Consider the following 55,379-nt stretch of genomic DNA (forward strand, 5'->3'; position numbering starts at 1 on the left):
GCGGGCGGACCCGCGTCACCTTCTGGTCCTCCCTGCGCGGCAGCCAGGAGGTGGTGGACGCGTTCAACCGCGGCCACCGCACCATTCAGGTCGATTTCCAGCAGATTCCCTCGGGACCCCAGGGCGGGTACGCGAAGCTCAGCAACGCGGCACGGGCGGGCAACGCCCCCGACATCGCCACCCTCGAATACCCCCAGGTCCCCGGCTTCGCCATCGACGGCGTCGCCCGTGACCTCACCGGCCTGATGAGCGAGAGGCTGCGCGCCGCGCTGCTGCCCCAGGCGCTGGGGCTCACCACCTTCGACAAACGGGTCTTCAGCATCCCCCTCGACATAGAGCCGATGGTGCTGCACTACCGCACCGATCTCTTCGCGGAGTACGGCATCGAGGTGCCGCGCACCTGGCCGGAGTTCGAGGAGGTGGCACAGACCGTGCGCCGCAAGGGCGGTGACCGGCGGATCGCGCTGTTCCCGACGGACGGCGCCAACCACATGGCCGCGTACGCCTGGCAGGCGGGCGCCCAGTGGTTCGACACCGCGGGCGGTGCCTGGAACGTCTCGCTCGCCGACGCGCCGACCCGTCGTGTCGCCGCGTACTGGCAGCGCCTCATCGACCGGGACCTGGTCTTCATGAACCCGGTGGAGAGCCGGCAGAGCGATGCCCAGATCGGCAACGGGCTCGTTCTCGCCCGGTTCAGCGGTGCCTGGGACGCGGGTGCGCAGATGAAGGCCCGACCGGGCCAGAAGGGCCGGTGGGCCATCGCGCCGCTCCCCCAGTGGGATCCGGCGAAACCCGCCATCGGCACCCATGGGGGTTCGACCTTCGCCGTCACCGGGGACAGTGCGCACCCGGAGGCGGCGATGGAGTTCATCGAGTGGCAGGTCTCGCATCCGGACTCCTTGCGGGCCCGGCTCTCCAGCGGCGCCAGCAGCCAGTACCCGGCCGCTCCCGGCCTGGTGGCCGTGGGCAACAAGGCCTTCGACCGCGGGTACTACGGCGGCCAGGACATCTACACCCTCTTCGACGAGGAGGCCCGCAAGATCCGGGACGGCTGGATCTGGGGGCCCCGGATGACCGCCACCGGCAAGGTCATGCAGGACGGATTCGCGCGGGCGAGCGGCGGCCGGGGCTCACTGATCGAGTCGTTGAAGGCGGCCCAGCAGGGCACCATGCCCGATCTCCGGGCGCTCGGCCTCGCCACCACCGACCACTCCACCTGAGCGTCCCGAGTGCCCCGCCCGCCGTACTTCGCTCGGCGCTCCCACCCCGGCGCGCCCGTACCGCGCCGTGTCCGCGGCGTACCGCACGGCCCGATCGCGCCGACGGCCGCGCCCATGACCTCGTCCCCGCAGCAGAGAGGCAGGTGACACCCATGACCAGCACCACCCCTGTTTCCGCCCCGGCGAGCACCGCTCCACGAACGCCCCGTCCGCCGTCCGCCGCCGTACCCGCGCCCACCGCCCGCAGATCGGCGCGGCGCCGTGAACTCGGTGCGGCAGGTGCCCTGATGACGCCGTTCTTCATCCTCCTGATCACGGTCTTCCTCATCCCCGTCGGCACGGCCGTGTGGCTGAGCTTCTTCAGCGACGACCAGCCGGGACTGGGCTTCGGCCCCGAGCGCACCGTCTTCGTCGGGCTGCGCGGCTACACCGCCGTCCTGACCGATCCGACGTTCCTCGGCGGTCTCGGCATCGTCGCGCTGTACTGCCTGATCTACATTCCGCTGATGGTGGTCGGGGCGCTCGCCCTGGCCCTGCTGCTGGATTCCGGCGTGGTGCGGCTGCGGGCCACGGCCCAGCTCGCGCTGTTCCTGCCGCACGCGGTGCCCGGCATCATCGCCGCCATCATCTGGCTGTATCTGTACACCCCCGGGCTGAGTCCGGTGATCGAACTGCTCGGCAAGGCGGACATCACCGTCGACTTCCTGGGTGTGCACACCGTGCTCCCGTCGATCGTGAACATCGCCCTGTGGAGCAATCTCGGCTACAACATGGTCGTCTTCTACGCCGCGTTGCAGGCCGTCCCGCGCGAGGTGATCGAGGCCGCGGTCGTCGACGGGGCCGGACCCGTCCGTACCGCGCTCCAGGTCAAGGCACCTCTCGTACGGTCCTCGACCGTGATGGTCGCGATGTTCACGCTGATCTTCGCGCTGCAGCTGTTCACCGAGCCGATGCTGCTCGGCCAGTCGACCCCGATGATCAACTCCCGCTTCTCGCCCAGCATGTACATCTACGACGCCGCCTTCACCCGTAACAACTACGGCCTCGCGGCAGCCGCCTCGGTGGTCCTGCTGGTCTTCACGATCGCCCTCTCCTACGGCATCACCCGCTGGACCAACCGTGCCGACGCCGCCGAGGAGGACGCCCGATGAGCGCGTCGACCGCCACCCGTCCCACCGCGCCCCGTCCCACGGCCCCCCGAAGGACCGGCGCGCCGCGACCCAGGCTGCTGGGCCGGTCCGTCGTCAATCTCGTCATCGGCATCTCGGTGCTGTACACCCTGCTGCCCGTGCTGTGGCTGGTGCTCGCCTCCACCAAGGACCGGGACGCGCTGTTCAAGAGCTCGCTGCTGTCGTCGGGCGACTTCTCCTTCGTGCGGAACCTGACGGACCTGTTCGCCCTGGACGGCGGGCTGTACGGGCGCTGGTACGGAAACAGCCTGCTCTACGCGGTCCTCGGCGCGGCGCTCGGCGCCCTGGTCAGCATCGGCTGCGGCTACGCCTTCGACAAGTACCACTTCCGGCACAAGGAGAAGCTCTTCGGTCTGGTGCTGGCGGCCGTGATGGTGCCGCAGACCGTGCTGGCGCTGCCGCTCTATCTGATGGCTTCGGCCACCGGCCTGGTGAACACCTTCTGGTCGGTGTTCATCCCGGTCCTCTTCAACCCCTTCGGCGTCTATCTGGGCCGGATCTTCAGCCAGGGCTACGTACCGAACGAGGTGCTCGAAGCAGCGCGGGTGGACGGCGCGGGCGAACTGACCACCTACGTCCGGGTGGCGCTGCGGATGCTGGGTCCGGGCCTGGTCACCGTCTTCCTCTTCCAGCTGACCGCGATCTGGAACAACTTCTTCCTGCCCATGGTCATGCTCTCCGACCAGGATCTGTATCCGGTCAGTCTCGGGCTCTACACCTGGAACAGCGCCGCCAGTGTCTCCCCCGAGTACTACCCCGCGGTGATCATGGGTTCGCTGCTCGCGGTGCTTCCGCTGATCCTCGCGTTCGCCCTGCTCCAGCGCTTCTGGCGGTCGGGGCTCACGGCGGGCGCGGTCAAGTAGCCGGACCGCTCCGGCCGCGCCGCCGGGCGACAGCACCGCAACGGACCCCACGTACCAGGAGAGAGATGCACCGCACCACCGACACCACCTCCCCTCCGGCCGGCCGGCCGGTGCGCCGGCCGCGCGCCGCCCTCGCCATGCGGCCGGACGCCTCGGCCGCCCTGCTCACACCCGAGGCCCTGGCCGCGCTGGGCGAGGTGTGCGCGCTCACCCCGCCGCCGGTCCTCGACGACTTCACCACCGACCGGGCCCGCTCCACCCTCGCGGACGTCGAACTGCTGGTCACCGGCTGGGGCTGCCCGCCGCTGGACACGGACGTCCTGGCCGCCGCCCCCGCGCTGCGGGCCGTCGTCCACACGGCGGGCTCCGTCCGCGGCCATGTCACCGCGGCCTGCTGGGAGCGCGGCATCGAGGTCTCGTCGGCCGCCGCCGCCAACGCGCTCCCGGTCGCGGAGTACACCGTCGCGATGATCCTGCTGTCCGGCAAGCGGGCCCTGGAACGGGCCCGCGAGTACCGCGCCGTACGCCGCCGGGGCAACTGGCTCGGCACGCCGCCGGACGTCGGCAACTACGGCCGGACGGTGGGCATCCTGTCCGCGTCGATGATCGGCCGAAGGGTGATCGAGCTGCTGCGCCCGTACGATCTGCGGGTCCTCCTGCACGATCCGTACGTCTCCGCGACGGAGGCGGCGGCGCTCGGCGTCCGGCAGGTGGGGATCGGCGAACTCTTCGCGCTGAGCGATGCGGTGAGCGTCCACACCCCGCTGCTGACGGCCACCCGCGGTCTCGTCGGACGGGAACTCCTCGCCTCCATGCGGCCGGACGCGGTGCTGATCAACACCTCGCGCGGCGCGGTCGTGGACCAGGACGCCCTGACCGACGTACTCCGGCAGGACCGGATCCGGGCCATCCTCGATGTCACCGAGCCCGACGAACTGCCGGACACGCACCCCCTGTGGGAGTGCGAGAACGCTCTGATCACCCCTCATCTCGCCGGATCCCAGGGCAACGAATGGCGCCGGCTGACCGAACTGGCGGTCGGCGAGGCCGCCCGTTGGGCCGCGGGCGACGGTTTCGCCCATCCCGTATCACAGGAAAGGCTGGCGTTTCTCGCATGACCACCACCCCCTCCTTCGAACTCCCCCCGGAAGACCGCGGGTCGAGCCCGTACACCGGATACACCCGGGCGCACTGGGAGGCCGCGGCGGACGGGCTGCTGCACGCCGCCTGGCGGTGGGCCACCCCCGGCCGGGCCCTGCTCGACCTGCCCGGACGGCCGTCCGCCTCCGGGGTCCGGTCCGACGGTCTGGAGGGGTACGCCCGTACGTTCCTGGCCGCCGCTTTCCGGGTCGCGGGCGCCGGCGGCAAGGACCCGCACGGCTGGCTGGAGCGGTACGCGGACGGGCTGGGTGCCGGGACGCGGACGCCCGGACGGGACGACACGGAGTCCTGGCCGCTGATCCTGGACCACCAGGTGCAGGGGCAGCCCATGGTGGAGTCCGCGTCCGTCGCCATCGGGCTGCGGCTGACCCGGCCCTGGCTCTGGGACCGGCTCGACGAAGGGGTGCGGGACCGCGCCGAGGCATGGCTGCGGGGCGCGCTGCGGCACACCCCGGCACCCAACAACTGGTACCTCTTCCCGTACTCCGTCGCCGGGTTCCTGGAGTCGGTGGGCCGCGGCGACGCCGAGACCGCGCGGGCCAAGGAGCGGGCGCGGGAACTCCTGGAGGGCTGGTACCGGGGCGAGGGCTGGTACGCGGACGGGGACGGACGGTCCTTCGACCACTACAACGGCTGGGCCCTGCACCTGTATCCGGTGCTCGACGCGTATCTGTCGGGTGACGCGGAGCTGTCGGCACGCTACGGGGCACGGCTGCGGGAGCATCTGGAGAGCTTCTCGCTGATGTTCGGCGCCGACGGCGCTCCCCTGCACTTCGGGCGTTCCCTCTCCTACCGCTTCGCGGCGGGCGCGGCCGTCGGCATCGGTGCCGTCTCGGGGCACACCCCCCTGTCTCCCGGAGTCTCCAGGCGGCTGGTCAACGGGTCGCTGCGCTACTTCATGGAACGGGGTGCGACCGGGGACGACGGGCTGCTGTCGCTCGGCTGGCACGGCCCGCACGAGGCCACGCTCCAGACCTACTCCGGCCCCTCGTCGCCGTACTGGGCGTCCAAGGCGTTCGTCGCTCTGCTCGCCCCAGCGGAGCATCCGCTGTGGACGGCGGCCGAGGAACCGGCTCCCAGCGAGGGGCCCGACCGGGTGCTGTCGCTGTCGGCTCCGGGCTTCCTCGTGCAGTCGACGCGGGCGGACGGCATCGTCCGGCTGCACAACCACGGCAGCGACCACGTCCGGCCGCACGAGGGCGAGTCGGCGGCCGGTGAGGACCCGCTCTACGCCCGGCTGGCGTACTCCACGGCGACCGGTCCGACCGCCGCCGCGAACACCGCGGACAACCATCTGTCCGTGCGGGTCGGCGGGGCGCGCAGCTCCAGGCTGCGCATCCACCCGCTGGGCGCCGGGCACGGCGAGGGCTGGGGCTGGGCGGCGTCCTGGCACCGCCCGGTCTTCCCGACGGGGCCGGCCACGGTGCCGGGGCTGCGGGTGGAGAGCGTGACCGTCGTGCGGGGGCGCTACGAGCTGCGGGTGCACCGGGTGCTCGGGGCTCCGGACGGGGCGCGGGTCGAGCAGACCGGCTGGGCGACGGGCCCCGGGGAAGGGGTGCGGTCACAGCTGCACGGGCTGCACGGCTGGGAGACGGCACAGGACGTACGGGCGCCGCAGGGCACGGCGTTCACCCGCTGGGCGGTTCTGCCCCGGCTCGCCGCCGACGCGCGGGGCACGGTCCTGCTGGTGGCCCTCGCCTCGCTCACCGCCGAGCCCGACGCCACCGGACTCGACACGGTGGTGACCGGGGTGGAGGTGAACGGTGACGGCGTCGAGGTCACCTGGGCGGACGGTGCCGGGGGCGACCTGGCGGTCGACGGGTCACGGACGCGGATCGCCTTCGGGGCCGCGACGGTGACGGTGGACCACCGCCCGTAGTCCGGCCCTACACGTCCGTGCGGATCACCACGACGAGGGTGCGCGGGCCGTGGACGCCCTCCACGCGCTCCAGTTCGATGTCGGAGGTGGCCGAGGGCCCGCTGATCAGGGTCGTCGGCCGCTCCGGCACCAGCCCGGCGACGGCCTCCGGCACACCGACCCGGACCGAGGAGAGGTCCACGACGCAGACATGCAGATCGGGGACGAGCGAAAGGGCCCGCCGCCCCTGACCGGACGAACCGTCCAGGAAGATCGTGCCCGTCTCGGCGCAGCCGACGGCGGAGGCGGTCACCACGCCGTCCAGGGCGTCGAGGCTCGGCGCCGGAATGTCGGCCGAGTCCCTCTGGATCTCGCCGTCGAACGCGCCGAGCCATTCCTCGTCGAGCCCGGCCGGCACCCCGATCCGGCGGGCACCGCACTCCTGCAGGACCTCGGCGATCACCTCTGCGGTGCGGTCGGCGGTGCAGGGGTGGACGCGCGCCCTGTAGTCGACGAGCCGGTCGGTGAACAGGGCGAGGCGGACGTCGTCGGGCAGGGTGCGGCCGGTGCGGTACTCGCGCGGAATGACGGTCGCGGCGGTGGGTGCGAGGGCCAGGGCGTCCCGGACGCGGCCGAGCACGGTGTCACGGGCGGTGGTCACTTCTCGTCCTCCTGAGGTGCGTTGCCATGGGCTTCGGCCGCGGCGTCCCTCAGGGTGGCGGCGCCCTCCGCCGAGGCCAGCCAGGAGCGGAAGGTCTGCCGGGGCGGAGCCGCGGTGTCGCGGCTGTCGCTCCAGCCGCTCAACGGTGCGGGCAGATGCGACAGGGTGCCGTCCCGTCCGGCCAGGACCCGCCCGATACCGGCCGCCTTCTGCGCCGCGGTGAACAGCTTCGGCTTCCTCATCACGGTGGCGGCGGCCTTCATGGCCAGTTTCTCGGCCGTCGTACCGGACTCCTCCGTGTGCTGATGGCGCAGCTCGACCAGCATCGAGGGGATGTCGATCTTGACCGGGCAGGCGTCGAAGCAGGCACCGCAGAGGCTGGAGGCGTACGGCAGCGAGCTGTTGGGGTCGTCCTTGGCCGCGTGCATCCCGGCGAGCTGCGGGGTGAGCACGGCGCCGATCGGGCCGGGGTAGGTCGACCCGTACGCGTGGCCGCCGGCCCGTTCGTACACCGGGCACACATTGAGACAGGCCGAACAGCGGATGCAGTTGAGCGCCGCGCGTCCGACGGTGTCGGCGAGTGCCGCGGTGCGCCCGTTGTCGAGCAGGATCAGATGGAAGTCCTGCGGCCCGTCACCGGGCGTCACCCCGGTCCACATCGAGGTGTACGGGTTCATCCGCTCGCCCGTGGAGGAGCGCGGCAGCAGCTGGAGGAAGACTTCCAGGTCCGAGAAGCGCGGCAGCACCTTCTCGATGCCCATGACGGTGATGAGGGTGCCGGGCAGGGTCAGGCACATCCGGCCGTTGCCCTCGGACTCGACGACCGACAGGGTGCCGGTCTCGGCGATCCCGAAGTTGGCGCCCGAGACGGCGACCTTCGCCGTCATGAACTTCTCGCGCAGATAGGCGCGGGCGGCGGCGGCGAGGTGGGCGGGCACATTGTCGAGCTTCGGGTCGACTCCGGGGATCTCCTTGAGGAAGATCTGCCGGATCTCGTCCCGGTTGCGGTGGATCGCGGGCACCAGGATGTGCGAGGGCCTGTCGTGGGCGAGTTGCACGATGAGTTCGGCCAGGTCGGTCTCGTACGGGGTGATTCCGGCCGCTTCGAGGTGCTCGTTGAGACCGATCTCCTGCGTGGCCATCGACTTGACCTTGATGACGTCGCGGCTGCCGGTCGCCTTCACCAGCCGGGTGACGATCTCGTTGGCCTCGGCTCCGTCGCGGGCCCAGTGGACGGTGCCGCCGCGCTCGGTGACCTTGCTCTCCAGCTGTTCCAGGAGTTCGGGGAGCCGGTTCATCGCGTCGGTCTTGATGGCCGATCCGGCCTCTCGCAGCTGCTCCCAGTCCGGGAGTTCGCCGGTGACGTGGAGGCGTTTGGCGCGGATGGTGCGGGTGGCGCGGCCGAGGTTGCGGCGCAGCTGCTCGTTGCGCAGCTCGTCGTGGGCCGCCCGGGGGAAGGCCTGCTCGCCGCGCAGATTGCCCGTTCCGTAGGGGGAGCGGGGCGGGGCGGCGGGCATACCGAGGAACGTGCTCATACGGCGGCCTCCAGCGGGGCGTACGGCGAGGTGCGGGTGGCGGCGAGGATCTGGGCGAGGTGCAGGGTGCGCGTACCGGACTTGATCCGGGAGAGTCCGCCGCCGATGTGCATCAGGCAGGAGGAGTCACCGGCGGTGCACACGGCCGCCCCGGTCGTGGCGATATTGGTCATCTTGTCCTGGAGCATCGCGGTGGACGTCTCGGCGTTCTTCACGGCGAAGGTGCCGCCGAAACCGCAGCAGACATCGGCTTCGGGGAGCTCGACGAGGTCGATGGAGTCGACGGCGCGCAGCAGCTTCAGCGGCTTGTCACCGACCCGGAGCATCCGCAGGGAGTGGCAGGTGGGGTGGTACGTGACGCGGTGCGGGAAGTACGCGCCGACCGCGGTGACGTCGAGGACGTCGACGAGGAACTCCGACAGTTCGTACGTCTTCGCCTTGACGGTGGCGACCGAGGCGCGCAGCGCGGCGTCCCCGTACCGGGCGGCGACGATCTCGTGCTGGTGGCGCACCGAGCCCGCGCAGGAGCCCGACGGCATCACGACCGCTTCGATCGACGCGTCGCCGAACTGGTCGGCGAAGTTGCGCACCAGCGGGACGGGCTCGCGCTGGTAGCCGGTGTTGATGTGCATCTGACCGCAGCAGGTCTGCTCCGGCGGGAACACCACGTCGTGGCCCAGGCGGGCGAGCAGTACCGCGGTGGATCTCACCGCCTCGGGGAAGAGCGTGTCTCCCAGACAGGTGGCGAAGAGTCCGATGCGCATGGGGCCTCCCCGGTCGTTTGTATGGTCGGACCATACTAGTCTCAGTCCGTACGGGGAACCGGCGGGCACGAGAAAGGGACGGTGCGTCGCGCACCGTCCCCTCGATGGACTCCTGATCGCCTGCCCGGCCGGCCGTCCCGCCGCTAGGCCCCGGCGTTCTCGTCGACGAGCGTGCCGTGCAGTCCCCGGATGTGCTTTTCCACCAGATCCGCCGCCGCGCCGCCCCGCCCCTCGCGCACCAGGCGCAGCAGTTGCGTGTGCTGGGAGTTGAGCGCGCGCGCCGTGGCGGGCCAGTCCGCCGCCTCCTCCAGCGCGCGGAGAATCAACGGGCGTACCGACTCGCGTACGGCGGAGGTGAGAGTGGAGGTGAGCGCGTTGCCCGAACTGCGGGCGATCAGCACATGGAAGCGGGTGTCCAGGTCGTTGAACCGGGCCACCGTGACGTCCGGGTCCCCCATGCCCAGGAGCAGCCGCTCCGCTTCGTCGAGGTCCTCGTCGCAGGCGTGCGCCGCCGCGGCTTCGAAGCTGGACCGCTCCAGGACGACCCGCGCCTCCAGCACATCGTGGAGGCTGTAGCTGCCGAGCGCGAAGTGCAGGCGCAGCAGCCGGCCGAGGGCGTCGTCCGGGTTGCGGACGATACGGGCTCCGGAGTCCGGACCGCGTCCGGGCTGGGCCACCAGCACCCCGATGGTCTCCAGCACCCTGAGTGCCTCGCGCAGCGCGGAGCGGCTGACACCGAGCACCGGGGCCAGTTCCCTCTCGGGCGGCAGCCGGTCGCCCGCTCTGAGCTCGCCGGCGAACACCCGGTCCTCGATGCTCTGGAGAACGAGCTCATGCGTACGGGACTGCCGTACGGGCTGCCACTCGACGGGCATCCACCACTCCCTGCACGTCACGGACGGTCGAATTCTCAGACTATGTCACGCATGCCGTGTGGTCGGACCTCTCGCTCGGCAGGGCCCCCGCGACGTCTCACCCACCGCGATCCCGTTCTCGCGATGCGAGACGACTCATTCCGCTTCTCCGGGCGCGCCTACAGTGGCGCACATGTTCGGACCTGCCCGTCAGCTGGCTCTCGCGCTCTTCGCGGCCACACCGTGGAGCGTCGACGACGCGCTCTGTCGTCCCTGACGCACGCATTCCGGGGCCCGTTCCCACGCGCGCCCCCATCCGGTCCGCCCCTCCCTCTTCCGGAGAACCCCTTGACTACCGCTCCCCCTGCCGGGGCGCCGCCCCGTGCCGCCCTGCTCTCCCCCGTCACCACGTCCCTGCCCGCTCCCGAGGCCGAGCCCGCCCCTCCCGTACGCCGGGTGCCGCTCGCCGTCGCCGCCCTGATCGGGGCCGCGCTCAGCTCCTACGTCTTCGCCCGGCACGGCGCCAAGCCGGGCACGCTGCTGCTGCTCGGTATCGCGCTCGGGTTCGCCCTCTTCCACTCGCGCTTCGGGTTCACCTCCGCCTGGCGCCAGTTGGTGGCCGTCGGCAACGGCACCGGGCTGCGCGCCCACACCCTGCTGCTCGGCACGACCGCCACGCTCTTCGCGCTGATCATCGGCAGCGGCACCGGACTGTTCGGCTCCGTCCCGGGGCCCAGCGCCGGGCCGCTCGGCATCGGCCTGCTCGTCGGCGCCTTCCTGTTCGCCATCGGGATGCAGCTCGGTGGCGCCTGCGCCTCCGGCACCCTGTTCGCCGTGGGTTCGGGCCAGTCGACGATCGTCCTCACCCTTTTCGGCTTCATCGTGGGATCGACCCTGGCCGCTTGGCAGTTCGGCCTGTGGAACGATCTGCCCGCGCTCGACCCGGTCCTGCTCTCCGACCATGTGGGCTGGTTCGGTTCCTGGGCGGTGACGATCGCGGTGCTCGCGGTCATCTGGTTCGTCGCCCGCGCCGTGCAGAACCGCCGTACTCCGCCGCCGGTGGGCACGCCGCCGTCCGCGCGCGGAGCCCTGGCCCGCGCTGTCCGGGGTTCCTGGCCGCTCGCCGTCGGTGCGCTGGTGCTCGCCGTGCTCGGGGCCGGTGTACTGCTGGTGTCGGGCGGGGCCTGGGGCGTGACCAGCGCGTTCGCCCTGTGGGGCGCCAAGGCCGTGGGCGCGCTCGGCGGTTCGCCGGAAGCGTGGGAGTTCTACCGGCAGCCGGGCAGTGCCGCCCAGTTGTCGGGCCCGGTGCTCGCCGACAAGAACAGCCTCACCGACATCGGCATCATGGTCGGTGCGGCGGTGGCCGCGGCGGCGGGCGGGGTCTGGACACTGCACCGCGCCGTCCCCGGCCGCACGGCCGTCGCCGCCGTCCTGGGCGGCATCCTGATGGGCATCGGTGCCCGGATGGCCGGTGGCTGCAACATCGGCGCGTACCTCGCGGGGATCGCCTCCGGCTCGCTGCACGGATGGGTCTGGGGCGCCGTCGCGATCCTGGGGACCTGGGCGGGTCTGCGGCTGCGGCCGCTCTTCGGCCTCGGCAACCCGAAGCCGACGGACAGCGTCTGCTGACCCTCGCACACCGCTCTCTCACCTCCCGCTCGCCGAGGCCCCGTCGACCCGACGGGGCCTCGGCGCGTCGCGCGCGGGCAGCACCGCGACCACCAGACCGCACACCGCGGCGCCCGTGCCGAGCACCACCACCGCGGACCAGCCGCCGCCCGCCCAGGCCAGGGTGCCGGCCAGCGATCCGACCGCGATCCCGAGGAAACGCAGGGTGAAGTAGAGCGTGTTGAGCCGGTTGTGCACGGCCGGATCGCGGGTGAACAGGATCGTCTGGCAGACCGCCTGGTTGCCCCAGACACCCACGTCGAGCACGACGACGCCCACGATCAGCCACAGCAGTCCGTCGCCGCCGGGAGCCAGGGCCGACCACCCCAGGACGACGAGCCCGATGAGCGCCCCGAGGGAGCCGCGGCGCCCCAGCCGGTCGGCAAGTCTCCCGGCGTAGGGCGAGGCGAGGGCGCTGGCCGCCGCGACCAGGCCGAACAGACCGATTCCGGTGGGGCCGAAGCCGTACCGGCGCTCCAGGAGGAACGTCAGCGCCGTCCAGAACGCACCGAACGAGACCCCGACCAGCGCCCCGGACAGGGTGACCCGCCGGACGAGGCCGTCGCAGGCGAAGAGCTTCGGCAACGAGGTGAGCGTGGCCCGGTAGGTACGGGCGCCGGCAGCCCCCGGGACCCGGGGCAGGGCACGCCGGAGCACGGCCATCAGCACCAGGGTCAGCACGGCGGAACACCCGTACACGGCACGCCATCCGGCGAACTCGGCCAGCGCCCCGGAGTACGCGCGTGCGGCGAGGACCCCGACCAGCAGCCCGGCCTGCACCGTACCCACCAGCCCGCCCCGGCCCGCCCCCGCTGCCGCCCCCTGCCGGTCCGCGAGCGCCACGGCGAAGGGCGTGACGAGCTGGGGCACCGGGGACAGCAGCCCCACGGCGAAGCTCGACACGACCAGAGCCCACACCGCGGGCGACGCGGCACAGGCGGCGAGCGCGAGGACGGACGCCGTCCCCAGGCCCAGGATCAGCCGCCGCCGGTCATGGCTGTCCCCGGCCGGGACGAGCAGCAGAATGCCCGCCGCGTAGCCGAGCTGAGTGGCGGTCGGTACGGCTCCGAGGACATCGGGCTCCACCCCCAGGGAGGCTGCCGCGTCGGCCAGCAGAGGCTGGTTCAGATAGACGCTCGCCGCGGTGACGGCGCTGGTGCAGGCGAGCAGGGCCGTCAGCCCTCGGATACGTACCGGAGCGGGGCCGGTGTCCGTATCGGCTCCGGCCCCGGTGGCGGTACCGCGCCCGGCAGCGATTTCGGTGGATGAGTCAGCAGACGATGTATCGGTCGGTGAATCGGTCACATGGGCCGACGTTAGGCCGACGCCCGGCGGCATACTTTCGTTACTGCGTCATCATCTATCGAGAGTGCGCCAATGTACGGAAAGAGCGAGCTGCGCGAGGACTACCAGGACGTACCCCGGCCGGTCGCGGCCATGGCCCGCGACCTCCCGGACGGCCACCACATCCCGCCGCACGAACACCGGCGGGCCCAGCTGATCCACGGCACGACCGGAGCGATCACGGTCGCCACCGGGCACGGCGTCTGGGTGGTTCCGGCCACCCGGGGTGTCTGGGTACCGGCGGGCCTCACCCACGCCATGACCTGCGTGGGGGCGGTGGCCATGCGTACGCTCTACATCGAGCCGCAGCCGTCCTGGCATCTGCCCACCGCACCGACCGTGGTGTCGGTCTCCCCGCTCCTGCGCGAGCTGATCGACGACGCCACCCGGATTCCGGTGGAGTACGACCCGGACGGCCGGGACGGCAAGGTGATGGAGCTGCTGCTCCTGGAACTGGCCCCGCGCCCCGTCCCCGCGCTGTACCTCCCGGCTCCCGAGGAGAGCGGACCCGCCGGGCTGCACCGGCTCTGCGAGGCCGTCCGGCTCCACCCCGGCCGCCGGTGGACGACGCGGGAGGCCGCGGCCTTCGCACACATGAGCACCCGCAGCCTCCAGCGCGGTTTCGCCGCCGCGACCGGCATGGGCCTGGCCCGTTGGGTGCAGCAGGCCAGGCTCGTCCACGCCGTCACACTGCTCGCCTCCGGCGCATCGGTCACGGCGGCCGCCACCGAGCTCGGCTATGCCACGCCCAGCGCCTTCACCGCGATGTTCCGGCGCACGCTGGGCATCACGCCCTCCGCCTACTTCGCCGATCGCGGGCCGTGACCGGAGCCGGCCCGAAGGCCCGAAGGGCTGAGGGCCTGAGGGGCGCGGGCGGCGGCGGGCGGGCGGCGGCGGAAAGGAGCGGTGGGTGCCGGCGGCGGACTCCGAAGGCCCGCGCTCAGCGGGCCGGGGGCACGTTCCTGCCGTGGAGGCGACCGCGTTGCGGGTCGAAGAGCTGACCGGCCACACCCGCCACCACCAGCCCGGCGGCGATGAGGAGTCCGTGCCCCACGGCGATGCCGGCGCCCAGGGCGGCGAGCCCGACGACGAGCCAGAGCCAGGCGTGGCCCCTGCGGTACTCACGCGGGGAACGCGGGCTGCCGCCGGACAGGGAGGCGGCGAACCCCGGGTCGTCGTGGCGCAGCCGCTCCTCGATGTCACGCAGCCGCTCGTCGTACGTGGGCATGGGTGTCTCCTTCCCGGTACGGAAACCGCCGGGTGCGAAGCCGTGCTCCCGGGCGTGCGCGGCGCGGGAGCGGGACGCGGTACTCGTTCCTCATGCTCCTCGACCCGTTCCCGCGCGGGCTATCGGGGACACCACCCATTTACGGGGGTGGCCACCATGTACGAGGACGCCGGGCCGGGACGCACGGGGCCGGGGCAGCGGCGGGAACGGCAATAGTGGAGGCAACCGACCGTCCGCACAACCACCCGAAGGAGGCCATGCTCCCTTGTCCCTGTTCTGGCGCATTTTCCTGCTCAACGCCGCGGTCCTGGTGGCGGCCGGGGCCCTGCTGCTGCTCGGCCCGATCACCATCTCCACCCCGGTACTGCTGACCGAGGCCCTGATCCTGGCAGGTGGCATCACCTCGATGCTCGGTGCCAACGCCGCTCTGCTCAGGCTCGGACTGGCTCCGCTCCAGCGGGTCACCCGGGCGATGACCACGATCGACCTGCTCCGTCCCGGCCCGCGCCCCGAGGTCGCCGGGCAGGGGGAGATCGCCGACCTGATCGAGACGTTCAACACGATGCTCGACCGTCTGGAGGCGGAGCGGGCCACCAGCAGCGCTCGCGCGCTGTCCGCGCAGGAGGACGAACGCCGCCGGGTGGCCCAGGAACTCCACGACGAGGTCGGGCAGACCCTCACGGCGGTGCTGCTCGAACTGAAGCGCGTCGCCGACCGGGCTCCCGAGCCGCTGCGCGACGAGTTGCGCCAGGTCCAGGAGATCACCCGTGGCGGCCTGGACGAGGTACGCCGGATCGCCCGCCGCCTGCGGCCCGGAGTGCTGGAGGAACTGGGCCTGGTCAGTGCTCTGACGGCGCTGATCACCGAGACCCCGAAGCCCGACGGGCTGACGGTCGGACGGCGGATGGAGAAGGACCTGCCCCAACTGGGCGCCGAGGCCGAACTCGTCGTCTACCGCATCGCCCAGGAGTGCCTCACCAACACGGTCCGCCATGCCCGCGCCACACGTCTGGAACTCTCCCTGCGCCGCAGCCCCGGCGGAGTGGAACTGTGCATCCGCGACGACGGCCGCGGTCTCGGGGACGGCCCCGAGGGCGCGGGCCTGCGCGGGATGCGCGAACGTGCCCTGCTCATCGGAGCCGGACTCACCCTCGGCAGCGGTCCGGGGGGCGGCACCGAAGTACGCCTCGATGTGCCCGTACGGAACGGAAGCCGGTGAACACGACCATGTCCCCGCACGACCCGGCGCGCAGGACGCGCATCCTGCTCGCGGACGACCACGCCCTGGTCCGCCGGGGCGTCCGGCTCATTCTCGACAACGAGCCGGACCTCCTCGTCGTCGCCGAGGCGGGTGACGGCGCCGAGGCCATCGAGATGGCCCGCGCCGAACAGCCCGACCTGGCCATCCTCGACATCGCGATGCCGCGTCTGACCGGGCTTCAGGCGGCACGGGAGCTGTCCCGTGTCCAGCCGGGGCTGCGCATCCTCATGCTGACCATGTACGACAACGAGCAGTACTTCTTCGAAGCGCTCAAGGCGGGAGCGGCGGGCTATGTACTGAAGTCCGTCGCCGACCGGGACCTGGTGGAGGCCTGCCGTGCCGCGATGCGCGACGAACCGTTCCTCTACCCCGGTGCGGTCACCGCCCTGATCCGCAACTTCCTCGAACGGGCCAGGGAGGGCGGGGATCTCCCGGCCCGCGCCATCACCGAACGCGAGGAGGAGATCCTCAAGCTGGTGGCCGAGGGCCACTCTTCGAAGGAGATCGCCGGCCTGCTCGTCATCAGCGTCAAGACCGTCGAGCGGCACCGTGCGAATCTGCTCCAGAAACTGGGTCTGCGCGACCGTCTGGAACTCACCCGCTACGCGATCCGCGCCGGGCTGATCGAGCCGTAGTCCGGACCGCACCGACGATGTCAGTGCCGCCGCCTAGGGTCTTCGCAGTGGACGACAACCGGGTCCCGGGGCCCGGGTTCGGCGAGTGCGCGGGGAGACGAATGACGACCGAGATCATCGCAGGGCAGCCGGACGACCTGATCCGGCTGCGGCCCGCCGACGGGCACCCGCACCCGACCGTCGCGCAACTGCTCGCCTCGACGGCCGGATCGGGCGACCCGTCCGGGCTCGACCCGTACATCCGGGGTCTGCTGGTCATCGGGCATCTGCTCATCGAGGGTGACGAGGCCGAGCACATCGTGCTGGACGGAGCGACGGGGCGCGTCTTCAGCATGTATCTCTTCGAGGAGAGCCCCGATCTCACCGATGTTCTGCCGCTGGCCCCCTCGCGCGACGCCCTCACCCGCTTCCTGGCCGCGACGGACGAACTGGCCCGGACCTACGGGCAGTTCGCCCGGTTCGCCGACCGTTCGGGTCCCCGTGCGGTGGCCGAGGCGTCCGCCGGGCTGCTCGCGGTCTTCGAGGACGAGGAGTGGGGCGGTGACTGGGGCAGCGCGGGGGACAGCGACGAGTGGGAGCACTCCGTCCCGGCGTTCTGGCGCATCGCCGCTCTCGTACGGCCGCTCGCGCTGATGGCACGGCCGGGCAACGGCCTGCACCTGGATCTGCCCGAGGGGGTACTGGAGGAGGAGTTCGGGGAGCGGGAGGTCGTGCGCTTCGACCGCTCCGATCTGCCCGACGCTCTGGTGCACCTGCCGACGCGGCGCTTCCTCACGGAGACCGGGCTCCCGTCCGACGGTGGCATGTTCAGCCTCGGGACGGAGGCCCCCCGGCTGGTCTCCCTCGCCGCGTGCCGGGACGAGCACCAGGACGGGGCGGATCTCTACGGCTATCCCCCGTCCATGGCGGAGATCGCCGGCCGGCTGTTCTACCTGGGATGGCTCGTCGAGGACACGGCGGTGTTCGTCGACGGGGCTACGGGCACCGTGCACGCGTGGTCGGTCGCCCAGGCGACGCTGTTACCGCTCAACGCCGATGTCTCCACGCTCGCCTTCACCGTGTGGATCCTGCACCGCGAACACGCCCTGGACGAGGAGCACGGGCTGACGGCGGACATGTACCAGCCGCTCGCCGACACCATGGCCCGGGTGCTGGCGGCGGTGGACCCGGTTGCCTGCCGCTCGACGGGCGAGGAGGGCGACTGGCGCTACTGGCCCGAGGTCTTCCACGACGAGCCGGGCGGGGTGCTGTGAGATGAGCCGGCCGGCCGCGCGGCGACCAGCACATGTGTGCGCCGATAGTTCATGCGTTTCTCACCCAGTGCGCATACGGTGCACACCGTGACCCAGACGAGCCCGCCCGGCTGGCATCCAGACCCCGGGTATTCAGGAATCGGCCCCGCCCAGGAACGCTGGTGGGACGGAACCCAGTGGACCGACCACCTCCGCGTGCCGCCCGCGGCGGTCCGGCGGCGCCGGACGCGTATCGCCGTCGGCGTGACCGTCGGAGTGGTGGTGCTCGCCGCCATCGGGGGCGGCGTGTATCTGATCCAGGAGGACAACGGCAGACAGCCGGAGACCGCGGCGAGCTCCCCGTCGTCCGCGCCGTCCGGCACCCCGGGCCGGCCCGGTGCCCCGGACGGGAACGGTGCCCCGGACGGGAACGGCGAGAACGGCGGCGGGGGCGAGAGCCGGGCGCCCGACGGCCGGCTGCCGCCGGCCGAGGACGGCTACGCCACGGATCTGGCCAGTGGCATCAGTCTCCCGGTGCCCAAGGGCTGGACCGGCCGGTCCGGGACCGTCGGTGCCGGGCTGACCACCGGCGACTACGCCTGTCCCGGCGCCTCGGGCGAGAAGTGCGTGCGCGGTGGTGTGTTCTCGGCTCCTGCCGTCGCGCTGAAGAACGACGCGAAGACGGCGGAGGCCGCGGCCAAGAAGGACATCGCGGTCAACGCCGAGGAGTCGTACGGCGAGAAGATCTACGAAGGCATCACCTCGCACGAGCAGCTCAAGTCCGAGCCGGTCACGGTAGCCGGTCAGAAGGGCTACCTGGTGCGCTGGAAGGTCGTGACGAAGAAGGGTGACGACGGGTACGTCGAGTCGCTCGCCTTCCCCTCCCCCACCACGAAGGACATGCTGGTCGTCGTCCGGTCCGGCTTCGACGTCAGCGCCGAGGCGCCGAAGCTCTCCGTCCTGGACGACATCACCCGGGGCATCAAGGCCGCCTCCGGCACCGGGGGCGGCACCGGCCAGAGCACGTAGCAGGCACCCGGACACACGCGAACGGCCGAGGGGCCGTGCCGGAGGGTTCCGGCACGGCCCCTCGGCCGTCGCGCCGACGCCCGGCCGCCGCGTACCGAGGGCCGCCGGACGAACCGGTCAGACGGTGGCGGTGGCCGGGTCGCTGACGCCCGCGGCTCCGGTCTCCACATGCCCGGCGAAGCGGCGCAGGAAGGCGGTGCCCGTGCCGATGACGACGGACACGTCGTACCAGCGCCGGGAGGCGCTCAGGTCGACCGTGTGACGCACCGTGGCCCCCGGTCCCACCGCGAGCGTCCGCGGCTGTCCGCCGTAGGCGTTGGCGACCGTCAGCCGGGCCTCCGTGGTACCGGGGTTGGTGAGCGTCAGGTCCAGGTTGCCGGTCGCGGCGTTGTGGCGGGCCGTCACCTCGGGGCCCGCGGTCTTCGCGGGACACCTGAAGGTGCGCAGGAATCCGTTCGGGCCGTGCACCGTGAGGTCGTGCGTGCCCTTGGAGTAGGCCGAGTTCCAGGTGTCGGAGATCGTCCTGCCCGCCTCGGCCGTGTACGTCCACGGCGCGTCGGTGCGGTTCGCCGAGGTGACGTAGAACTGCGCCCCCGCCTTCGTACCCGGACTGAAGGTGAGGGCGATGCGGCCGTCGCCGGCCCTGACCTCGGCGTCGACGTACGGCGCGTACGGCAGCGGCCGGGCGGGGCGTGCGCCCGCTTCCTGCTTGGGCAGGGAACCGACACCGGGCGGCGTGGGCCGGTAGTCGGGGTGCCGGTCGTGGTCCGGCGGCTCGTAGCCGGACGTGTCGGGCAGGGTGACGGGCGCGGTGTCCGTGGTGCCGAAGTCGAAGGCCGAGGTGAGGTCGCCGCAGATCGCGCGCCGCCACGGTGAGATGTTCGGCTCACGCACTCCGAAGCGCCGCTCCATGAACCGGAGGATCGAGGTGTGGTCGAAGACCTCGGAGCAGACGTAACCGCCGGTGCTCCAGGGCGAGACGACGAGCATGGGGACCCGCGGGCCCAGACCGTAGGCGCCCGCGGCGTAGGAGATGCCGCCCTTGTAGAGGTCCGGGGCGACATCGACGGTGGACAGGCCCTGCGCCGCGGAGGCCGGCGGGTAGGGCGGCACGACGTGGTCGAAGAAGCCGTCGTTCTCGTCGTAGGTGATGAACAGCGCGGTCCGGCTCCACACCTCGGGGTTCGACGTCAGCGCGTCCAGCATCTGTGCGATGTACCAGGCGCCGTAGTTCGAGGGGAAGTTGGCGTGCTCGCTAAAGGCTTCTGGAGCGGCGACCCAGGAGATCTTCGGGAGCGTCCCGGCCTTCACGTCCGCGGCGAGTTCGTCGAAGTAGCCGTCGCCGCCCTTGACGTTCGTCCCGGTCCGCGCCTTGTCGTACAGCGGGTCTCCGGGCCGGGCGTTGCGGTACTTGTCGAAGTACAGCAGGGAGTTGTCGCCGTAGTTGCCCCGGTAGGCGTCGTTGATCCAGCCCCAGTGCCCGGCGGCGTCCAGGCCGTCCCCGGTGTCCTGGTAGATCTTCCAGGAGATCCCGGCCTCCTCCAGGCGTTCGGGGTAGGTGGTCCAGCCGTAGCCCTTTTCCTCGTTGCCGAGGACGGGACCGCCGCCGGTGCCGTCGTTGCCCGTGTACCCCGTCCACATGTAGTAGCGGTTCGGGTCGGTGGCCCCGATGAACGAGCAGTGGTACGCGTCGCAGACGGTGAACCTGTCGGCGAGCGCGTAGTGGAAGGGAATGTCCTCACGGGTGAGGTAGGCCATCGTCGTCGGCGTCTTGGCGGGTATCCACCGGTCGTAGCGGCCGTTGTTGTACGCCTGGTGGCCGCCCGCCCAGTCGTGGTTGAGGCCCTGGAGGAACTGCATCCCGAGGTCGTCGGCCGTCGGGTGGAACGGCAGGGTCTCCTTCTGCGCGCCGTCCGCCTGGTGCCAGACCGGCTTCCCGCCGGGCAGCGTCACGGGGCGCGGGTCCCCGAATCCGCGTACTCCCTTCAGCGCGCCGAAGTAGTGGTCGAAGGAACGGTTCTCCTGCATCAGCACGACGATGTGCTCGATGTCCTGGATGGTGCCGGAGGCGCGGTGTGCGGGGATGGCGGCGGCACGGTCGATGCTGCTCGACAGGGCGGCGAAACCCGCTGTCGCTCCAGCCAGTTGGAGGAAACGGCGCCGATTGATGTCAGACATGAGTGTGGGGCCTCTTGGGGTGAGGAAACAGAAGCGAACGGAATGTTCCAAGAGGACCGAGCGGAAGGGAAGAGGCAGCGACGGCACTGTGAACGGCGGCCGTACACACGACGGCCGTACACACCGCCGGAAAGCCACCGCCGGGACAGGTCCGGGGAGCGGCCCGTGACCGCCCGGGACAGGTCCGGGGAGCGGCCTGTGACCGCCGGGACAGGTCCGGGGGGGGCGGCCGGTGACCGCCCCTCCCCGGTCCTGTCATCCCTTCAGTCCGCCCGCTCGAAGGGGATGGAGAAGCTCCGGCACCCCCGCACGCCGGTGAGCGTCACATTCGCGCTGGGGTGGGCGGCAAGCTCGCGCAACGGATCGAGGATGATCCGTACGGTGGCACGCTCGCCCGCCCCGTCCTCCAGGCCCGACACCACCACGAGGAAGAAGTCCTTCTCGGTGGCGGCCCGTTCGTACTCGTGGGGCGTCACCGAGAGGGAGTCCGGCTCCCTGCGCAGGAAGGACTTCACCTCGTAGAAGCGGCTCAGCTCGTCGGCCGCGTCGGCGCCCAGACCCCGCTGCGCCCGCAGGTCCCGCAAGTCCTCGTCGTCCCGCGCCAGAGCCAGGCGCACCAGGTCCAGGGCGACGGCCTCCTGGTCCAGCGCGCTGAACGCCTTCAGCGTGCTCCGTTGCTGCGGAACAGCCGGTTCCGCCCGTGGCCCGGACAGGGTGGGCCGGGCCGGGCCGCTCCCGGTGGCCCCGGCGGCGGCCCGGCCGCTCCGGCCGGTGATCACCGCCCGGTCCAGTACGGGGCGCAGCAGCCCGGGGTCGACGAGGCGACGCGGTGGGACGGCCGCTGAGGAGACCCCCGACGGTGCTCCGGGCTGCTTCACGGCCGGCGGCTTCGGCTTCGCGGTACGGGCTCTGCCGGCCGAGGCGTGCCGTGCGTTCGTCTCCTGGTGGAACTCGGCCAGCCGCTGCGCGTGTTCGGCGTCCGCGGCCGCCCGGCGCTCCTCGATACGGTCCTCCGCCCTGACGATCTCCGTGGCGATCGGTCCGGAGTCGGCACGCTCCCATGCCGCGCTCCACGCGTGGGCGACCTCTCGCCGCCTGGCGCGGAACCGGGCCGCGAGCGCCCGGCCCACGCCGCCGGACCGGGCCAGGATCCGGTCGTCGCGGGCGTAGAGAGTCCCCCGGTCCCAGTCGATCGCGGTCTGGACCGGAACGCGGAGCGGACCGGGCGGGTCGGGCTGCCCCGGCAGTACCACCGTGCACGCGAGTGCGGGCTCGATGTGGACGACCAGGCCGGTCAGTTCGTCCCAGGATCCCTGGAGTTCCCGGGCCGTGGCGGGATCGCTGCGCTGGAGGTCCTCGCGGAGGTGCGCGACGGCCGACGAGAGCCGGGCCGTCGCGTGAGCGTCGGGGTCGGGCGGTCCGGGGGCGTACGGCACGATCGCGTCGCCGCCGACGACGGTGATGCCCAGATGTGGCAGGAGGTCCCGGAACTGTTCGAGTTCCGCGCCGGGGCACCATACGGGCGGTGCCTGCGCGGCCGTCAGCGCGGCGGCGAGCCCGGCCTCCTCCACGGCGTACACGGGACGGCGGCCGGTCCACCCGTGGCTCGTCCAGAGCGGCAGGCGGCCGAGCCGCTTCCCTCGCAGCTTCTCGGGCTCCCCGGCCGCCAGCTCCTGGAGGAACTGCAGGCTCTGCAGCAGCACGGCCTGGGCCGCCGCGTCCGGCTCCGTCCGCCGCCCGCCCGGTTTCGCGGGTACGAGCCGCCGGATGACGGCGATCGCGTCATCGGCACCGGGCCGGGGCACCCCCACCGCCTCCCACAGGGCGTCTCCGCCGTCGAAGGCGGGCGCGAAGTCGCGCAGTTCGCCGAACAACGGCTTGCCCCGCAGACAGGCGCCGGGGGTGCGCCAGCCCGACTCGGTCAGGACCAGTCCGTCGCTCTCGGCGAAGGCCCGTGCGATGTCGGCACGCGATACGTCGGCGGCCGGTCCGCCCGCCGCTCCGGTGGCGGACGGGCCACGTGGCGGGCCCGTCCGCACCGCCAGGGCCCGGTACAGGAGCAGCGCCGCGGCATGGTCGTGGTCCCCGCCCGCCCGTTGCGACCTGCGCTGCCGGCGCAACCGCTCAAGGATGTCGGCCGCGGTCGGTTCGCCCCCGACGGCAAGGGCCCGCAGGACCTCCCCGCGGCGTCCGGCGGCCGCCTGGATGTCCCGGTGCAGGAGCCCGTCCGCGTCGGTGCCGTAGACCGCCGCCGTCGCCTCGGTACGTCTGCGCAGGGCCGAGGGCGCCGTGGCGGTCCCGCTCTCGCTGTCCAGCCAGGGGGTTTCCCGCAGTGTCCACAGCCAGAAGCCCGGAATCCGGGCCTTCACGTCCCAGACGTAGTAGTCGTGCGCGGCCTCGACCGATTCGTGGTCGGAGAAGCTGCTGTTCCAGGCCCTGCCGAGGACGTGGAGCAGCGCGACCGCCCGCTTTCTGCGCGCCGGTCCGTCCGGCTCCGCGGCGATGGAGCGCACCACGGCGTCGAGGTTGGGGCTCTCGTGGTCGTCGAGTGTGTACGTGGCGCCGAGATGGCTCATCCGACGCGTACGGCTCTTGGGCGAACCCGGCGCGAGGGTGTGCACCCCCTGGCGCTGGAGCCGTTCCCTCCGGTGCCGGTGAGCCCGGACACCGGGCGCCGTCCGGGCTCCGAGCAGCCTGAGGAAGTTCAGCGGACTCATGCCGGAGCCACCGGACCGCAGTACGTCGTGGTAGCGCGGCCGGAGCCAGGCCAGGCCCGGTGTGGTGCCCGCCGCGTGGGCGAAGCTCTCGTCGCGGTCGGCGCTGTCGATGCCCGGCGGGAGGTATGCCCCGGCCGGGGTCGCCTGTACGTCGTGCCGCTTGCCTTCGGCATCGTGGTGCCGGGCCCCGAGCGTGATGATCCGGCCGATGTCGCCGCCGAGCAGGGGGCGGTCGCGCTCCGGTACCTGGACGAAGGCGTCCTTGAGGAGGCGCAGTTGCTCGTCGGTGAGGGGGAGAGCCGCGCCGCCGCCCCGTCGTCCGTAGGTCGCCAGGCGTCGGATCACGGTGACCTGGTCGCCGTCGGTCAGCAGCGCGTTCTGGGCGCGCAGCCACTCACGCACCCGGGTCGCGGCCGGCGTGCCGGCGAGGAAGGCGGGGTGCAGGGCGTGGGCGAATCCGAGGCTCTCGGCCAGACCGCCGCGCCGGTCGGCGAACATGCGCAGGTCCGACGGTCCCGGTGGCGGGCGTCGGGTCCCGGCGTCGTCCTCCACCCACGCGAAGTCGCACAGCCGGTAGGTCAGTCCACCGGTGGCGGCACCGACGGCGGCCAGTTCGATGACCGCGTCCAACGGCCGCTCCGGGTCGCCGAGCAGCGCCATCGCCTCCCGTACCCCGACGTCCACGGGCTCGGCGCCGCCGTGGTCCGCCCAGTCGCCCAGGATGTCCCGGTACCGCGCCTCCGGGTCCCGCGCCGCGTGCGGCAGGGCCGGGCACTGTGCCACCTGCTCGATGTCGGCCTCGGTCAGCACGCGGCCGAGTTCGGGGGCCTCCACGGCCAGGTCAGCCAGTTTCAGCGGCCCGTGGCCGGGGACGTCGATGCGCAGCCGTACGGAGACCTGCTCGCGCGAGCGCCGGAGAACGGTGCTCTCCAGCCGGCCGACGACACCGTCGTGGACCTTCACCTCCTGCGGCAGCGGCAGCATGCGCCAGGACGCGGCCGGGCCGTGGCGGAACCGTTCCACGAGGGCGGCCGCCCAGAGGTCGGCCACGCCCCGCACGAGCGCGTCGTTCCACTCGGTCTCGCGCAGGTCCTGCCGGCTGGGGGCGGGATCGAACGGGGCGTGCACACGAAGGGGCAGCCCCAACGGGGTGACGGGGAGCCGGACATGGACGTGTCCGGTGCCGGTACGGGCCTTGCCCAGCGGCAGGGCGACCGCGAGGGGCGTCGTGTCCCCGGCGGCCTTCGACTCGGGCTCGACGTCCGGCGGGGTCGTCACGGCCGTGGCGCAGACCTGCCAGCGGAGCCCGTCCGGATCGCGGACCTCCGAGACCTCCACGCGCACCGCCTCGCCGGCGATGTCGGCGGTGAAGGCGCCGCCGTCCCGCCGGTGAAGGGCGAGACGCTGCCGTACCCGGCCCCTGACGTCGAGATGGACCACGTCGGCGACCCGGCGGAGGAAGAGCAGCGCCTCGTTTCCCCAGGCGCTCAGCCAGGCGTCCACATCGGCGGCCGTCAGACGCGCGTCGGTGAGCGGAACACGGAACACGGTCCATCCCTCGCCCCCGACGTGGGGCGGGAAGGTACGCGCCGGTGCCAGTCCCACACCCGACTCGGCGATCCGCAGCCGGTAGTGGCCGCTGTGCACCTCGATCGACGGCGAGAAGGTGAACAGCGTCATCAGGCCGATCCCGAACCGCCCGGTCGCTTCGGCGTCCTGCGCCTTGCTGGTCACCCAGGGCATCGAGAGCGGGATGACGTCGGTGAGCCGGACCGGCCTGCCGTTGTGGGCGATCAGGAGCGTCCGTTCCCGTACCAGGAGCCGGACTTCGGAGGCACCGAGGTCCTCCGCGTTCTGTACGACCTCCGACAGCCCCTGGAGGCGGTCGGTCGACATCCTCTTGGCACCCCGCCGGGCGCCGGTCACCGAGTCCTGCATGACTCCGGCTTCGGCGGCGAGTCGCGCGAACGTCTCGACGGCCGCGCAGACGGCCCCGGGCCCCCGCGGCTCGGGCACCGCCCGCCCCGCCGGTACCTTCTTCCGGAACAGCCGCTCGGCCCACTGGGCGGCCCGCACTTCCTCCGCCGTCCCCCGCACCACCATGCTCGTCCCCACTCGTGTTCTTCCGATGCTCCGGTGCTCTCCCGCGGCCGGGCCCTCACCTTTCACGCGCCCGAACAGCCCGACCCGGACAGCCCCGACCGGAGCCGCCCGACCCGAACGGCCCGGTCCGAACTGCCTGAAAGGTACTCAGCAGCCGCATCCTGTACAGAGATACGCGCCCGGGGCAAAGGCCGCACCAGCGGGAGCTGCGATCACGTAGCATGCGCGGCTCGCCCACAGGCTCCCGGCGAAGGAGCGGAGGTACCGCCGATGATCACGGCATCCGTACGGTGCGCGCTCTCCCTCGGCGCGCGGAGCGCCTTCCTCTTCGCTCCGCCCACCGGCTGACCCTCCACCGATGCGCCGGTGGGCCCTCAGCGGGCCAGCCGGCCCATCAGCGCCGAGGCGGAGACGATGCCCACGAGCGCCGCGGAACAGAGCACTCCGAGATCCAGGGGCAGGTGGGCCGGGGTGCCGATCAGCAGGCCGCGCAGGGCGTCCACCTCGTAGCTCAGCGGATTGGCCCGGCTCAGCACTTGGAGCCGGCTCGGCATCAGGGCCACCGGATAGAGCGCGTTGGAGGCGAAGAACAGCGGCATGGTGATCGCCTGGCCGATACCCATCAGCCGGTCCCGGGTGAGCACGATGCCGGCGATCGTCATCGACAGACAGGCGAAGAAGGCCGATCCCAGGACCACCACCAGCGCCACCCCCGCCAGACGCAGTGGATTCCAGGTGAGTCCGACCCCCAGTACCGCGGCGATGAGGATCACCACCACGGCCTGGATCAGCGCCTTCACACCGGCGGCGAACGCCTTGCCGGTGACGAGCGCGCACCGCGGGGTCGGGGTGACCAACAGCTTGTTCAGCACGCCCGCGTCGCGCTCCCAGATGATCTGGATGCCGTAGAAGATGGCGATGAACATCGCGGACTGGGCGATGATCCCCGGGGCGAGGAAGTCGAGGTAGGGCACGTGTCCCGTGGGTATCGCGCCGATCCGGGTGAAGGTCTCGCCGAAGATCAGCAGCCAGAGGGCCGGCTGGATCGCCCTGGTGTACAGCTCGGTCCGGTCGTGGCGCAGCTTCTGGAGCTCCACCGCGCACATCGCGGCCACCCGCGAGGGCAGCACGGACCAGCCGGTGCTCACCCGGGAGGGCTCGATGGGCAGCGGGCCGGGTTCAGCCGAGGCGGGACGCCGTACGGCGTGTGCTGCGCACATCACTGAAATCGCCTCCCTCCTCGTCGTCGAGGCCGTTGCCCGCGTAGTAGCGGAAGACGTCCTCCAGAGTGGGCGCGCGGCCGGCCGGAGCAAGGCGCTCCAGCCCGGACTTCAGGCTGTCCGGGGTACCGAGGGCTCTGATCCGGCCCTGGTGCATCAGCGCGAGGCGGTCGCAGTACCGGTCCGCCTCGTCCATGTAGTGGGTGGTGACCAGGACGGTCATCCCGGTGGCGGCACGGGCCTGGTCGAGCCGCTCCCACACACTGGTACGGGCGATCGGGTCGAGCCCGATGGTCGGTTCGTCCAGGATCAGCAGGCGGGGCGAACTCACCAGCGCCTGGGCGAGTTCGAGACGGCGGACCATACCGCCGGAGTACGTACCCGCCATCCGGTCGGCCGCGTCCCCGAGACCGACGGCGTCGAGGGCCTGGGCCACCCGAGGGGGGCGTTCGCGGCGCGGCACGTCGTACACGCGGGCGAAGAGGGTGACGTTCTCCCGCCCGGTGAGGGCGGCATCGGCGGAGAGCTGCTGCGGGACGTAGCCGAGCAGGCGGCGCACGCCCATCCGTTCCTTGGCCACATCGTGGCCGAAGACCCGGATCATCCCGGCCGGAACGGGGAGCAGCGTGGTGATCGCCCTGATCGTGGTGGTCTTGCCCGCGCCGTTGGGGCCGAGCAGTCCGAAGACCTCACCCGCGGTGACCGAGAAGTCCACATCGTCGACGGCGCGGGTGGTGCCGAAGCGGTAGACCAGTCCGGTGCATTCGATGGCGCTTGCGGTCACGGCCGGATCACCTCCGTGGTCGGGTACGCGATTCCTCATGGAGCAGGGCGGCGAGTCTGCGCAGCGCGGGCACGGCGGCGGTCAGCGCCGCCCGGTCCCGCGCGGACAGCTGCGGCCATCGCTCCCGGTAGACGGCGGCCCGTCGGTCGTCCCAGTCCCGCAGCCGTTCGGCGGCTTCGGGGGTGACGCTCAGTGATGCGGCACGGGCGTCCTGCGGGTCCTGCTCCCTGACCATCAGTCCCAGCCCGGTGAGTTGGCGGATCAGGGTCGACACCGAGTTGTCGGCGAGGCGCAGTTCCCCGGCCGCCGTCGAGACGCGGATGCCGGGGTTCGCCTGGACCAGCCGGAGCAGTTCGGCCTGGGCCGCCGGCATCGGCGGGCCGGTCAGACCGCCGCGCAGGCTGCGCCGTACGAGCCGGTTGACGTCGGCCAGCAGGTCGCCCAGCTCCCCCGGGATTCCCCTATCCGACATATGCCCATAATACCTCCCATGCAGAGGTAACCACACGGGGCGAAGGAGCCGCCCGGCCCACTCGGCTGCCGCCGTCGGCCGACCGCGGACTACAGGTGGAAGGGCACGGACTACAGGTGGAAGGGCACGGTGGTGATGACGATCTTGGGGAGGGGGCGCAGGGCGCGGCGCAGACGGGTGGCGGTGCGACTGTGGAGGAGTTGGTGCCGTCGGTGCCGGGTGACGATCTCCGGAAGGATGACGGTGAGGGTGAGATCGGGGTGCTGCCGGTGGAGTGCTTCGATGTAGTGGACGAGCGGGGCGACCACGGCCCGGTAGGGGGAGATGACGATCTCCAGGGGCAGATGGTCGCCCCACAGGGTCCAGTAGCCGCGGAACCGCCGGGCCTCCTCCTCGGTGAGGCCGATGTGGAGGGCGAGGACAGGCTGCTGGAGCGAGGCCGCGTAGGCGAGGGCCCGCATACCGGCGAGGTCGAGCGCGGCGACGGCGACGACGGAGAGATGGTGGATCTCCTCCGGGACTTCCTCGTCCTCCCCGTTCCCGTCCGCAGGCGCGGCGCGCGTTTCGGGAGCGAGGGGCGGCGGCTGTCCCGCCGGCGGCCCTTCCGCACTGTGCGCGGGCAGTTCGATGCTGCGCGGATGCAGTCGCAGGGCCGCGTGGGCGGCCTCGTAGTGACGGCGGATCCGTGTGGTCACCAGCAGGAACAGGACGACGGCGACGATGGCCACCCACGCCCCGGAGGTGAACTTGCTGATGCCCGCGGTGATGAAGACCACGGCCGACAGCAGGCCGCCCGTGGCGTTGAAGAACAGGCTCTTGCGCCAGTGGCGGTCACGCAGCCGCCACCAGTGGACGACCATCCCCGTCTGCGAGAGCGTGAAGGCGAGGAAGACCCCGACGGCGTACAGCGGAATCAGCGCCCCGGTCAGACCGTCGAACGCCACGAACACCAACGCGGCGGCCAGCGAGAGCAGGACGATCCCGTTGCTGTAGGCGAGGCGGTCGCCCATCCGCATGAACACCCGCGGCGCGTAGCCGTCGCGCGCCAGCAGGGAGAGCACCCGGGGGAAGTCGTTGTACGCGGTGTTCGCGGCCAGCAGCAGTACCGCGGCGGTGGCCGCCTGGATGAAGACATACATCCACCCCGAGCCGAAGCTCAGACGGGCGAGCTGGGAGAGCACGGTCTCCTGCTCCCTGGGCACCACCCCGGCGAGATGGACGAGGACCACGATCCCGGCGAACATCGCGATGAGGAGTGACACCATCCACGTCAGGGTCGTACGGGCGTTGCGCCATTCGACGGGCTTGAACGCCGGTACCGCGTTGGAGATCGCCTCGATGCCGGTCATCGCCGTGGCACCGGAGGAGAAGGCCCGCATGATCAGCAGCAGGCCGACGGTCTCGGTGACGGCCAGCGCCGGGGCCGGGCGCGGCTCGAATCCCCGGCCTGCCGAGTCCGCCAGACCGAAGGCGATCAGCGCGAACATCGCGACGATGAAGGCGTAGGTCGGGGCCGCGAACAGGGATCCGGCCTGCCGGACCCCCCGCAGGTTCCCCGCCAGGAGAAGGATGACCACTCCGACGCCCATGGGTACCGTCGCGGAGGCCAGCGAGGGGAGCGCCGAAGTGATCGCCGCGATCCCCGAGGCGATCGACACGGCCACGGTGAGGATGTAGTCGGTCATCAGCCCCGCGGCGGCCATCAGTCCGGGCACCGGGCCCAGATTGTCGCTCGCGACGATGTACGACCCGCCGCCGTGCGGATAGGCCCGGATCGTCTGACGGTACGACAGCCCCACCGCGAACATCAGGAACACGATCGCCGCGGCGACCGGAAACGAGTACGTGAGCCCCGCCGTACCGGCCAGCACGAGGACCGCGAGCATCGCCTCCGGGCCGTAGGCGACCGACGACAGCGCGTCGGCCGACAGCACCGGCAGCGCCAGCGCCTTGCGCATCCGCTCGGTCACCAGCGCGGAACTCTTCAGAGCCGCACCCAGCAGCACCCGCCGGGCCCGCACCCCCGCACGACCCAGGCGGCCCGCGGGCAGCTCCTCCGTATCGACCTGTTCTCCCGCCGTGCGTGGCCCCAGCGCGGAGATGCTCACCAGACGCCCGAACCCGGCCGGCTGGATCTCCGCCACGGGCGGGAACCTCCCCAGGTCGGGATCGACCGGCAGGGCACGGCGCCACACCTCCGGAGCCGCCGACACCCGCCCCCATTCCCGCCCCACCCGCCGCAGCACCCGCAGTTGCTCCTCGCCCAGTCCGGGCGACCCCGCGGCCGGGCCCGGCGGACCGGCCGGGCCCACCCCTCCACGACTCAGTGCATCCGTCACAGTGCGCAGTGTGACGGAACGTGGGCGCGGGACGGGTTGCGACATGACGGTCGGCGGCCCTGCACCCGGCCAAGGGCTGTCCCGAAATTCCCGGCGGGCGCGCGGGGCGGGAAGCGATGCGCCTCGTCCTCGGCCCGGCGGGCAGGTGAGGCCCGGGGTGCGTCAGGGCGAGCAAGGGTCGGTGGACGTGTCAGGACGCGTAGCGGGAGCAGTGCTGCTGCCAGTCGTGCGCACCGCGCATGACGGTGCGCAGGGCGTCGTCCTGGTAGCGCCGCTGGGACGCCCGTTCGGCTTCGTCGAGGCCGAGGCTGTCGCACAGTTGGGGCAGTTGCCGTTCCAGTGCGAGGAAGCGTTCGGTGCGGGCGCGGATCATGTCGCAGATCAGGGCGATGGACTCGGTCCGGGAGCAGTGTTCCTCCCGTTCGATGATCAGGACGAGGTTGTTGTCGCCGAGCGCCTCTTCCTTCTCCAGGGAAATGATCTCGTTGTCCAGGGTGACGACCTCGGCGGCGAGGTGCCGCAGGGTGGTGACGAGGGAGCTGCGGTACGCCCGTTCGGCGATCTCGAAGTGGCCGAGCCGCTCGGCCAGGTCGAGGATGGGCGGAACTCCGCAGGTGTCCCGGCGCAGCGTCACATGGCCGGTGGACGACGGGCCCGCGCCCCCGGAGCGGTTGGCGGCTTCGGTCACATGCCCGGCGAGGTAGGCGTGCCAGTTCGCGGCCGCACGTGCCTGCCAGCTCGCCGACATGCCTTCACAGCTGCGTTCCCAGAGGTCGGCGAGGGCGAGCGGGGGCGCAGCCCTTGTCGGAGGAAGGGGCGAGGGGGCTTCCAGCACTTCGGCAACGGCGTGGACGAGCTTCTTCGCCCGCTCCCTATCCTGGCCCATGGAGCCGTCGAAGGCGTCGTCGAACAGGAAGAACCAGCTCTGCTGGTCGACGCCCAGGCCGAGATCGGCACCGGTCGCGGAGGGATGGAACCTGCCCGCCAGTTCGGGATATGCCCCCCGCGCGTGACGTTGCACGGCGTCCGGGCCGCGCAACAGGCCGAAGGACGACGGCCAGACGAGATGGCCGGCGGTGGCACGCCCGGCGTCCGGGCTGACGCGCCGGGGAAAGGGAATGTACGTGTCGACGCCCTGAGGCATGGCGGCGCACCTTTCTGCCCGTCAGGGCCGGCTACCGGGCCACCACGTCCATGAGAAGACCACCCGGCCGCACCAGCGCCACCGGCCTCTCGCGGACGCGGATGCCCGGCTTGGGCACGAGTCGCCACTGCCGGGCGATGGTCGCGACGCAGACCAGCACCACTTGCAGAGTGAAGTGGTCTCCCACGCATTTGTGTTTGCCTGTGCCGAAGGGCATGTACGCGCTGCGCGGCAGATGGGCGGTCCGGCCGTCGAGCCAGCGCTGCGGGTCGAACCGGCCGGGGTTCTCGTACTGCGGAGCGTGGCGGTGCAGGGTGGTGAGGCTGAACGCGACCTCGCCGCCCGCCGGGATGCGGTATCCGCCGAGGTCGACGCAGTCCTCCGTGCGCCGGGTCAGCAGCCAGGTCGGGGCGTGCACACGCAGGGACTCCTTCACCACGGCCCGGGTGAAGGTGAGGCGGGCGAGGTTCTCCAGGGTGAGTGGTCCCTCGCCGAGGACGGTGGTGAGCTCGTCGACCAGTTGCCGCTCGATGTCGGGGTGCCGGCTCAGCTCGTGGAACAGCCAGGCCAAGGACGCTCCGGGCCCTTCGGCCCCGGCGACCAGGAGATGCACGATCTCGGTCCGCAACTCCGTGTCGCTCATGCGCTGACCGGTCGTCAGCTCCCCCTCGGCCATGAGCACGTCCAGCATCGCCGCCCCGTCGTGGCCGGCCGCGTCGGCGTGCCGGTAGTGGGCGATGATCCGGTCGACGGCATCCGTCATCTGCGCGTCGGCGCGCCGGAAGCGACGGTTCAGCGGGATGGGCAGCTTCTCCATCCATTCCGCCGGATAGAGCGAATGGGCCACCATTCCCGCCATGATCCCGGCGGTCGCCTGCTTCACCTGCGCCGCGGAGTCGGCGTCGAGCGCGCCGCGAAACAGTACGCGGGTGAAGATGTCTACGCCGAGGTCGTACATCTGCCGGTCCACGTCCATCGTCCGGCCCGGCTGCCAGGACCCGACCCCGGCAGCCGCCAGCTCGATCATGGAATGGGTGTACTGCTCGATCCGGCCCGGCCCGAAGGCGGGCTGGACCAGTTTGCGCTGCCTCCTGTGCGGCTCACCTTCGACCATGGTCAGACCGGGTCCTACGACCTTCTCGGCCTTCTCGAACAGGAGCCCGCGCGTGAAGTGACCGGCGTCGGTGACCAGCATGGAGTGGACCAGGTCGAGCGAGTTGGCGACATGGACCGGCCGTCTGCCGACGTAGATGGTGACCACATCGGCCAGGGGCAGCAGGGAGGCCATGAAACCGAGAGGGTCTCGGAGCATGGTGGCGAGGTGGCCGAGGACGGGGAGCCGTCCGGGGACCACGGGCGGCGCGGGCAACGCGGGCGGATCGCCGGGCGCCGCGTCGTCCACTGCCTGCACGTTCTCCTGCGCGGGGTCTCCTGCGACATTCGTCATGACCACAGCCTTTCGGCGGCGCGGTGCCACAGACACGATCGGAAGAGCCAGAACCCCGGCCTCCGAGAACTGCGGCCATCGGGCGGACGCGCGTACTTGCCGGTCCCCCGCTGCTGGTACCTGCCGTACGGGGGGATACCCCCACGGTTGATCACGCGGCAGCACCGCAGAGGGAATCCCCTCGCCGGACGGTGCTCCGTCGGACACAAAAAGGCTAGCCGCCCACGCCACCCCTGAGAGTCACCCGAAAGGGTGCTGTGATCCGCCTCGGGAATCCTTGTCCCGGCCCGTTCGCGTTCTGAAGCGGTCCCGGCCGGTCGCGGCACCGGTCCGGCCGCTCCGTCATGAAAAACGGAAAGGTGGCACCGGACTTCTCCGATACCGCGCCTGCGGCGTGTATGTCCACCGGTGCGGGTACCTGCACCGGCGGCCCGCGGCCGCCCGCCCGGCCCGGGGACGAACGGCCGGTCAGCCGCGCAGCCGTGCGGCGAGCGTGGCGAGCCAAGCGCCGGGGGTGAACGGCACCGGGGGCTCGACCTCCGCGCCGAGCGTCACCAGCGCCAGGGCCAGGGCGTCCTCGTCGAGGCCGAGGGCGAGGAGGTCGTGCAGCTCCCCCGTCAGCTGGGCGGCGAGCCCCGTGTCGGTGCCCTCCAGGTAGTCGTCGAGCGCGGCCTCATGGTCGCCGAACTCGTCCGGCATGTCCTGCGAGAACCAGCCGCCGAGCAGTTGCGCCAGCTCGGGGAAGCGGGCCCGCCACTCCCAAGGTGTCGCGGGCGCGGCCGGCGGTGGGGCCTGGCCGTTCGCCAGGCTGTCGTCGAGCCGGTCGGCGAGGCCCGTGAGCCAGTCCCGCAATTCCTCGGGCAGCAGCCCCACATCGGGCAGCCGGTAGTACTCGCCGAGCCGCAACCGCAGCCGACCGGGCGGATTGTCGGCGTAGACGCGTAGCTGCTCGGCCGCGACGGCGATCGCCCAGGGCCGGGTGCGCCAGGTCTGCCGCAGATAGCCGGCCACCGCGTCGGGAGCGTGCGGACCGAGGCCCAGGTGAGCGCGGACGACCTGGTCGAGTTCGCCGTACTTGCGGTCGTGCTCGGCGGGGTTCAGGGACACGGAGCCTCTATAGGTCGACGGGCAGGGAGGAGTGCACGGTGAAGGGGTACGCGCCGGGCTCGCCGGATCCGGTCCGGCGGAGCACGACCCGGGCGGCGCGCACCGGGATCGGCTCCTGGCCGGCCAACGCCATCCCGGTGGTGAGCAGCGTGCCCACCGGATCGGGCCGCGAGGGCCAGGCGGCCTCGATCACGAGCCGCTCCCGGGTGGACTGGGCGAGCCAGCGGTGGATGGCCTGCTCGTTCAGCGCGATCACCTCCTGGGTGGCCCACTGGGCGGTCACCCGGTCCGGGAAGGTCGCGGCGCGGTCGGCGCGCACCGGGGCGGACGGTGCGGGGGGTGTCGTCATGTCAGGCACCGCCCCAGCCGCGCAGGGTGGCCCGCTGGGCGGCGGAGTAATTGGCGTGCCCGGTGGTGACGACGGCGTGCAGCCACTTCTGCGCGGCCTGCAGATCCTCCATCTGCCGGTCCCAGCGGTCGAGTTCGTCCACGAAGGCCTCGCGGGCCTCGCCCTGCCAGGCCAGGACGACCGGTACCGTGCGGTCGTACAGCACGCCCAGACGCTCATTGAGCGTCTTCACGATGTCTTCGAGGTCGCCGGCTATCTCGCGCAGCGCGACCAGGTCGACGGTGATCGAGCCGTCGTCGTTCACGTTTCCCCCTGCCTGGTGGATGTTCAGGTGTGTGTTCACATGTCGTTGAGCCTGCTGGTCGGCACCGCTCCGCCGCCGGGGCCCGCGCCGCCCGGTCCCTCGCCGGACAGTTCGCGTACCTCGGCGTCGATGTCGACCTTCTTCATCTCGGCCCGGAACTGCCGCAGGATGTCCAGCTCCTGGCGTGTGAACCCGTCCCGGCTCATCCGGACCGCTTCCGCCAGGACTCCCAGGATCTCCCTCACCCGTACGGCGTCCGCCCCGGCGTCGCGGTGCAGCTTCCGGTACGCCGTCGCCGCCTCGCTGCGCCATCGTGCCTCGGCCCGGTCGACGATCGCGTCCATCCGGCGCACCTGCCCGTCGATGTGCGTCCGCATGGCGTCCAGGTCGTCCGCGAGACGCTTCAGGTCCTCTTCCGTCACGGCGAGGTTCGGGTCGACAGTCATGGCGGCGGCTCCTTCCGGGGCGATGGGGTGGTGGGTCAGTGCTGCTCGGCGAAGTGTGCGTGAACGGCGTCCAGGAGGAAGCGGACGCGTGCGTGGGTCACATGGGGCATGACGGCGGCGAAGGCGGCGTCGAGCTCGGCGGGGGTGCGGAACAGGTACAGGAGGCGCTGCAACTCCCCTGCAAGGTCGGCTAGTTCCTCACATTCAGGATGCTCGCTGGTCAGGATCTCCTCCAGGGCCTCGTCCTGATCGGCGTACTCCCCCGAGATCATCGACGAGACGAAGGCCGATGTCAGGGAGAAGCGTCCGTTTGCCTCCCAGTCGGACAGCGGCAGCTGCGTCAGGTCCGGGTACGAGACGAACCGGCGATCACGGAGGATCCCGGCCAACGAGCGCAGGAAGTCCGTCGGCGGATCGTCGCCGGCCGCCCGTGCCAGCCCCTCGCGGTACGCGGCGGGCCTGGTCCCGAACGCCTCCGCGCCGACCTCGTCGGCCAGGAGGTCGAGCAGCGAGGCCAACGTCACCAGCGGCATCACGTGGCCGATCGCCCTGGAATCCTGGAGGAAGCGGGACAGTCGCTGGAGTTCGTCCTCCAGCGGTGCGGCCCCCGGGTTGCGCGATGCGGCGGCAGTGCGCAGCAGCAGCCCCACAATGCCCGAGGTGAACAGGTCGTCCTGTTTCGAGATCACGTGGCGCATTTTACGGGGGGAACGGGTAAGCGGTCCGGACGTAGAACGTCTCGGAATCCGGCGAGTAGGCGAGGACCAGCTTCAGGCTGTGGACCTGGGTCGGCTGGGCGTTGAAGCCCTGGGAGGCGAAGTCGGACTGCGAGACGGAGGACCCTGTCACGACGTTCGCCCCGTTCGCGTCCTTCACGGTGAAGACGCTCAGTTGCGGCGAGGAGGCGGGGCTGAACGTCCCGTTGGCCACCTTCTGCTTCTGCCTGTTCATCCAGTTCTCGATCGTCTGGATGTTGGCAGGGTCGTTCAGGGCGGCCTGGACGTGCTTCTGGGCGGCGGGCAGGTCCTGGAAGGCCGAGGCGTCGACACCCTGGTCCCGTACGCGCATCCGCAGCTGGTCCGGGGTGAGGCCGACGTGCCGGTCGATCGTGTGTCCCTCCTTCCCCGGCTTCAGCGGGTCGTTCGGGGAAGCCTGGTACGGGTTGGTCTCCCACTCCATCGAGGCGAGGTCGATGCCGAACCTGTTGTTCGGATCCCGCGACTGCTCGTTGAGCGGGACGATCGACCGGTCGAACTCGAAGAGCGAGCGCGCCCCGAACGCCTCCGCCCTCGCCGACTGCGACTCGAAGGTCGGCACCGCGCGCGACGCCTCCCGTAGCGGTTCGAGCAGGCCCTTCACCTTCTCCGTCTGGGCCCGCAGCCCGGTCTCGTAGGCGTCGACGGCCTTGTTGACGGCGTCCGTGTCGATACTGAGGAGGACCGCGGCGCCCAGGCCCTTCCACAGCTTCTTGAGGCGCTCGAAGAAGTTCCCGAAGAAGTCCTTGAGGTCGGTCAGGTCGAGGAGGGCCAAGGCGTCCTTGATGGCCCGGTACAGGATCTCGCGCAGCTCGGTGCGGACCTTCTGCGCGGCCTCCGCGTACGAGCGGATGACCTGGGCCAGGATCTGGGCCGTGGTGCTGAGAACACCGAAGACCGGAAGGCTCGTCCCCGCGCCGGTCGGCGGATCGTGCCGCCACTCGTAGCCGGCCGTGTTCTTGCCCCATGCCTTCGTGCCCCACACCGACGACACGAACTGCAGCATCGCCCCGTGCCAGTCCCCGTTGGCATGGTCCGTGATGGCGTCGATGGTGCCGGTGAGCTGTCCCTGGACGATGCCGAGGCCCGTCTGGTACGGCAACCAGGCCTGCGAGAGCTCGTTGACCCTGAGGTAGTTCGGGAGCGGCAGGATCTCCAGCGCGCGGCCGGTGCGCAGCGCCTCCTCGATCACTGAGCGCATCAGGGAGCCGGGGATGTCGCCGTCGAAGACGTCGGCGAAGTCATCGACGGGGTTGCCGTCGCGCACCCCGAAGGGCGGCGGGGCCGCGTACAACGGCGGACCGGTGATGACCTGCGGCGGCGGCTGTGGCGTGAAGGGTGGATTGAGCGGGTGGGTGGCCGCGTCCGCCTGCCGGAAGTTGTTGGCTGTGGTGGTGAAGCCGACTGCCGCGCCGCCGATGGCGACCACGGCCTTGCCGTGCACCTCCATGAGGAGAGCGACGACCGCGGCGTACTGGGTGGCGAACTCGGCTGTGGCACCGCCGGATCCGCCGACCTTGGAGTAGCCGGCGTGAACGTCGAGGAACTGCACGAGCGCCTTGTGGAACGACTACTGCTCGACGGCAAGGGCCGTTGACACCTGGTACAGCTGAAGCGGCTGGACGTCGATGCCGCCGGGGCCCGTCCACGGGCTGGTCACCGGGGGCGCGGGCGGCGGAGGCAACTGGGCCGGCGGACCGGGGACCGGCGGGGTCGGCGGCGCGTTCGGGGTCGGAGACGGCGTCGGCTGGGAGCCGGGCGTGCCCGACGGCTGCCCCGGCGACGGCAGATGCGTCGCGCCGGGTGTCGGTGTGCTGGGCGGCGGGCTGGAACTCACCGGTGCGTGCCGCCGGCTCCGCCCATGCCGCATGCCGTACTCGCCGCGCGGAAGTGCGCGTACGTACCCGTGCCTCGTTCCCGCCCCATGGGTCCCCCGACTCCGTCAGACTGCGGCCGAAGGTAGCAGGACAACGGGTCAAATCCCTTGAGCAGCACCGGGGTTGGCCGAAAGAGGCCGCATGCGCACCATCGGTCCCGCCGACCGTGCCTAGATACCGCGGCCTACGGGATCCGGCGGATGAGCAGCGACCGGGCCCGGACGAGGACTGGGCGGCAACCCGGCCCGGACGGCGACCGCCCCCGCGAGTACCGGCCGTCCGCGTGCGGGGCGGCGGCCGAGCGCCGCCCGTACGAGGCGGAGGCCTTGGCGCGCCGACAGAGGAACCTCGCCGGCCACGGCCTCCCTGACGGGCATGACGCTCGCGTATGGTCACAGGCTGCGGGTGACGGATCCTTCCCCCCATCCAGGAGGAGATCGCCATACGTACCGGCGTCGGCCGCGGCCACCGCCGCAGTGCTGCGGGGACGCGCGCCGTCACCGGATCGGTGCCGCTGTTCACAGCTGGTTACCACCCCCGAACGCACGAAAGGCCGCCCTCCCATGGATGAGAGAACGGCCTCCGACCTGCGTTTCCACACAGTCGGGACGACAGGATTTGAACCTGCGGCCCCTTGACCCCCAGGAGTAGGGCCTATCCCTTTTGTCCACACATACGGCCAGAAATCAAGGTGGATAGTGTGCGGTGCCGTGCGTGCCGTTCACGTGCGCGGATACCGTGTGGTCCCCAACCGGTCCCCACGGGGCATGTCCGTGACGCGCACGTCCAAGGGCCGCCGCCGGGTCAAGCGGCTGGCTCCCGCCAGGGCCTGTCACGGCGTGAGACCTGGCGGCCTTCAGCGTGAGCTCGCGGATGGTGTCCTGCCATTGCCAGGAATCGCTGCTGCACCACTCTGCTTCATCGGCCGGCTGCCAGGCCGCCAGTTCGTCCAGGCAGGCGATCACTGTAGAGGCGTCGGTGCCAGGAATTCCGGTCTCGCTGTCGAGTCGCCCTTTGATGTCGTGCAATCGGTGAGCTGGACGGTAGTAGGAGGGGGAGAGAGCTGGGAGTCGGTGAGTCTGCATATGGCGTAGCCACCGCACTTGCTGCACCAGTCGAAGTCGGTGCGAGCCATGCGGTCGGCGATGGTGAGGAGGTCGTCGTCGGCCACGACCGCGCGTTCATGGGCGGCCGGCATAGCAGTGAGTGGCCCTTGCCCTCGATCAGAGGGTTGGCGTTGGTGGTGTAGAGCTGGACTCTGGCCAAGGGACCCAAAGGGAGGCCGCTTCCGCTTCGCCACCGGTCGCTGCCGGGCTTCTGGAAAGGCGCGAGGTTGAGGCGGTCTTCCGTGAGCAGACCGTGCCATACCGCCACCGGCAGTCCGCCAGACCGCTTGGCGTCGATTCTCCGCAGGTCGTGGGCGCCGCGCGCCACCAGGGCGAGCCGGCGAAGATTCAGATCCCGATCTTGGGTGCCATAGGTCTGGCGGAGGGTTCGGCGTCCGCCCTCGGCAAGGCCGAGACTTTCACCAAAGTGCGGGCCGTGGACGCCTTGGCCGCGACTAGGTAGCTGAGCATCACGCACGTCGGGTTCGGGACTGGTCTCCGGCTCTTCCAGGCCGATCACGCTGGCGGGCAGGTCGCGGGCGCCTGCGATGAGGACGCCCAGCCACCCTTTGGCCAGCCGCCTCTCGATGGTGTCGAGAGGCAGCACTTCCGCTCCCCCACTCACCGAGAAGACGAGGTGCACCTGGTCGGCACCGGGCGCCAGCGTGCGCAACGCACTGATGTGATCGAGTGTGACGGGGCGCCGGTCGAAGACCGGGGTGTCATCGAAGATGCCTGGACGAACGATGTCCTGCTGACTTCCGGCGCCACGGTCACGCTCGGGCAGATCCGCCGTCCCGTCGGCCGGGCTGCACGGAAGGCCGCTCGCCGGGCCGAGCAGCCGTTCGGCGACGAGACCAGGGACTTCCCGTGTCAGGACGCGGCTCCCCCAGTCGGCATCCACGGTCCACGTGACCAGCACACCGAGCGTCCACGTATCCAGCCCCGTCCAGGAAGTCCGGGACATCATGATGTGGCGCGCCTTCGGACGCTTCTGGCACTTGCGCCGTCAGCCGACGTCTCGGAGCCCGGTCCACCGACGTCGCTGCCGCCCTGGCCTGTTCCTCCCAGGACTCGATCAAGCGCGCGGTCTCGGCTCGGGCCGCGTCGTGACCCTTCCGACTGCTACGGATGCCTCGCACGATCTCGTACGAGAGGTACGCACGCGCGCCCGGCCCTTCCCAGAGCCTCCCTGCCGCGCCCTGCCACCGACGCCACAGGTCCACGAGCGCCCCGGACACCCGGCTGTTGCCGCCGAGCACCGCGAAGGCCGGGTCCGCGCGCGGAAGCTCGGGCATGGGAAGAGTCATTGCGGCAGCAGCTACGACGAACTCCTCCGGGTCTACGAGCCGGGCCGCCTGGGCCCGAAGCGTCTCCAGGTACCGCGCCTTGGCCCTCAGTGACGGCTTCGCCCACTCCCTCAGCCAGGGAAAGCGAGCGAGCAGAGTCCGTGCCTGAAACAGGCTCCGTCCCGCGCCGAGCCAAGGGGAGAAGATCAGGCCCCGCAGAGTCTCGGCATCCTCACGTGCCTCCCGCAGCAATGTGCCGCCTTCCACATCCTCATCGTCGTGACCGTCGAAATCCTTCCCGTGCACAGGCTTGTCAGGTGTACGGGCCGACAGGAACTCCCTGCCCCGGTCTTGGCAACCGAGAACTACGGGGACGCCATGGTGAAGTGCGAACTGGCAGCGTTCGGCGGGCCCTTGTCATCCGACCTGCCCTGCTGAACGGTTCCAGCATGAACCTGTGTTCCGAAGAGCCGTCTGTAAAAGCACTGTTGCGGGCGGGCTTCGGTTGACAAGGTGAGAAGTTGATGAGGCAACGGGCTCATCGGAGTGAGTGAGGTCGAAGTGGTACGGCGTAGAAACCTGATGGCTTCCGGCATTGCGGTTGCTCTAGCAGGCGGTGGTGTGGCTGCATACGGATTGGCAGGCCGGGGCGCCGCCGGGGCCGGGGCCACTTCTGGCGACTTGGCTGCCAGCCCCGTCCAGTTGCGTGGACTCTTGCCGGAGCGATATGTGGCGTTGATCGCGCTCGATATTGGACGGCCTCGTAGTGGGCTGAGAGAAATGGTGAAACGGGTTCACGCGGCCGCCGAGCCGGGTACGTCTGTGGGGTTGGCCCTGGGGGCGACACTTTTCGGGCCCACGGATTCACTTCCTCGCCGGCTCAAGGCGATGCCGCACTTCGCGGGCGATCTCCTCGCGCCCGCCATGTCGCACGGAGACCTTCTTGTGCACGTCGCGGGCGACAAGGCCGCGGCGATAGGGAAAACCGTCGAAGGCATCAGAAGCACCGCCTCTCCGCACGGGACAATTCGGTGGCACATCGATGGCTCTCGTCCCGCCAACCGGGTCGAGGGCGGCAGGGGCCTGGCCCGTAACCCGTTCCACTTCACTGAGGGCTTCGGCAATCCGGGCACCGAGAGGGAATGCCTCGACCGCGCGCTCATCACTGCCGATCAGGACGAGCCTGAGTGGGCCTTGGGGGGCAGCTATCAGGTTGTGCGCATCATCCGGTTCGCGACCGACCTATGGGACAAAGACTCGGTACGTGAGCAGGAACGGATCATCGGCCGTCGACGCGACGGGGGTTGGCTTGACGGCACACCCGTCGACGAGCGGCCAAACTATGCGGCCGATCCGACGGGCAGGCTTACGCCGCTTGATTCACATGTACGCCTCGCAGCCCCTGACCGCCGCAGTCCCCCACCGATCGTGCGGCGCAGTTACAGCTACGACCGGGGCAACGGCGACACGGGGATCATCTTCTCCTGCTTCCAGCGAGACCTGACTCAAGGATTCGAGGCAGCCCAGGAACGCCTGCAAGGGGAATCCATGGCGAAGTACCTGCTGACCACCGGCGGCGGGTATTTCTTCGTCCCTCCGCCCGGTGACGGCTGGATGGACACACTCACGTACTGAGCGCGTCCCCGCCCGTCTCCGGGTGCAGTTGGACGGTCGCAAAAGAGCATTCTGTCCTGGCGGGGGTGTTTGATAACTGGCGTGATGTCAGCTGCTTGGGGCGGACCGTGCCGGCGTGTGAGGATCCGCCTGTGGAGTGTGATGTGTGCGGACTGGCGATGTGGCGGTGGCCGGTGCGGCCGACGGTCCGGGAAGAAGAGATCTGGTGCTGTTCGTGGTGTTATGCCGCCACGCAGGTGGGCGGCGAGTGGTTCGAGATCTCGCGACCGCCGTATCTGCCGATGGAGATGCGCCGGGAGAGGACTGTCGCGGATGGCCTTGCCGTCGGCGCCTCCCACGCTTTTGGCACCTTCGGCAAGTCTCTGTGTGGGATCCAGGAACTCGGCATGTCACCGTCTGACCACTGGTGGCTGCCGGAACGGGAGGCAGCCTGTGGCGCGTGCGGGGAAGCGGCGGGTGTCATCAATGAGCTTCTTCAGCGTTGCCGCTCCAGTGTGAGGACTGCTTTGGCGATTGACGTCATGCGGTTGGGGCTGCATCGGGCCCTGCGGAAGATCCGCCAGGACTTCAGCCTTGCGACCCCGCGTTCGACGGGTGCTCGCGCTGCGGCCAGTGCCTGATTGCGGGACTTTTCGGTGGGGGTGAGTTCCTGCAGGGGCCTGCGTTTGATGCCGGTGGTCAGCCACGGGCCGGCGCCCTGGTAGGCGAGATCGGCCAGGATCGGGACGCCCTGGCGCTCGCAGATCCGGATGATCCGGTGGGTGCGGGCGGCGGTCAGGTCGTGGGTGCGGCCCGGCAGGGCGGGCGAGAGCCACAGCAGCCGGCCGCCGGGGTCGGTGACGACCTGCACGTTCACACCATGGCGCCGGTGTTTGTGGGAGTAGCCGGCCCGGCCGTCGCCGACCCGGTCGCATTCGGCGAGGGTGCCGTCGAGCAGGACGAAGTCGGGGTCGTGCTCGCGCAGCGTCTTGAGCAGGCCCGGTGCACGTGCGGCGAGCAGGTCGACGATCGTGCTGGCGTAGGCGTGGGCGGTGGACTCGCTGATCCCGAACCCGGCGGCGATCTTTGCGAGAGTGGTGTGTTCGCGCAGGTACACCAGTGCCACCATCGCGCGCTGGGACGGGCGGAGCTTGCAGCGGCGGTCGCCCTCACGGGTGACGATCAGCATGGTGACCCACTCCACGAGTGCATGCGGCAGGTCGAGCGCGGCAGGATGGATGACCAACGAGGCCCCCGAGCAGTGTTGTTGAGACGTCAGACATCTCGATCAACAGCCCGGGGGCCTCGTCCGTTGCGCCCCACGGCCCATCACCCGATCGGTGGCCAACTCGAAGAAGCTCAATGACCGCTGGCCGCAGGCGATGAGGGGCGAGGACGCGCCGGTCAGCGTGGCCCGGCGACTATGAATACTTCCAGTGTCGCTTCTCGGGTGAGCCTTCGGCTCATCAGGTCGATCAGCGCGAGGTGGATCATGGCCTCGGAGCGGTGCGGGTGGGTTTCGTAGTCGCGGCGAGGCGGCGGTAGTGAGCCAGCCGAAGGTCCGCTCGACGACCCAACGCCGCGGAAACGCCTTGAATCCCCTCTAGTACTCCAGGGCGACTTCGTGATCTAGGTGTCCGAGTGGCTGGTGAGTCGTCGCCGGTAGTGGGCGCGTCTGGCTTGTGCCTGGTGGAGTCTGCGCCAGATTGACCAGACCAAAAGGCGGTGCGGAGGCGTGGCCGATGGTCTGAAGAGCCTGCCGATGAGGTGACGGATCTCCGGGATGGTCAGGTCGATCGGATCGCTGCTGCGGACCGGACGGTTCGGGTCGGTGCTCCGGTCTGGCGCCGAGCTGACGGCGACAGCGGCGAGGAAGGCAAGCGCGAGCATCGCCAGGGTGATGTGGCGGTGCCAGGAGGTCCAGTGGCGGACCTGGTAGTAATCCAGGCCGACCTGGCCTTTTGCGGCTTGGAAGCACTCTTCTATGCACCACCTGGTCCCGGCGACGCGCACCAGCGCGGACAGGGCAACCTCGCCTGGTGACCAGCACAGGTAGAAGGCGAGTTCGTCGGTTACGGGGTTGCGGCGGATCAGCAGGCACCGGTTCTTGTCGGCTCCGGTCTGCACCCATGCCCAGTCGTAGTGGCGCGGGCCCTTCGCTCCGGCGCCGGCGCTCTGCCGGTGCCAGACGTCCTGGGGCAGTGAGGCGGCCAGGGTGTCGGCCTGGCGCACTGTGCGGTTCTCGTTGATCCGTACCTTGGTGGTGCAGGCGACCGCCAGGACGTAGCCGATCCCGCGTGCCTCCAGGACGGAGCGAAGCTGTGGGTCCTGGCCGTAGACCTCGTCGCCGGTCACCCACGAGGAGGAGTACCCGGCATCCAGGGCCGCTTCGATCATCTGCAGTGCCAGGCGGGGCTTGGTGGCGAACTCCACCTGCTCGGGGGCCCGGAGCCCGACCGGCGATCGGGATCACGGCACCAGGTGTGCTCGGGGAGGTAGAGCCGACGGTCGATCAGTGCCCGTCCTCGCGGCGATGCGTAGGCGAGGAAGACGCCGACCCGGGCATTCTCGATCCGACCGGCAGTGCCGGTGTACTGCCGCTGCACGCCCGCCGAACGCAGGCCCTTCTTCAGGAACCCCGTCTCGTCCACGATCAGCACGCCATCACCGCCGAGGTGGTCCAGCACGTAGGACCGGACCTCGTCGCGCACCTCGTCGGCATCCCAGCGTGCGCTTCGAAGCAACCTCTGCATCGCACCGGGGCGGTCATGGCCTGCCTGCTCGGCCAGCTGCCAGCAGTTCTTCCGTTCGACACCGGACAGCAGTCCGAGGACGAACGCCCTTGCCGTCGCCCTCGGTTCCACTCGGCGGAACCGGCCCGCGATGCGGGCCATCGCCTGGTCGAACATCGCCCGCCAGCGGGCAGGGTCTACGCTATGGCCCGCGGCCATCGCACCATCTTCAGAAGTCCACACAACCTCTGATGATCACGCGGTGGCCGCTTCCGTATCGGCCCCTGCCGCCAACTGGTGCCAGGCATGGGTGCATCCGTCTGCGCAGAACCGCTCGCGGCGGCGCTTGTCCGCCACCCCCAGCAGCGCGACCAGCAGCCGAAACGCCTTCACGCGCTCGTCCTGCGGCAGATTGATGATCTTTGTCAGCTGCCCGGCCAACTGCCCGCGCGTGATCAGCACCGCCGGCGTGTGGGTTGGCCGGATACCGGCGATCCGCACGCTCTCGGGCCCGTCCTCCACCGTCGCCCGCGCCTGGATGCAATGTCCACCCAGATCCCGAAGGACCTCGAACTGCTCCTGACCGGGCAGGGCTTCGAACCACTCGACACCCTGCCCGATTGGGCGCAGGCCCTGCGCGAGCTCGTTCAACATGACCGTGCGCTCGTCCATCCGCCAACCTCCGCGATCCGGCTGAGGCCCATAGCCCCCGAAGGCCATCGAACCAGATCGCGAAGTATGACTGGAGTACTAAGGCTTGTCCCGCAATTGATCTCTGGAGCACGGTCGGCTGCTTCGCAGAGACGGGACTGAGCCTGTTACTCGGCCCGGAGGAGGTTGTGCAGGCGGGCGATGCCGAGCATGGCGTGGTGGACTCCGTCGCCCTTGAGACGGCAGTCGCGCAGGATCTTCCAGGTCTTCATGCGCGCGAAGACGTGCTCAACGCGGGCTCGGACCTGCTTGTGGGAGCGGTTGTGCTCACGCTTCCAGTCGCACAGGTCCCCGCCAGCAGGACGGCGGTGGGGAATGATCAGCCCGGTTCCCGGATAGCCGCCGTCGGCAATCGTTGTAGTCCTGCCGACGGCGGCTTTTGCGCCGGACTCGGACCAGGCCTTGCAGTCGTTGCGGTTGCCAGGCATCGGACGACCCACGAGAACGACCTGGTGGCTGTCTGCGTCGATGACGACCTGGTGGTTCGTGGAGTATCGATAGTTCTTCGACTGCTCCGCGATCGTGTGGTCGCGGGTGGGCACGAGAGTGCCGTCCACGATGAGCACGGTGCCCTTGCGGAACCGCTGCCGTTGCTTGAGCGCGAGCAAAGGTGCCGTGCTGGTGACTATCCGGTCGGCCGCAGACTTCGAGATGCCGAACAGGGGCGCGATCTGCCGCAGCGTCAGGTTGGTTCGCCAGTAGACCGCCACAAGCAGGACCCGATCCTCAAGCGACAGTGACCACGGGCGCCCCCGGCGGACCTCGTCCGCGCCCTCACGGCGAAGGACGGTGATCAGCTTGCGGAAGAGCTGCGGTCTCAGCCCGGTGAACGGGACGATCCACGAAGGCTCCGAAGCCATGATCACACCAGCCATACCAAGATCATGGCAGGTGAAGATCACGCCTTTCCCCAGCTCAGGCAGTTTCCAGCGCTGGGGGAAGGTTCGCGCTCGTGTAGGCGTCCGCGACGCTGAACGCACTGGCGCAAGTCGGGCACTCAGCACGGCCGAAGAGGTGCCTGATGCCCTCCGCGATGCGCTGTTGCCCGTCGCAGACCGCAGTGGCGTGCATCCAGCGGCCGGGGTCGGGAACCCCCTCGACTTGGGCCGGCAGCAGCTCCCGCCGCTCGACGTCGCCGCGATCCCAGTCGCGGATGGCCGAGTAGAAGCCGTAGTCCCCGATCGCGATGGTCACCTCCGCCACGCAGTGCGGACAGGACACCATGTAGAAGTCGTCGGCGAAGTTCTCCAGGGCGGCACTCCAGTGGTACTGCCCCGCGAGCGCGAGCAGATCACCGAAAACCCTGTGGTACTCGGCAGGGCGGCTCCGCAGTCCCCGCCAGGTCGCGCAGTCGGCTGAGCACCTCTGGACGGCCCGCGAGCAGGGCTTCCCCGTCAGGATGCTGCAAAGTGCCGCGCGCGATGGCGCCCGCCAGTTCAAGAGCCTGCGCAGTTGCGGGGGCCAGGTCCGCCAGCCGGGGCAGAGCGGCAAAGCTCGCCGGCGAGACAGTCTCACCGTGCAGGCATAGGCGATCCCAAAGCTCCTCCCATGCCTCGGGAGCTTCCTCGCGCTCGACCAAATCGAGAAGCACCAGCACTCGCTCAGTCTCCCCGTGGGCGTCCACCATCTGCGTCCAGTCCGTCACCACGGCATTCAACCGCTCCCGGAGCCCCAGATGTCAACTACCAGAGGGCCGAGCCGCACTCTTCCTTGATCATTACGGGACAGCCCTTAGGCAGGGTCTCGGCGGGTGACTTCGACGTCGATGCCGAGGCGGGCGCCGTGCTCGATGACCTTGGTGTGGTAGCCGGTGTCGGCCCAGGCTTTGGTGACGCGGGGGTGGTCCGTGGCGATGTTCGAGAGCACGTGGATGCCGACGTTGTCGGAGACGCCAGCTGGCCGTGACCAGCACGGCCAGGAGGAGGCCGAGTGTGTCGACGCCGATGTGGCGCTTGCGGCCTGCGATCTTCTTGCCCGCGTCGATGCCCTGGCCTGACGCGGGCACGGTTGCGGAGGTCTTGATGCTCTGGGCGTCAAGGATGTAGGCGGTAGGCTCGGCATCCCGGCCCTCGACTTCCCTCACAACGCTTTCACGACCTCCGGCACTCGACCGCCACCCCGCTCCTGGAACAGGGTGGCGACCTTGTCGTGATCAAGGAACTCTTCGGCCACGCCCACATCGGCGTCACCGCCAGCATCTACGCTCATGTCCGACTTCACCTCCAGCGCCAAGCCATCGATACCCTTGGCAACGCCCTGCGCGACCCTGCGGCCCGACGACAGCGACGAACCGCCACTTTGTGCAGCGCCCGTCGCTGACGCTGCCGTCAATTACTGCCGTCAGACCCCCAGAGGCCCCACCGGAGCGCATTCCGGCGTGGCCTCTGTGTTCATTCATTGGTATGAACAAAAAATCCGCGAGCGAAGGCGACGACCTATCGCCGATCCCTAGGGCGCCTCAGATTTTCAATCTCTTCTTGCGGTTCTGGAATATCGATCGAAATCTCGCCGAGTTCCCCCTTCGACACTCTGTCGAAGGAGGAGATTGCGGATCGCACATCATTGCGAGCCCATCCAGTGCGGATGAAGAATTCGCTACGGGACAATGCTTCTGCTGATTCGATTACACAGGCGAGGAGTCGACCAAGCTCAACCTCTGTCAAGGTGAGCATGAAGCTGTTTTTATCGCGCTTGAGCTGCATACATCACCCGTTCGGGTCGAGTCGGGACAGGAAGTTTTCGGCCGACGTCTTGAAGGCTGTCATCGAGTATGCGCCGCGCTGAATAATCATGACTCCACGGCTTGAATCATACCATCCCATTCCTCCACCCTTAATCGCCTTCCCCGTGCCACTATTTGCATACATGTCAAGATAATCTGCGAGCTCGTCGTCAACCATTCCCAGACGGTGACTCACATTCCCCTTGGCGACTTCTTCACCAATATGCAGAACACCTTGATAGGCAGGGTCGGAACACCCGTCCATTCCACCGGAATTGTGAACGAGGACCGGGGTGGTACCGGCGAGTACATAATACGTGTGCTCGCAGCCCCTCCTCTAGCTGCCTTTATGCAGGTGGGGAGGGGTTTTGGCGTCCGCCGCAGTCCGTGGTTGTGCGCCTGAATCCGTGGTTGTTGCCGTCGCTACTGCCGTCAGGAGCGGGGGGCCTCGGGTGGGGCGGGGATGCGGTCGCCGCGCGATTCGGCGACCCGGAGTGCGTCCGTCAGGGCTTCGGTCAGCCGGCAGGCGAGCCACCGGTATTCGACGGCCGAGAGCATCTTGGCTCCGGGGGCGACGACCTTGCGGGCGTACTCCAGGAGTTCCTCGCCCATGTCGAGTTGCACCTCTTCGATGCTGTCGGCGAGGGAGGAGAGGTAGCCCCTGCCGTCGGTGCTGAGGTAGCAGGGGTTCCCGTCCTGAGCCGTCCACGGAAGTAAGCGAGGTCCGGTGACGCCTGCTGCTGCGTCGTGCAGCTCTCTGCGGCGCATGCGGTCCGCGTCGGTCCTGGATGTGCTCACCGTGCACCCCCACCTGGGTCGCCGAATGGAACACGGCGACCGTAGTGGGCGACGGTCCGTCACTCCACGCACGAGGCATGCCAGTTGGCGACGGAGGGTGTCAGAAATATCGCGCTGCGTGGCACCTATCCGACGACGGCCAGGTAGGAGGCCATGTCGCGCATCTCGGCAGTGAGGGTTCGCTTGCGCTTCTTCAGGATCTCCTGCATGGTCTCGGCGGCCATCCGCTGATGCCTCAGCCACTCCGGGGATGCCTGGCGAACTCCGGTCAGCTCGTCCATCGCCGCGGACAGGTCGTTGGTCCGGGCGTGGGCGCGGGCCACGTCCAGGCGGTGGCGGTTCCAGTTCTCGCCGCTCGGCCGCCCGGCGCTCTTCCACGCCTTGGGCGACATGGCGTCCTCGCCGGATTTGCGGACGACGGCGCGGGCGTCTCCCACGACCATGTCGTCTTCCACGCCCTTCATGCCTACGGTCAGCGGCCCGAAGGTAGTCCAGTGCCGGAAGAACGAGCCGGTGTACTCCCGTCCCACAGCAGATGCGGCCGTGTTCGCGACACGGTGGTAATGGTGGGCTTCCTGGGGCCGGTTGTTGCGCCCTGCTGCAGCCGCGGCGCGCAGTGCCAGCCACCCCCATGCCGCGCATTCGTCTGGCGTCGCGCGGGACAGTCTCGGTTCGATCAGGTCGGCAGTCTGAGAGGCAAGCTGTTCGGCTTCGTCCAGACGGCCCTGGCGCAGGAGCAGCCAGCACATCCCAATGACGCCGGATGCCCCAGTGAGTGTGTCCCCGGCCTGGCGTGCGTCGGTGATCGCGCCGGCCAGGGCGGTGTAGGCAAGATCGTACTGCCGCACCTGCGTCAGGTACCGCCCCGCCAACTGCAACGCCTCGGCACGAGCCAGGAGTGCCTGGCCGTGCTCCTCACCATTGTCGAAGTGCGCAACCGTGCTGTTCGCGTCCCGCAAGAGTGCAGGCAGTTGGGATGCGACGCTCTTGTAGCTGTCGGAGTGGTAGAGCACCGCCCCGTCGTGGACGGTACGCCGGAACCGGCGCAGGTTCGGCTCCTCGTCCGCGCTCTCCCCGTCCGAGTCGGTGAGTCCCACTGGTGGTGTTAGGGCCGCGCGGAGCTGGATCAGGTTGACGCGGTTCGGGTCCTCCGAACGACCCACGGGCTCCGGAGCGTCCGGCGCCAGAAGCGTTGCCGTGGTTACGCTCAGCGCGCGGGCGAGAGCGTGAAGGGTTTCCATACGGACCGTGCCGCCCTGCTCGACCTTACGCACCGTCCCCGGCGAGATGCCTGCGGCGTGGGCCAGTTCTTCCTGGCTCATACCGGCCCGACGCCGGTACTTACGGACGTTGTCCGCCAGTTCCGTAGTCATAGCTGACCACCTCCAGCGCCACGGTACGCCGGTCCGACGAGTCAACCGAGGGCTATTTGGCAGATACCCGCCGGAGGCGGTGACCCACCACCGACTTGGTGCCGAACAGGTAGGCGGGGCCCCGGCAAGATCGGGGCCCGAGTGGGAGGGGTCCCTCGTCGGTCGGGCAGCTTCGCCGTACCAGGGTCCCCCGGGGGCCGCCAAGGCTCACCCGCTGACGCTTGCGCTTGGCCTTGGCGGCCCCCGGGGGTTCCTGGTACGCCTCCGGTGACCGGGCGACGAGGGGCCCCTCCCGCGACCCGACCACCCATCACCACGACGGAGCCGCACCCGTAGGTCGGCCTCCTCCACCCTCGGAGAGAGGGCCGGGGCCTGGGGCAGAGCCCCAGAACCATCCACGCTGAAGGCTGTTGCGCGCCCGGACCAGCGGGGCAGCCGGCAAGCGGGGCGGAGACAGGAGCGGGCGGCGGCCCCGAGGGGCCGGAGCGCGCGCGGGCCGCGTCAGCGGGCCGCCTTGATCAAGTAAAGAAACTCTGAACAGCTCACCCACTGGTCAAGCTGCCCGCCCGATGGTCAGGGTCGCTGCTGCCGGCGCTTCTTTCGATTCGGCCAGCGCGGTCTTCAGCTTCTCGCTCGGCGACATGTCCGGCTCGGCATCGTCGTCATGCTGGGGTGGCAGGAACAGGCCGCGTTGGCTCTTCTCCCGCTTGACCTTCCGGCGCTCGCTGTAAAGCCGCTGATGCTCCTCCCGGACCACGTTCCATCGCAGGTCCAGCTCCGCTTCCCGCGCCAGCAGCCCTCGTCGCTGAGGTCGGCGAACTCGGTGGCGGCAGCACGCGCCTCGCGGGCGATCTCATCGCGCAGCAGGTAGTTCGTGATCGTCCCGTGGTGCTTGCCCGGCTCCGGTTCCTGGCGGACGAAAACACCGCGCCCCTTGACCGCGTACACCAGCCCCGCTTGCTTGAGGCTTCGATAGGCGTTCTGGGCGGTGGAGTTGGCGACTTTGAACCGCTCTTGTTAATTCACATTTCCTTTACTCTGACGGTCACCGCCTCTGCCATCTCCGACTTGTCAAGTCCGACAACAAGCTCCACTCTGTCGGAACTTACTGGCATTCGCAGGTAGGATGTGTCGCCAACGACGTCTGAAATCTCGAGCACTCGGGTCGGGCATGCAATAACTCCGGAGAATTTGATCGACTCCTTCTCAATGATTACGCCCCTACCGATTCGCACCCTCACTTCCCCAAAATCGCCGTGTAGAACTGAAACGGTCACACAGGCTTCGTTGGCCGAGACTGGTCGATGGCACGGATCTTGGTCGGGGATATCTCCGTCACCGCCCACCGCTTCGATCTTCAGAATTCCCCATGGCACGTTTGCCAGAAATTCTTCCATCTCCACTCCCTTATTTTCCAAAAATGAGACCGTGAGGAGTATTTCTCCAACTGCATTCGTGTGGACGCGATGCGGCCCGTGCTGCCTGTCGGATCATTGACAGGCAGCACAGGCGGCGCACGGGTCCCTCCGAACCTAGAAGTCCGTGTATGGATTTATCTTATCGCGCTTCATTTGAGCTGCTTTCCTCCCCTGTTCACCGCTGCATGCCAGGCACTGAGGGAGTAGGTGCTGCTCAACGCTTGGGTCTACGAATGTCGAGACTGGCTGATGGTCTTTCACCCAAGTTCCTGATGGGTATCCAGACGCCCTTGTCCCGCATGTATGACACCCATACGCATTTCCATTCACGTTATTCTGGGCGATTTCGGCGTCTGTCCATGAGCGGCCCTGACTGCGTGCTGGAATTGTTCCGCCAGTGTACTCTCCGGGATAGAAGAGCTTGCAGGAATCTCCGTACCCGCCCTTCTTTCCACCAATGTTGTGCACGAGGACCGAAGTCGTTCCTGCGAGCACATACTGAGATTGAACGCGTGGTGTCGTTGGGGGTGACGGCTGGCCGTTGGCTGCGGTATCACCGAAGGTATGCGGTATCCACAAGGGGGCGGGCTGACCGCCGAACGGCAGCAGTTCCGCGAGGAGTTACGGCTGCAGGCGGCCGAGCGGTTCGCCCGGGGCGAGGGCAGTACCGCGATCGCCAGAGATCTGCGGGTCAGTGTCCGTTCGGTACAGCGGTGGCGGCACGCGTGGGCCGAGGGCGGCCCGCGATCCCTGCGGTCGCAAGGGCCGGCGTCACTGCCGAGGCTGAGTGATCAGCAGTTCGCTCAGTTGGAGGCGGAGCTGGCCAAGGGGCCGACCGCGCACGGCTGGGAGGACCAGCGCTGGACGCTGGCCCGGGTCAAGACGGTGATCGGCCGGCGCTTCCATCTGACGTACACGATCCAGGGTGTGCGGAAGCTTTTGGTGCGCAACGGCCAGGTTCCGGCCCGCAGAGCGATGGAGCGGGATGATGACGCGGTCGCGGGGTGGGCCAAGGAGGTGTGGCCCCGCGCGGAAGGCTAGCGGCGGCCCGTGGGGCCTGGCTGGTCTTCGAGGACGAAGCCGGCTTCTCCATGACGCCGCCGCACGCGAAGACATGGTCGCCACGCGGCCGCACCCCGGTGGTCCGGGTCCGCGGCCGTTCCCGCCGCCGGCTCTCCATCGCCGCGCTGACCTGCTACAAACCCGGCCACCGATCGAGGCTGATCTACCGGCCGCGACGGGACGACGGCAACCGTGACGGGCGCAAGAGCTTCTCCTGGCGCGACTACCGGGACCTGCTGATCGCAGCCCAACAGCAGCTCGACGGCCCCCTCGTGCTCATCTGGGACAACCTCAACGTCCACAAAGCCGCAGGTCTACGGGAGTTCGCCGAAACCCGCGACTGGCTGACCATCTACTACCTGCCGCCCTACGCACCCGACCTCAACCCCGTCGAAGGCATCTGGTCCCTCCTACGGCGCGGATGGCTCTCCAACGTCGCTTTCAGCACCCCAGAACACCTCGTCCAGACCGTCCGGCGCGGCCTGCGGCACATCCAGTACCGCAGCCACCTCATAGACGGCTGCCTCACCGAGACCGGCCTGACCATCAGACCCACCTGACCAGCAGCACGACATCCCGAGTTCAACCTCAGTAGCTTATGGATTTTCATCCATTAGGTCTTCGAGACTGTTATGCAAGCGCTCGCTCTGCATTCTGGTGGACGACCAAGCCCGACTGAAATGCACGAGATGCTTGGCATCTGATCGACTGCTCAATCCGAGATCCACAACAGCGCGAATGCACTCGACTTGCGATAGGCCCGCCTCCTTCAACTTGATCAGGATGGCTTCACGGCCAGCACCGTCTTCAAAGTCCCCGCGCGCTGAGCTCAGCGCACTTAGGTATCTATCCATGCAGATACTCTTCCCATCGTTTGGTGAGCTTTCGCTAGCATCCCTTAGGAAGGTCGATATTCCATTTTCCCGACTTACCATTCTCCGGACCTGAGCTTGTGCGAAGCCAATTGACCTCAAGCTTCCCAAATCCCTGGGCTGCAGCCGCTTCTATGATATTTCTCTTAAGAGCCAAGAAATCACTTGCACCGACAGAGCCTCGGGGAAGATCGCCGTCCGCTCCATAGATAGCCACATTATCTAGTACGAGCTTATTTCCATCGATTTCGACGAAGGCTCCGACGTCTATGTTCCCCTGGGCTGTGTTCAGCACCGTATGAAAGTAGGATCCGCCTCTAAAGTCATCGATAGATGCGTTACCCGAGCTGTTGTGCACGAGTACTGGTGTGCTGCCTGCGAGGACATAGTACGTGTGCAGGTCTGCGACCGTCAGGTTGTAGACCTTGGCTACCTGGGCCCAGTTCTTTACGTCGGCTACGCGCTCAAGCTTTCCGGCACTCGTACGAAGGTGCTGACCTGCACGAAGATCTTCGGCATCGACCCATTGCCTGAGCTCCGCCACCCAGAAGGGATGGCCGGCTGTGGCTGTGATTGACGCTGCTTCGGAGTTTCCATTGGGGTCAAAGGTGACTCTTACGAGGGTCTTGGGGCCCTGCCCAAGGATCTCTGCCGTTACGGTCTTCGCTATGGTTTCGCCGGTTTCTGGGTCCGTGGCCAGAACCTTGTCGCCGACTTCAACATCGGCAATCGCTTTGCGTGTCCCGTCAGCCATGAGAACGCTGGTGTCGGGCAGGAAGCTGTTGCACTTGCCGCGCTTCGCCATTTTGGCGATCTTGGCGATCTTGGCGATTTTTCCAACCGGAATGAGCCCTGCGACCGTCCAGACGCAAGAACTGGCGCTCCCTCCGACGCAACGCATTGCGTCTCGGACACCGATGAGCTCGAGAAAGTCCTCGGTTGGGCTAATCCACCCGAGATCATGAGCTGCCTTGCAGAAATCAGTACCGCTATCGGACGAGCACTTATTCTGAGCCCATTTCACAATCAGTTCGCTGTACGAAGCAGGCTTGCCGTAAGAATACCCGCTGTAGTAGAGCTCGGCTTTGGTAGGAATCGGCTCACCGCCAACCACCGGCCGTTCGTCAGAGCCGTTCGCGGAGCCGGAATTATCGCCTGTGGGATTCGCTGACCCGCTCCCGCCACTGCTGCCAGTAGCTTTATCCTTGTATTCCCAGCCGTCATCGGTCTTTGTGTAGCTACCGGTATCCGCGGAGCACTGGTGGGCTCCGCCACAGGCACCGTCGGGACGTAGACCGCTCGGGTCGGAGAGTGTGGCGGGATTGTTGTTGGCGTAGGTGTAGCCGTGCATCTGCTGGGGGTCGGACAGGTCGAGGATCGGGTCCACGGATATGAACCGGCCTGTGTCCGGGTCGTATTCGCGGGCGCCGAGGTGAGTCAAGCCAGTTGTTTTGGTGTCGTCGGTGCCGCCGACGAAGCCCTTGGTGCCCGGCCAGTTGGTTGGCGTCTGGCCACGTATTTCACCGAAGGGGAGGGTGCGGCGTTGCGTGATGGAGAGGTTGTTTGCCTGGATGGCGAGTTCGCCGGTGCCATGGTGATCGGCGATGGTGAAGGCGAAGGAGCCGTCGTCGCTGCGTATGGCCGTGTGACCGCCGCCGAGGCTGACGTAGCGAGTGGCTTTGGCCTGGTCGGCCCCTGTGGCAAGGGTGACCTCGGTGTGCCCCAGGTGAAGCGTGGTTTCGGTGGGTGTGCGGCTGATCAGCCGATTGCCGGAGGTGTCATACAGATAGCTGGTGGTTTTGCCGTTCTCGGTGACCGTGGCGAGGTGGTTCTCGGCGTCCCAGGTCAGCTCCTGTTCTGGGCGGGTGGTTGTGTTGCCGGCCGGATCGTACACGTACGACTCGGTGCTGGTTCCGGTGGAGTCCGTCGTGGTTCGT

The 55,379-nt window shown here is 69.6% G+C and carries 45 protein-coding genes and 4 pseudogenes (1 of these 49 running past the window's edge); 14 read left to right on the plus strand and 35 right to left on the minus strand.

What is annotated here, in order from left to right; all coding sequences use genetic code 11:
* The 5 genes from OG251_RS42970 to OG251_RS42990 all read left to right on the plus strand — a co-directional run.
* Positions 1-1,220 carry the 3' portion of an ABC transporter substrate-binding protein gene (locus OG251_RS42970; protein ID WP_326682701.1) on the plus strand. The gene continues 166 nt to the left of window position 1, outside the view, so only the last 1,220 of its 1,386 coding nucleotides appear in the window; its start codon lies beyond the left edge, outside the window; the stop codon is at positions 1,218-1,220.
* A 152-nt stretch (positions 1,221-1,372) separates the two neighbouring features.
* Complete coding sequence (locus tag OG251_RS42975; RefSeq protein WP_326682702.1) at positions 1,373-2,371, plus strand: carbohydrate ABC transporter permease; 999 nt, start codon at positions 1,373-1,375, stop codon at positions 2,369-2,371.
* Positions 2,368-3,273 carry a carbohydrate ABC transporter permease gene (locus tag OG251_RS42980; RefSeq protein WP_326682703.1) on the plus strand — a complete coding sequence of 302 codons (906 nt, stop codon included), beginning with the start codon at positions 2,368-2,370 and terminating at the stop codon, positions 3,271-3,273. Before OG251_RS42975 ends, OG251_RS42980 begins: the two co-directional genes overlap by 4 nt.
* A gap of 65 nt (positions 3,274-3,338) precedes the next feature.
* Positions 3,339-4,391 (plus strand): hydroxyacid dehydrogenase, encoded by a 1,053-nt coding sequence (locus tag OG251_RS42985; protein ID WP_326682704.1) that lies wholly within the window; start codon positions 3,339-3,341, stop codon positions 4,389-4,391.
* On the plus strand, positions 4,388-6,313 hold the full coding sequence (locus tag OG251_RS42990) for a DUF2264 domain-containing protein (protein ID WP_326682705.1): 1,926 nt from the start codon (positions 4,388-4,390) through the stop codon (positions 6,311-6,313). Before OG251_RS42985 ends, OG251_RS42990 begins: the two co-directional genes overlap by 4 nt.
* A 7-nt stretch (positions 6,314-6,320) precedes the next feature.
* Here the strand turns inward: OG251_RS42990 and OG251_RS42995 are convergent, their stop codons facing one another.
* The 4 genes from OG251_RS42995 to OG251_RS43010 form a co-directional block, all read right to left on the minus strand.
* Positions 6,321-6,953 (minus strand): LutC/YkgG family protein, encoded by a 633-nt coding sequence (locus OG251_RS42995; RefSeq protein ID WP_326682706.1) that lies wholly within the window; start codon positions 6,951-6,953, stop codon positions 6,321-6,323.
* Entirely contained in the window at positions 6,950-8,488 is a 1,539-nt protein-coding gene (locus OG251_RS43000; RefSeq protein ID WP_326682707.1) for a LutB/LldF family L-lactate oxidation iron-sulfur protein, read from the minus strand. The genes OG251_RS42995 and OG251_RS43000 overlap by 4 nt, the downstream gene beginning before the upstream one ends.
* Entirely contained in the window at positions 8,485-9,252 is a 768-nt protein-coding gene (locus tag OG251_RS43005) for a (Fe-S)-binding protein (protein ID WP_326682708.1), read from the minus strand. The genes OG251_RS43000 and OG251_RS43005 overlap by 4 nt, the downstream gene beginning before the upstream one ends.
* 143 nt (positions 9,253-9,395) lie before the next feature.
* A complete protein-coding gene (locus tag OG251_RS43010; protein ID WP_326682709.1) occupies positions 9,396-10,127 on the minus strand; it encodes a FadR/GntR family transcriptional regulator in 732 nt (243 codons plus the stop codon).
* A gap of 327 nt (positions 10,128-10,454) precedes the next feature.
* Between OG251_RS43010 and OG251_RS43015 the strand changes: the two genes are divergently transcribed.
* Complete coding sequence (locus OG251_RS43015; protein ID WP_326682710.1) at positions 10,455-11,735, plus strand: YeeE/YedE family protein; 1,281 nt, start codon at positions 10,455-10,457, stop codon at positions 11,733-11,735.
* An 18-nt stretch (positions 11,736-11,753) separates the two neighbouring features.
* Here OG251_RS43015 and OG251_RS43020 read toward each other — a convergent pair whose 3' ends face one another.
* Positions 11,754-13,079: an MFS transporter gene (locus tag OG251_RS43020; RefSeq protein ID WP_326682711.1), complete on the minus strand. Its 1,326-nt coding sequence runs from the start codon at positions 13,077-13,079 to the stop codon at positions 11,754-11,756.
* 72 nt (positions 13,080-13,151) lie between these two features.
* Here OG251_RS43020 and OG251_RS43025 point away from each other — a divergent pair, with 72 nt between their 5' ends.
* Complete coding sequence (locus OG251_RS43025; RefSeq protein WP_326682712.1) at positions 13,152-13,943, plus strand: AraC family transcriptional regulator; 792 nt, start codon at positions 13,152-13,154, stop codon at positions 13,941-13,943.
* A gap of 115 nt (positions 13,944-14,058) precedes the next feature.
* Here OG251_RS43025 and OG251_RS43030 read toward each other — a convergent pair whose 3' ends face one another.
* Positions 14,059-14,346, minus strand: coding sequence for a DUF3040 domain-containing protein (locus OG251_RS43030; RefSeq protein WP_326682713.1), 288 nt, complete (start codon positions 14,344-14,346; stop codon positions 14,059-14,061).
* A gap of 265 nt (positions 14,347-14,611) precedes the next feature.
* Between OG251_RS43030 and OG251_RS43035 the strand changes: the two genes are divergently transcribed.
* From OG251_RS43035 to OG251_RS43050, 4 genes are all read left to right on the plus strand, one after another.
* Positions 14,612-15,565: a HAMP domain-containing sensor histidine kinase gene (locus tag OG251_RS43035; RefSeq protein WP_326682714.1), complete on the plus strand. Its 954-nt coding sequence runs from the start codon at positions 14,612-14,614 to the stop codon at positions 15,563-15,565.
* An 8-nt stretch (positions 15,566-15,573) separates the two neighbouring features.
* Positions 15,574-16,242 carry a response regulator transcription factor gene (locus tag OG251_RS43040; protein WP_326682807.1) on the plus strand — a complete coding sequence of 223 codons (669 nt, stop codon included), beginning with the start codon at positions 15,574-15,576 and terminating at the stop codon, positions 16,240-16,242.
* Between the two features lie 101 nt (positions 16,243-16,343).
* Positions 16,344-17,495: an SUKH-4 family immunity protein gene (locus tag OG251_RS43045; RefSeq protein WP_326682715.1), complete on the plus strand. Its 1,152-nt coding sequence runs from the start codon at positions 16,344-16,346 to the stop codon at positions 17,493-17,495.
* 87 nt (positions 17,496-17,582) lie between these two features.
* Positions 17,583-18,503, plus strand: a complete 921-nt coding sequence (locus tag OG251_RS43050; protein ID WP_326682716.1) for a DUF2510 domain-containing protein — start codon at positions 17,583-17,585, stop codon at positions 18,501-18,503.
* 117 nt (positions 18,504-18,620) lie between these two features.
* Here the strand turns inward: OG251_RS43050 and OG251_RS43055 are convergent, their stop codons facing one another.
* The 15 genes from OG251_RS43055 to OG251_RS43125 all read right to left on the minus strand — a co-directional run bounded on the left by OG251_RS43055 (position 18,621) and on the right by OG251_RS43125 (position 39,821).
* Positions 18,621-20,681: a phosphocholine-specific phospholipase C gene (locus OG251_RS43055; protein WP_326682717.1), complete on the minus strand. Its 2,061-nt coding sequence runs from the start codon at positions 20,679-20,681 to the stop codon at positions 18,621-18,623.
* Positions 20,682-20,944: 263 nt separating this feature from the next.
* The gene (locus OG251_RS43060; protein ID WP_326682718.1) at positions 20,945-25,513 is read right to left on the minus strand and encodes a sacsin N-terminal ATP-binding-like domain-containing protein; all 4,569 of its coding nucleotides are present in this window, start codon (positions 25,511-25,513) and stop codon (positions 20,945-20,947) included.
* Between the two features lie 362 nt (positions 25,514-25,875).
* Positions 25,876-26,721, minus strand: a complete 846-nt coding sequence (locus OG251_RS43065) for an ABC transporter permease (protein ID WP_326682719.1) — start codon at positions 26,719-26,721, stop codon at positions 25,876-25,878.
* Positions 26,681-27,544, minus strand: coding sequence for an ABC transporter ATP-binding protein (locus tag OG251_RS43070; protein ID WP_326682720.1), 864 nt, complete (start codon positions 27,542-27,544; stop codon positions 26,681-26,683). The genes OG251_RS43065 and OG251_RS43070 overlap by 41 nt, the downstream gene beginning before the upstream one ends.
* Positions 27,513-27,977, minus strand: a complete 465-nt coding sequence (locus tag OG251_RS43075; protein WP_326682721.1) for a MarR family winged helix-turn-helix transcriptional regulator — start codon at positions 27,975-27,977, stop codon at positions 27,513-27,515. The genes OG251_RS43070 and OG251_RS43075 overlap by 32 nt, the downstream gene beginning before the upstream one ends.
* 110 nt (positions 27,978-28,087) lie before the next feature.
* Positions 28,088-30,316, minus strand: coding sequence for an APC family permease (locus tag OG251_RS43080; RefSeq protein ID WP_442818469.1), 2,229 nt, complete (start codon positions 30,314-30,316; stop codon positions 28,088-28,090).
* 190 nt (positions 30,317-30,506) lie between these two features.
* Complete coding sequence (locus tag OG251_RS43085) at positions 30,507-31,460, minus strand: terpene synthase family protein (protein ID WP_326682722.1); 954 nt, start codon at positions 31,458-31,460, stop codon at positions 30,507-30,509.
* 31 nt (positions 31,461-31,491) lie between these two features.
* Positions 31,492-32,907: a cytochrome P450 gene (locus OG251_RS43090; RefSeq protein ID WP_326682723.1), complete on the minus strand. Its 1,416-nt coding sequence runs from the start codon at positions 32,905-32,907 to the stop codon at positions 31,492-31,494.
* A gap of 468 nt (positions 32,908-33,375) precedes the next feature.
* Positions 33,376-34,014 carry a contact-dependent growth inhibition system immunity protein gene (locus OG251_RS43095; RefSeq protein ID WP_326682724.1) on the minus strand — a complete coding sequence of 213 codons (639 nt, stop codon included), beginning with the start codon at positions 34,012-34,014 and terminating at the stop codon, positions 33,376-33,378.
* 7 nt (positions 34,015-34,021) lie between these two features.
* Positions 34,022-34,363 (minus strand): RNase A-like domain-containing protein, encoded by a 342-nt coding sequence (locus OG251_RS43100; protein WP_326682725.1) that lies wholly within the window; start codon positions 34,361-34,363, stop codon positions 34,022-34,024.
* Between the two features lies 1 nt (position 34,364).
* Complete coding sequence (locus tag OG251_RS43105) at positions 34,365-34,706, minus strand: WXG100 family type VII secretion target (RefSeq protein WP_442818470.1); 342 nt, start codon at positions 34,704-34,706, stop codon at positions 34,365-34,367.
* A complete protein-coding gene (locus OG251_RS43110) occupies positions 34,703-35,113 on the minus strand; it encodes a WXG100 family type VII secretion target (RefSeq protein ID WP_326682726.1) in 411 nt (136 codons plus the stop codon). The genes OG251_RS43105 and OG251_RS43110 overlap by 4 nt, the downstream gene beginning before the upstream one ends.
* 35 nt (positions 35,114-35,148) lie before the next feature.
* Positions 35,149-35,802: a hypothetical protein gene (locus OG251_RS43115; protein WP_326682727.1), complete on the minus strand. Its 654-nt coding sequence runs from the start codon at positions 35,800-35,802 to the stop codon at positions 35,149-35,151.
* A gap of 10 nt (positions 35,803-35,812) precedes the next feature.
* On the minus strand, positions 35,813-37,420 hold the full coding sequence (locus OG251_RS43120) for an RNase A-like domain-containing protein (RefSeq protein WP_326682728.1): 1,608 nt from the start codon (positions 37,418-37,420) through the stop codon (positions 35,813-35,815).
* 1,243 nt (positions 37,421-38,663) lie between these two features.
* Complete coding sequence (locus OG251_RS43125) at positions 38,664-39,821, minus strand: hypothetical protein (RefSeq protein WP_326682729.1); 1,158 nt, start codon at positions 39,819-39,821, stop codon at positions 38,664-38,666.
* 1,048 nt (positions 39,822-40,869) lie between these two features.
* Here OG251_RS43125 and OG251_RS43130 point away from each other — a divergent pair.
* A complete protein-coding gene (locus OG251_RS43130; protein WP_326682730.1) occupies positions 40,870-41,775 on the plus strand; it encodes a Dyp-type peroxidase in 906 nt (301 codons plus the stop codon).
* Between the two features lie 475 nt (positions 41,776-42,250).
* Here the strand turns inward: OG251_RS43130 and OG251_RS43135 are convergent, their stop codons facing one another.
* The 7 genes and pseudogenes from OG251_RS43135 to OG251_RS45140 all read right to left on the minus strand — a co-directional run.
* The gene (locus tag OG251_RS43135) at positions 42,251-43,000 is read right to left on the minus strand and encodes a transposase family protein (RefSeq protein WP_326682731.1); all 750 of its coding nucleotides are present in this window, start codon (positions 42,998-43,000) and stop codon (positions 42,251-42,253) included.
* A 158-nt stretch (positions 43,001-43,158) separates the two neighbouring features.
* Positions 43,159-43,357 (minus strand): annotated as a pseudogene (locus OG251_RS43140) (hypothetical protein); the annotation flags it as partial.
* A gap of 26 nt (positions 43,358-43,383) precedes the next feature.
* Positions 43,384-44,648, minus strand: a pseudogene (locus OG251_RS43145) (IS701 family transposase).
* A 93-nt stretch (positions 44,649-44,741) separates the two neighbouring features.
* Positions 44,742-45,158 (minus strand): DUF5958 family protein, encoded by a 417-nt coding sequence (locus OG251_RS43150; RefSeq protein ID WP_326682732.1) that lies wholly within the window; start codon positions 45,156-45,158, stop codon positions 44,742-44,744.
* A gap of 146 nt (positions 45,159-45,304) precedes the next feature.
* Positions 45,305-46,072 carry a transposase gene (locus OG251_RS43155; RefSeq protein WP_326682810.1) on the minus strand — a complete coding sequence of 256 codons (768 nt, stop codon included), beginning with the start codon at positions 46,070-46,072 and terminating at the stop codon, positions 45,305-45,307.
* 40 nt (positions 46,073-46,112) lie between these two features.
* Positions 46,113-46,712: a hypothetical protein gene (locus OG251_RS43160; protein WP_326682733.1), complete on the minus strand. Its 600-nt coding sequence runs from the start codon at positions 46,710-46,712 to the stop codon at positions 46,113-46,115.
* A 222-nt stretch (positions 46,713-46,934) separates the two neighbouring features.
* Positions 46,935-47,283 (minus strand): annotated as a pseudogene (locus tag OG251_RS45140) (transposase); the annotation flags it as partial.
* On the opposite strand from OG251_RS45140, the pseudogene OG251_RS43175 reads away from it, so the two are divergent.
* Positions 47,283-47,456: pseudogene (locus OG251_RS43175) on the plus strand (tyrosine-type recombinase/integrase); the annotation flags it as partial. The pseudogenes OG251_RS45140 and OG251_RS43175 overlap by 1 nt on opposite strands.
* Positions 47,457-47,632: 176 nt before the next feature.
* Here the strand turns inward: OG251_RS43175 and OG251_RS43180 are convergent.
* From OG251_RS43180 to OG251_RS43205, 6 genes are all read right to left on the minus strand, one after another.
* Entirely contained in the window at positions 47,633-47,899 is a 267-nt protein-coding gene (locus OG251_RS43180; RefSeq protein ID WP_326682734.1) for a hypothetical protein, read from the minus strand.
* A 3-nt stretch (positions 47,900-47,902) separates the two neighbouring features.
* Positions 47,903-48,097: a hypothetical protein gene (locus OG251_RS43185; RefSeq protein WP_326682735.1), complete on the minus strand. Its 195-nt coding sequence runs from the start codon at positions 48,095-48,097 to the stop codon at positions 47,903-47,905.
* A 254-nt stretch (positions 48,098-48,351) separates the two neighbouring features.
* Positions 48,352-48,687 (minus strand): hypothetical protein, encoded by a 336-nt coding sequence (locus tag OG251_RS43190; protein WP_326682811.1) that lies wholly within the window; start codon positions 48,685-48,687, stop codon positions 48,352-48,354.
* A gap of 155 nt (positions 48,688-48,842) precedes the next feature.
* Positions 48,843-50,090 (minus strand): helix-turn-helix domain-containing protein, encoded by a 1,248-nt coding sequence (locus tag OG251_RS43195; RefSeq protein ID WP_326682736.1) that lies wholly within the window; start codon positions 50,088-50,090, stop codon positions 48,843-48,845.
* 553 nt (positions 50,091-50,643) lie between these two features.
* On the minus strand, positions 50,644-50,847 hold the full coding sequence (locus OG251_RS43200; RefSeq protein ID WP_326682737.1) for a hypothetical protein: 204 nt from the start codon (positions 50,845-50,847) through the stop codon (positions 50,644-50,646).
* A 265-nt stretch (positions 50,848-51,112) separates the two neighbouring features.
* On the minus strand, positions 51,113-51,487 hold the full coding sequence (locus tag OG251_RS43205; RefSeq protein WP_326682738.1) for a hypothetical protein: 375 nt from the start codon (positions 51,485-51,487) through the stop codon (positions 51,113-51,115).
* Between the two features lie 585 nt (positions 51,488-52,072).
* Here OG251_RS43205 and OG251_RS45145 point away from each other — a divergent pair.
* A protein-coding gene (locus OG251_RS45145; protein ID WP_442818471.1) for an IS630 family transposase occupies positions 52,073-53,130 on the plus strand; the annotation gives its coding sequence in 2 pieces (ribosomal slippage) (positions 52,073-52,510 and positions 52,513-53,130; 1,056 coding nt in all).
* A 328-nt stretch (positions 53,131-53,458) separates the two neighbouring features.
* Here the strand turns inward: OG251_RS45145 and OG251_RS43220 are convergent.
* On the minus strand, positions 53,459-55,379 hold a 1,921-nt coding region (locus OG251_RS43220), incomplete at its 5' end, for a polymorphic toxin-type HINT domain-containing protein (RefSeq protein ID WP_326682740.1).

Source organism: Streptomyces sp. NBC_01237, assembly GCF_035917275.1.
Lineage (GTDB): Bacteria > Actinomycetota > Actinomycetes > Streptomycetales > Streptomycetaceae > Streptomyces.

Coding starts and splice junctions, on each gene's coding strand:
- OG251_RS42975 (WP_326682702.1), top strand. CDS start 1,373: ATGACCAGCACCACCCCTGTTTCCGCCCCGGCGAGCACCGCTCCACGA.
- OG251_RS42980 (WP_326682703.1), top strand. CDS start 2,368: ATGAGCGCGTCGACCGCCACCCGTCCCACCGCGCCCCGTCCCACGGCC.
- OG251_RS42985 (WP_326682704.1), top strand. CDS start 3,339: ATGCACCGCACCACCGACACCACCTCCCCTCCGGCCGGCCGGCCGGTG.
- OG251_RS42990 (WP_326682705.1), top strand. CDS start 4,388: ATGACCACCACCCCCTCCTTCGAACTCCCCCCGGAAGACCGCGGGTCG.
- OG251_RS43000 (WP_326682707.1), bottom strand. CDS start 8,488: ATGAGCACGTTCCTCGGTATGCCCGCCGCCCCGCCCCGCTCCCCCTAC.
- OG251_RS43005 (WP_326682708.1), bottom strand. CDS start 9,252: ATGCGCATCGGACTCTTCGCCACCTGTCTGGGAGACACGCTCTTCCCC.
- OG251_RS43010 (WP_326682709.1), bottom strand. CDS start 10,127: ATGCCCGTCGAGTGGCAGCCCGTACGGCAGTCCCGTACGCATGAGCTC.
- OG251_RS43025 (WP_326682712.1), top strand. CDS start 13,152: ATGTACGGAAAGAGCGAGCTGCGCGAGGACTACCAGGACGTACCCCGG.
- OG251_RS43030 (WP_326682713.1), bottom strand. CDS start 14,346: ATGCCCACGTACGACGAGCGGCTGCGTGACATCGAGGAGCGGCTGCGC.
- OG251_RS43040 (WP_326682807.1), top strand. CDS start 15,574: ATGTCCCCGCACGACCCGGCGCGCAGGACGCGCATCCTGCTCGCGGAC.
- OG251_RS43045 (WP_326682715.1), top strand. CDS start 16,344: ATGACGACCGAGATCATCGCAGGGCAGCCGGACGACCTGATCCGGCTG.
- OG251_RS43055 (WP_326682717.1), bottom strand. CDS start 20,681: ATGTCTGACATCAATCGGCGCCGTTTCCTCCAACTGGCTGGAGCGACA.
- OG251_RS43065 (WP_326682719.1), bottom strand. CDS start 26,721: ATGTGCGCAGCACACGCCGTACGGCGTCCCGCCTCGGCTGAACCCGGC.
- OG251_RS43070 (WP_326682720.1), bottom strand. CDS start 27,544: ATGAGGAATCGCGTACCCGACCACGGAGGTGATCCGGCCGTGACCGCA.
- OG251_RS43075 (WP_326682721.1), bottom strand. CDS start 27,977: ATGTCGGATAGGGGAATCCCGGGGGAGCTGGGCGACCTGCTGGCCGAC.
- OG251_RS43085 (WP_326682722.1), bottom strand. CDS start 31,460: ATGCCTCAGGGCGTCGACACGTACATTCCCTTTCCCCGGCGCGTCAGC.
- OG251_RS43090 (WP_326682723.1), bottom strand. CDS start 32,907: ATGACGAATGTCGCAGGAGACCCCGCGCAGGAGAACGTGCAGGCAGTG.
- OG251_RS43100 (WP_326682725.1), bottom strand. CDS start 34,363: ATGACGACACCCCCCGCACCGTCCGCCCCGGTGCGCGCCGACCGCGCC.
- OG251_RS43110 (WP_326682726.1), bottom strand. CDS start 35,113: ATGACTGTCGACCCGAACCTCGCCGTGACGGAAGAGGACCTGAAGCGT.
- OG251_RS43125 (WP_326682729.1), bottom strand. CDS start 39,821: ATGATGTCCCGGACTTCCTGGACGGGGCTGGATACGTGGACGCTCGGT.
- OG251_RS43150 (WP_326682732.1), bottom strand. CDS start 45,158: ATGGACGAGCGCACGGTCATGTTGAACGAGCTCGCGCAGGGCCTGCGC.
- OG251_RS43155 (WP_326682810.1), bottom strand. CDS start 46,072: ATGGCTGGTGTGATCATGGCTTCGGAGCCTTCGTGGATCGTCCCGTTC.
- OG251_RS43180 (WP_326682734.1), bottom strand. CDS start 47,899: ATGCAGCTCAAGCGCGATAAAAACAGCTTCATGCTCACCTTGACAGAG.
- OG251_RS43185 (WP_326682735.1), bottom strand. CDS start 48,097: ATGGTTGACGACGAGCTCGCAGATTATCTTGACATGTATGCAAATAGT.
- OG251_RS43190 (WP_326682811.1), bottom strand. CDS start 48,687: ATGCGCCGCAGAGAGCTGCACGACGCAGCAGCAGGCGTCACCGGACCT.
- OG251_RS43195 (WP_326682736.1), bottom strand. CDS start 50,090: ATGACTACGGAACTGGCGGACAACGTCCGTAAGTACCGGCGTCGGGCC.
- OG251_RS43205 (WP_326682738.1), bottom strand. CDS start 51,487: ATGGAAGAATTTCTGGCAAACGTGCCATGGGGAATTCTGAAGATCGAA.